Source organism: Streptomyces sp. NPDC048361 (assembly GCF_040651795.1).
Taxonomy (GTDB): Bacteria; Actinomycetota; Actinomycetes; order Streptomycetales; family Streptomycetaceae; genus Streptomyces.
Genome location: NZ_JBEZKW010000060.1, coordinates 1 through 43,083, shown reverse-complemented (window position 1 = coordinate 43,083; position 43,083 = coordinate 1). Strand labels below are relative to the sequence as shown.

General features: G+C 72.3%; 35 protein-coding genes. 23 read left to right on the top strand and 12 right to left on the bottom strand.

The annotated features are described in order from the left end of the window. Nucleotides 1–200: 200 nt before the first annotated feature. The 3 genes from AB0D31_RS27985 to AB0D31_RS27975 form a co-directional block, all read right to left on the bottom strand. Nucleotides 201–1,001, bottom strand: a complete 801-nt coding sequence (locus AB0D31_RS27985) for a hypothetical protein (RefSeq protein ID WP_362728194.1) — start codon at nt 999–1,001, stop codon at nt 201–203. A 497-nt stretch (nt 1,002–1,498) separates the two neighbouring features. Next, nucleotides 1,499–2,716, bottom strand: a complete 1,218-nt coding sequence (locus AB0D31_RS27980; protein WP_362728178.1) for an acetyl-CoA C-acetyltransferase — start codon at nt 2,714–2,716, stop codon at nt 1,499–1,501. A gap of 220 nt (nt 2,717–2,936) precedes the next feature. Next, nucleotides 2,937–3,929 carry an SGNH/GDSL hydrolase family protein gene (locus AB0D31_RS27975; protein WP_362728192.1) on the bottom strand — a complete coding sequence of 331 codons (993 nt, stop codon included), beginning with the start codon at nt 3,927–3,929 and terminating at the stop codon, nt 2,937–2,939. Nucleotides 3,930–4,093: 164 nt separating this feature from the next. On the opposite strand from AB0D31_RS27975, the gene AB0D31_RS27970 reads away from it, so the two are divergent. Then, nucleotides 4,094–5,482, top strand: a complete 1,389-nt coding sequence (locus AB0D31_RS27970) for a cystathionine beta-synthase (protein WP_362728177.1) — start codon at nt 4,094–4,096, stop codon at nt 5,480–5,482. Nucleotides 5,483–5,958: 476 nt separating this feature from the next. Here the strand turns inward: AB0D31_RS27970 and AB0D31_RS27965 are convergent, their stop codons facing one another. Both AB0D31_RS27965 and AB0D31_RS27960 read right to left on the bottom strand, forming a co-directional pair. Continuing rightward, nucleotides 5,959–6,402, bottom strand: coding sequence for a hypothetical protein (locus AB0D31_RS27965; RefSeq protein ID WP_362728175.1), 444 nt, complete (start codon nt 6,400–6,402; stop codon nt 5,959–5,961). Beyond that, entirely contained in the window at nt 6,389–7,969 is a 1,581-nt protein-coding gene (locus AB0D31_RS27960) for a cytosine permease (RefSeq protein WP_362728173.1), read from the bottom strand. The genes AB0D31_RS27965 and AB0D31_RS27960 overlap by 14 nt, the downstream gene beginning before the upstream one ends. 84 nt (nt 7,970–8,053) lie before the next feature. Between AB0D31_RS27960 and AB0D31_RS27955 the strand changes: the two genes are divergently transcribed. Both AB0D31_RS27955 and AB0D31_RS27950 read left to right on the top strand, forming a co-directional pair. Then, nucleotides 8,054–9,580 (top strand): aromatic amino acid ammonia-lyase, encoded by a 1,527-nt coding sequence (locus AB0D31_RS27955; RefSeq protein WP_362728171.1) that lies wholly within the window; start codon nt 8,054–8,056, stop codon nt 9,578–9,580. 11 nt (nt 9,581–9,591) lie between these two features. Beyond that, nucleotides 9,592–10,431: a MurR/RpiR family transcriptional regulator gene (locus AB0D31_RS27950; RefSeq protein ID WP_362728169.1), complete on the top strand. Its 840-nt coding sequence runs from the start codon at nt 9,592–9,594 to the stop codon at nt 10,429–10,431. A 174-nt stretch (nt 10,432–10,605) separates the two neighbouring features. On the opposite strand, the gene AB0D31_RS27945 is transcribed toward AB0D31_RS27950, so the two are convergent. Beyond that, on the bottom strand, nt 10,606–11,952 hold the full coding sequence (locus AB0D31_RS27945; RefSeq protein ID WP_362728167.1) for a diaminopimelate decarboxylase: 1,347 nt from the start codon (nt 11,950–11,952) through the stop codon (nt 10,606–10,608). Nucleotides 11,953–12,124: 172 nt separating this feature from the next. Between AB0D31_RS27945 and hutU the strand changes: the two genes are divergently transcribed. The 4 genes from hutU to hutI all read left to right on the top strand — a co-directional run bounded on the left by hutU (nt 12,125) and on the right by hutI (nt 17,820). Continuing rightward, complete coding sequence (gene hutU, locus AB0D31_RS27940; RefSeq protein WP_362728165.1) at nt 12,125–13,789, top strand: urocanate hydratase; 1,665 nt, start codon at nt 12,125–12,127, stop codon at nt 13,787–13,789. 191 nt (nt 13,790–13,980) lie between these two features. Further along, on the top strand, nt 13,981–15,171 hold the full coding sequence (locus AB0D31_RS27935; protein WP_362728190.1) for an allantoate amidohydrolase: 1,191 nt from the start codon (nt 13,981–13,983) through the stop codon (nt 15,169–15,171). Beyond that, nucleotides 15,162–16,499, top strand: a complete 1,338-nt coding sequence (locus AB0D31_RS27930; protein WP_362728163.1) for a formimidoylglutamate deiminase — start codon at nt 15,162–15,164, stop codon at nt 16,497–16,499. Before AB0D31_RS27935 ends, AB0D31_RS27930 begins: the two co-directional genes overlap by 10 nt. A gap of 154 nt (nt 16,500–16,653) precedes the next feature. Then, nucleotides 16,654–17,820: an imidazolonepropionase gene (hutI, locus tag AB0D31_RS27925; RefSeq protein WP_362728161.1), complete on the top strand. Its 1,167-nt coding sequence runs from the start codon at nt 16,654–16,656 to the stop codon at nt 17,818–17,820. Nucleotides 17,821–17,845: 25 nt separating this feature from the next. On the opposite strand, the gene AB0D31_RS27920 is transcribed toward hutI, so the two are convergent. Next, the gene (locus AB0D31_RS27920) at nt 17,846–18,157 is read right to left on the bottom strand and encodes a hypothetical protein (RefSeq protein ID WP_362728159.1); all 312 of its coding nucleotides are present in this window, start codon (nt 18,155–18,157) and stop codon (nt 17,846–17,848) included. A 266-nt stretch (nt 18,158–18,423) separates the two neighbouring features. Here AB0D31_RS27920 and AB0D31_RS27915 point away from each other — a divergent pair, with 266 nt between their 5' ends. From AB0D31_RS27915 to AB0D31_RS27895, 5 genes are all read left to right on the top strand, one after another. Continuing rightward, the gene (locus tag AB0D31_RS27915; protein ID WP_362728188.1) at nt 18,424–19,512 is read left to right on the top strand and encodes a GNAT family N-acetyltransferase; all 1,089 of its coding nucleotides are present in this window, start codon (nt 18,424–18,426) and stop codon (nt 19,510–19,512) included. 271 nt (nt 19,513–19,783) lie between these two features. Next, complete coding sequence (locus tag AB0D31_RS27910) at nt 19,784–21,244, top strand: glycosyltransferase family 2 protein (RefSeq protein WP_362728157.1); 1,461 nt, start codon at nt 19,784–19,786, stop codon at nt 21,242–21,244. After that, nucleotides 21,241–22,044: a polysaccharide deacetylase family protein gene (locus AB0D31_RS27905; protein WP_362728155.1), complete on the top strand. Its 804-nt coding sequence runs from the start codon at nt 21,241–21,243 to the stop codon at nt 22,042–22,044. Before AB0D31_RS27910 ends, AB0D31_RS27905 begins: the two co-directional genes overlap by 4 nt. Before the next feature lie 283 nt (nt 22,045–22,327). Further along, nucleotides 22,328–24,244, top strand: a complete 1,917-nt coding sequence (locus tag AB0D31_RS27900; RefSeq protein ID WP_362728153.1) for a hypothetical protein — start codon at nt 22,328–22,330, stop codon at nt 24,242–24,244. A gap of 152 nt (nt 24,245–24,396) precedes the next feature. Continuing rightward, a complete protein-coding gene (locus AB0D31_RS27895; RefSeq protein ID WP_362728151.1) occupies nt 24,397–24,789 on the top strand; it encodes a hypothetical protein in 393 nt (130 codons plus the stop codon). Nucleotides 24,790–24,792: 3 nt separating this feature from the next. On the opposite strand, the gene AB0D31_RS27890 is transcribed toward AB0D31_RS27895, so the two are convergent. The 3 genes from AB0D31_RS27890 to AB0D31_RS27880 all read right to left on the bottom strand — a co-directional run bounded on the left by AB0D31_RS27890 (nt 24,793) and on the right by AB0D31_RS27880 (nt 29,215). Then, complete coding sequence (locus tag AB0D31_RS27890) at nt 24,793–26,970, bottom strand: oligosaccharide flippase family protein (protein ID WP_362728186.1); 2,178 nt, start codon at nt 26,968–26,970, stop codon at nt 24,793–24,795. A gap of 34 nt (nt 26,971–27,004) precedes the next feature. Continuing rightward, the gene (locus AB0D31_RS27885) at nt 27,005–28,150 is read right to left on the bottom strand and encodes a DegT/DnrJ/EryC1/StrS family aminotransferase (protein WP_362728184.1); all 1,146 of its coding nucleotides are present in this window, start codon (nt 28,148–28,150) and stop codon (nt 27,005–27,007) included. Between the two features lie 165 nt (nt 28,151–28,315). After that, nucleotides 28,316–29,215, bottom strand: coding sequence for an RNA polymerase sigma factor SigF (locus AB0D31_RS27880; RefSeq protein ID WP_362728150.1), 900 nt, complete (start codon nt 29,213–29,215; stop codon nt 28,316–28,318). A gap of 245 nt (nt 29,216–29,460) precedes the next feature. Between AB0D31_RS27880 and AB0D31_RS27875 the strand changes: the two genes are divergently transcribed. The 6 genes from AB0D31_RS27875 to AB0D31_RS27850 all read left to right on the top strand — a co-directional run bounded on the left by AB0D31_RS27875 (nt 29,461) and on the right by AB0D31_RS27850 (nt 35,309). Beyond that, nucleotides 29,461–29,829, top strand: a complete 369-nt coding sequence (locus tag AB0D31_RS27875; protein WP_362728182.1) for an STAS domain-containing protein — start codon at nt 29,461–29,463, stop codon at nt 29,827–29,829. Nucleotides 29,830–29,893: 64 nt separating this feature from the next. Beyond that, the gene (locus tag AB0D31_RS27870) at nt 29,894–30,403 is read left to right on the top strand and encodes an ATP-binding protein (protein WP_362728148.1); all 510 of its coding nucleotides are present in this window, start codon (nt 29,894–29,896) and stop codon (nt 30,401–30,403) included. Nucleotides 30,404–30,645: 242 nt separating this feature from the next. After that, nucleotides 30,646–31,371 (top strand): peptidase, encoded by a 726-nt coding sequence (locus AB0D31_RS27865; protein WP_362728146.1) that lies wholly within the window; start codon nt 30,646–30,648, stop codon nt 31,369–31,371. Between the two features lie 319 nt (nt 31,372–31,690). Then, entirely contained in the window at nt 31,691–32,656 is a 966-nt protein-coding gene (locus AB0D31_RS27860) for a hypothetical protein (protein WP_362728145.1), read from the top strand. Continuing rightward, nucleotides 32,653–33,867, top strand: a complete 1,215-nt coding sequence (locus tag AB0D31_RS27855) for a hypothetical protein (protein ID WP_362728143.1) — start codon at nt 32,653–32,655, stop codon at nt 33,865–33,867. Before AB0D31_RS27860 ends, AB0D31_RS27855 begins: the two co-directional genes overlap by 4 nt. A 14-nt stretch (nt 33,868–33,881) precedes the next feature. Further along, entirely contained in the window at nt 33,882–35,309 is a 1,428-nt protein-coding gene (locus AB0D31_RS27850; protein WP_362728180.1) for a hypothetical protein, read from the top strand. A gap of 69 nt (nt 35,310–35,378) precedes the next feature. Here the strand turns inward: AB0D31_RS27850 and AB0D31_RS27845 are convergent, their stop codons facing one another. Further along, nucleotides 35,379–36,878: an oligopeptide:H+ symporter gene (locus AB0D31_RS27845; protein ID WP_362728141.1), complete on the bottom strand. Its 1,500-nt coding sequence runs from the start codon at nt 36,876–36,878 to the stop codon at nt 35,379–35,381. Between the two features lie 470 nt (nt 36,879–37,348). Between AB0D31_RS27845 and AB0D31_RS27840 the strand changes: the two genes are divergently transcribed. Together AB0D31_RS27840 and AB0D31_RS27835 are read left to right on the top strand one after the other, a co-directional pair. After that, nucleotides 37,349–38,026 (top strand): response regulator transcription factor, encoded by a 678-nt coding sequence (locus AB0D31_RS27840; RefSeq protein WP_053725082.1) that lies wholly within the window; start codon nt 37,349–37,351, stop codon nt 38,024–38,026. Nucleotides 38,027–38,049: 23 nt separating this feature from the next. Beyond that, nucleotides 38,050–39,321 (top strand): ATP-binding protein, encoded by a 1,272-nt coding sequence (locus AB0D31_RS27835; RefSeq protein WP_362728139.1) that lies wholly within the window; start codon nt 38,050–38,052, stop codon nt 39,319–39,321. 31 nt (nt 39,322–39,352) lie between these two features. Here AB0D31_RS27835 and AB0D31_RS27830 read toward each other — a convergent pair whose 3' ends face one another. Further along, complete coding sequence (locus tag AB0D31_RS27830; RefSeq protein WP_362728137.1) at nt 39,353–39,856, bottom strand: GtrA family protein; 504 nt, start codon at nt 39,854–39,856, stop codon at nt 39,353–39,355. Between the two features lie 170 nt (nt 39,857–40,026). On the opposite strand from AB0D31_RS27830, the gene AB0D31_RS27825 reads away from it, so the two are divergent. Genes AB0D31_RS27825 through AB0D31_RS27815 form a run of 3 tightly spaced genes read left to right on the top strand, consistent with a single transcriptional unit; the run spans nt 40,027 to nt 42,901 of the window. After that, nucleotides 40,027–41,166, top strand: coding sequence for a 5-(carboxyamino)imidazole ribonucleotide synthase (locus AB0D31_RS27825; protein WP_362728136.1), 1,140 nt, complete (start codon nt 40,027–40,029; stop codon nt 41,164–41,166). Then, the gene (purE, locus tag AB0D31_RS27820) at nt 41,163–41,702 is read left to right on the top strand and encodes a 5-(carboxyamino)imidazole ribonucleotide mutase (protein ID WP_362728134.1); all 540 of its coding nucleotides are present in this window, start codon (nt 41,163–41,165) and stop codon (nt 41,700–41,702) included. Before AB0D31_RS27825 ends, purE begins: the two co-directional genes overlap by 4 nt. Before the next feature lie 5 nt (nt 41,703–41,707). After that, nucleotides 41,708–42,901, top strand: a complete 1,194-nt coding sequence (locus tag AB0D31_RS27815; RefSeq protein ID WP_362728132.1) for a dipeptidase — start codon at nt 41,708–41,710, stop codon at nt 42,899–42,901. The last annotated feature ends 182 nt before the right edge of the window (nt 42,902–43,083 follow it).

Below are 43,083 nucleotides of genomic sequence, written 5' to 3'. Positions count from 1 at the left end.
CTTGGGGGAGATTGAGGACGAGCGCCGTTCAGGCGCGAAGGGGGGGGCGGGGGCGCAGCCCCCGAGAGGGGTGCAGGGGGCGGAGCCCCCGCCGGGGTTCGAGGGGGCGGAGCCCCTCAGGGGATCTGGGGGCGCGGCCCCAGGGAGCCGCACCCTCAAGTTGCCGCACGGGTGGGCGGGTAGCCCCCAGGGCGGTCCACTCAGAGCGACGCGATGACCCGGTCCGCGAGGATGTACACGCTCTCCTCACCGCACAGAAACGTCAGCGCATACGCGCCGGAGACGCCGGACCCACCCAGCAACACCGGGGTCTGCCCATCGCGCAGAGCGCCCGCGAGCCGCTCCGAGGTCTCCCGGTGACCCGGGGTCATGCAGAGCGTGGTGCCGTCGGTGAAGACGTACACATCGAGCGTGCCGAGCGGCCCGGGGCGTACGTCCGCGAGGGCCGTACGCGACTCGGCGAGCTCCTCCAGGCGCGACACCGTGGCCTCGTGGTCGGCGACGACGGGCGTCTGGACCGGCACGAAGTCGGGGTGCGAAGGGTGGCGGCGGCGGGCCGCGGCCAGCTCGGGGGAGTCCTCGGGGAACTCCTCCACCATCTCCAGGGCTTCGGCGTCGAGGCCCACGAAGTCCGCCTGGCGGGGCAGGAAGAGCGCGGCGTCGTCACCGAGGCCCGCGAGCCCGCCCAGCATCGGGGAGGGCGCGTCGGCGGCGTCCCTGGCCTCCTGGGCGGCCCAGAAGGCCCGCGCCTCGGCCAGCTCGCGCTCGCGCTCCTCGGCGAGCGCCTCCGCGACGGCGGCCCGTATGTCGGCGGCGGGCGTCGCGGCGGAACGGGCCTGATGGGGCAGGGTCACGCCGTGGTCGGCGCGGTGCTCGGATCGGGCGGCTGCCAGGTCTTCGCGCAGAGCCACGACCTGCTTGCGCAGCCCGTGGGCGGCGTGCAGGGCAGCGGCGCCCACGGCCGTGGCAGCGGCCGTGGTCAGCAGCAGGGCAAGAGGCATGGCGCTCACTGACGTACTCCCGGATTCAAACGATTCCCCGACTTCCTACATCAGCTTGTCGTGGGCCCGCCCTCGGTGTCAGTGCATTACGTCACGAAATGGACAGGTCTTTGGGCCTCGGGTTTACCGGCGTACCGCCCCTGACCTGCGAAAAGGGTGTCCCGGCGGGAGATACGTCACATCCTGGGGGAGATTCGGTCACGGTTAGGACGCGGAAAGATTGGCTGTGAGCGCCCTGTGGAACGCGAGAGCCCTGGTCAGGGGCCCGGGATCGCACTCCGCGTGCCACCTGTGGCGACCGGGACGTCAACGCTGCGTCGACCAGGGGTCAACGCAGCGCTCCCGGCCACCCGATGGCGATCCGGATCCGATCCGTACGAGTCGCCGGCCGGCCCCCGACGCGTACGGGTCGGCCGAGGCCCCGGACGCGTACCGTCGCCGGCCCACCCCTCCCGACGCGTACGGGTCGGCCGAGGCCCCCCGACCTGCCCGAGCCGTCAGCTGAGGCGCTCGATGACCATCGCCATGCCCTGCCCACCGCCGACGCACATGGTCTCCAGGCCGAACTGCTTGTCGTGGAACTGGAGGCTGTTGATGAGCGTGCCGGTGATGCGGGCGCCGGTCATGCCGAAGGGGTGGCCGACGGCGATGGCGCCGCCGTTGACGTTCAGCTTGTCCAGCGGGATGCCGAGGTCCTGGTAGGACGGGATGACCTGGGCGGCGAAGGCCTCGTTGATCTCGAAGAGGTCGATGTCGTCCACGGTGAGCCCGGCGCGCCCCAGTGCCTGCCGGGACGCCTCGACCGGGCCGAGGCCCATGATCTCGGGCGAGAGGCCCGTGACGCCGGTGGAGACGATGCGGGCCAGCGGGGTCAGGCCCAGCTCGCGCGCCTTGGTGTCGCTCATGATCACGAGCGCGGCGGCGCCGTCGTTGAGCGGGCAGCAGTTGCCGGCCGTGACGAGTCCGTCGGGGCGGAAGACGGGCTTCAGGCCCTGCACGCCCTCAACCGTGACGCCCGCACGCGGGCCGTCGTCCTTGCTGACGACGGTGCCGTCGGGGGTCGTCACCGGGGTGATCTCGCGCTCCCAGAAGCCGTTCTTGATGGCTTCCTCGGCGAGGTTCTGCGAGCGGACGCCGAACTCGTCCATCTCCTGGCGCGAGATGCCCTTGAGGCGGGCGAGGTTCTCGGCGGTCTGCCCCATCGCGATGTACGCGTCCGGGACCAGGCCGTCCTCGCGCGGGTCGTGCCAGGAGGCGCCCTCGGACTGCGCGACGGCGGCGGTGCGTGCCTGGGCGTCGGCGAAGAACGGGTTGCGGGCCTCGGCGATGTCGCTGCTGCCGTTGACGGAGCGGGAGACCATCTCGACACCGGCCGAGATGAACACGTCACCCTCGCCCGCCTTGATGGCGTGCAGCGCCATGCGCGAGGTCTGGAGCGAGGAGGAGCAGTACCGGGTGATGGTGCAGCCCGGCAGGTGGTCCATGCCCATCTGCACGGCCACGATGCGGCCCAGGTTGTGGCCCTGCTCGCCGCCCGGGAGGCCGCAGCCGAGCATCAGGTCGTCGATGTCGCGCGGGTCGAGACCGGGCACCTTGGCGAGTGCTGCCTCGATGATCGTGGCGGTCAGGTCGTCCGGGCGCAGGTCCTTGAGGGAACCCTTGAAGGCGCGGCCGATGGGGGAACGGGCGGCAGAGACGATCACGGCTTCGGGCATCACGGCTCCAAGGGATGGGAAGGCAGGACTCCTTGGGAAGTTACCCGTACGTAGTGGATTGGTCATCCGGGGTGGCGTGTGATGCGGGACTCTTTTCTAAGCGGTTGCTCAGTGGCCCCGTGCGGACCTCCGCTCGGTGACCCCGTGCGGACCTCCGCTCGGTGACCCCGTGCGCACCTCCGCTCGGCGGCTCCTTGCGCACCTCCGGGGCCACCGCGTGTCACGGCGTGGTGTGCGAGCCGTTGGGGGCCGGCTCCACCGGGCTCGGCAGGCGCCGCCTGCGGCGGTACTTGAGCAGCGCCCACGGCGCCCGTGCCCCCGTGACCTCCGTACCCGCCTGCGCCGCCGCGGCCGACGCCGCCTTCGCCACCGGCAGGATGTCCTCGTTGCGCGAGGCGTCGGGGTGGTCGGACTCGGGCCACAGGCCGAGCGAGGCGCAGAGCGTGGGCAGCACCGCCATCGCCGCCGTCGCGTACCCCTCGGCCGACGGGTGGTAGTTGTCCGGTCCGAACAGTTCGCGCGGATTGGCCTCGAACTCCGGGCCGAGCAGATGGCCGAGCGAGACCGTACGGCCGCCCTGCTCCACCACGACGATCGTCTGCGCGGCGGCGAGCTGGCGCGAGACACGGCGGGCCAGCCAGCGCAGCGGCTGGTAGACGGGCTCGATGGTGCCGAGGTCGGGGCAGGTGCCGACCACCACTTCGGCCCCCGCGGTACGCAGCCGGCGCACCGCGGTGGAGAGGTAGCGCACCGAGGTGGTGGGTGCCATGCGGGTGGTGACGTCGTTCGCGCCGATCATGATGACGCAGACGTCGGGGGTGCGGTCGGTGTCGGCGAGCAGGAGGGACACCTGGCGTTCCAGGTCGTCCGAGCGGGCGCCGGGCAGCGCGACGTTCCGCAGCGTGACCATGCGTTCGGCGACCGCGGCGAGGCCGGAGGCGAGCAGCGCGGCCGGGGTCTGGCCGGCCCGGCGCACGCCCTGTCCTGCCGCCGTGGAGTCACCCAGCATGCCGAGCCTGAGTGGTGGCGTACCGTCGGCGAAGGCCGTTCCGTACAGGCCGTCCGCGTTCGGGACCTGGGGCGCGCCGCCGCCCCCGCCGACCGTGCGTTTCGCGAGGGCGACCTCGGCGAGGACGACACCGACCGCGGCTCCGGCCAGCAGCCCGATGCCGCCGCCGCCGAACGCCGCGCCCGTCGCGATCCGCCGTGCCACCCTCGCCCTCGACAGAGTGCCCGCCACCGCCACCTCCCAGGAGCTTGCAGTCGTACACCAGCTAACTGCCCGGTAGCGGGTGTCGCTCAATCCAGCGCAAAGGTGAACACCCCCTCGCGGTCCGCATACGCTGGCCGTACCTAATCGGAGACCCGGAGACAACGGTGCGATTCCACGACTCGATGATCAGCCTCGTAGGCAACACCCCGCTGGTGAGGCTCAACAGTGTGACCCAGGGCATTCAGGCGACAGTCCTGGCCAAGGTCGAGTACTTCAACCCGGGCGGCTCGGTGAAGGACCGGATCGCCGTCCGCATGATCGAGGCGGCCGAGCAGTCCGGCGCGCTCAAGCCCGGTGGCACCATCGTCGAGCCGACCAGCGGCAACACGGGTGTCGGGCTGGCCATCGTGGCCCAGCAGAAGGGCTACAAGTGCATTTTCGTGTGCCCTGACAAGGTCTCCACGGACAAGATCAACGTCCTGCGCGCGTACGGCGCCGAGGTCGTGGTCTGCCCGACCGCCGTCGACCCCGAACACCCGGATTCGTACTACAACGTCTCCGACCGTCTGGTGCGTGAGACGCCGGGCGCCTGGAAGCCGGACCAGTACAGCAACCCCAACAACCCCCGTTCGCACTACGAGACCACCGGTCCCGAGCTGTGGGACCAGACGGAGGGGAAGATCACCCACTTCGTCGCGGGCGTCGGCACCGGCGGCACCATCACCGGCACCGGCCGCTACCTCAAGGAGGCCAGCGAGGGGTCGGTTCGGGTCGTCGGCGCGGACCCGGAGGGCTCCGTCTACAGCGGCGGCTCCGGCCGGCCGTACCTGGTGGAGGGCGTCGGCGAGGACTTCTGGCCGACCGCCTACGACCGTACGGTCACCGATGAGATCGTCGCCGTGTCCGACAAGGACTCCTTCCAGATGACCCGGCGCCTCGCCAAGGAGGAGGGCCTTCTGGTCGGCGGTTCCTGCGGCATGGCCGTCGTGGCCGCGCTCAAGGTCGCCGAGGGCCTCGGCCCCGACGACGTGGTCGTCGTGCTCCTGCCGGACTCCGGGCGCGGCTACCTCTCGAAGATCTTCAACGACGAGTGGATGGCCGACTACGGCTTCCTGGAGGAGGGCAGCCACTCGGCGCGCGTCTCCGACGTGCTCGGCTTCAAGGAGGCCGGCCACCTGCCGTCGCTGGTCCACATGCACCCCGAGGAGACGGTCGGCCAGGCCATCGAGGTGCTGCGGGAGTACGGCGTCTCGCAGATGCCCATCGTGAAGCCGGGCGCGGGACACCCCGACGTGATGGCCGCGGAGGTCATCGGCTCGGTCGTCGAACGCGAGCTGCTGGACGCGCTGTTCGCCCAGCGGGCCCTGCTCGACGACCCGCTGGAGAAGCACATGAGCGCGCCGCTGCCGCAGGTCGGCTCGGGCGAGCCGGTGGGCGACCTGATGTCGGTGCTGGGCAAGGCGGACGCGGCGATCGTCCTGGTCGAGGGCAAGCCGACGGGGGTCGTCAGCCGCCAGGACCTGCTGGCCTTCCTGGCCCGCACGGCCCAGTAGCACAGGTGCTGGAGGCGCCGGGCCCGGCCGGCCCGTCGCCTTCGCGCAACCGGTACGCGCACGACACGTTCACGCAGCACCCGCTTAACACGGGCCGTGCACAGTGGTGGATGTCGGCGGCCCCGGGCAGGGGTCCGGCCGATGCCACCAGTGGCGCCAGGGTCTTCCGGAGCGGCTCCCGGACTACGCCGGGCGCCCGGGACGATCCCGTCCGGCGTGCGCCGGGCCGACGTCCCACGCGGGGACCGTCGCCGTCCCGGCCCCCGGGCAACCGGGGGTAAGCGACGGTCTCCGCGCCCCCTCCTTGTGCTCTTGTGCGCAGTTCCCCGCGCCCCTTGAACTCCTCGGTGCCGGCCCGCGTGGGCATAGTCAGCCGGTTGGGGGTCCCCCCTGGCCCTTGAGGCCGTGGGGGAGTTCGAGGACGAGCGCCTTTCGGGCGCGAACCGGGTCTGGGGCGGAGCCCCCAGGGGTGCGAGTCAGTCCTCCTGGGCGCGGCGCCCGGCGCGGACCCACGGCCACCGATGCACCGCATGCACCGCATTGACCGCGACGATTCCGCACCACGTCACGACCAGCCCCTTCAGCCCCCCATTGACCCCGCCGATCGCGGACAACGGCACCGCCAGAATCAACGAGATCATGGCGAAGCCGAACCGCTCGCCGAAGTGGCTCTCCGAGCCGCCCCGGGAAGGCCGCCCCCCACGGGCCACGACCATCTGCTGCTCGGCCAGCTGGCGCCGCACCCGGCGGTCCACCGAGCCGTCGACCCGCTGCTCGACCTTCTCCAGGAAGGAGTCGAGGAGTGCGGACTCGTAGTCGGGGCCGAGCTCCCTGCGGGCGTGGAGCGTGGCGTGCAGTTCCTTCTTGAGCTCGGGGTCCTTCACGAGACTGGACCGGGGCTCGGTGTCACGGGCATCCATGCCGTTCACGGTACGGAGCGACGGCCCCCTCCACAGTGGGGGTACCCCCCGTATTCCCGCGTCCCCGCGCCAGCACGAAGTACAGCCCCGCCGGCACCGCGAGCCCCACGATCCAGGAGATGTCCGCGCCGCCGAGCGGATCGACCAGCGGCCCGGTGTAGAAGCTCGTGGCCAGGAACGGGAGTTGGGCCAGGACGCCGATGACGTACACCGCGAGGGCGTCCCAGCGCCAGGCGCCGTAGCGGCCGCGCACGTCGAAGAGCGCGGGCACGTCGTAGCGTTCACGCGAGATCAGGTAGTAGTCGACCAGGTTGATCGCCGACCACGGCGTGAAGAAGGTCAGCAGGAACAGCAGGAAGTCCTTGAACGAGGTCAGGAACGAGTCCTTGCCCGCGAGCGCCACCGCCGTGCCGGCCAGCATGATGCCGCCGATGTAGAGGGCGCGGGCGCGCGGCCCGACCGTGCGGTGGCCCCGGAAGCCGCCGATGCCGGTCACCATCGACATGAACCCGCCGTAGGTGTTCAGGACGTTGATGGTGAGTTTGCCGAGCGCGATCGTGAAGTACAGGAACGAGGCGATCAGGCCCGCCCCGCCGAGCCCCACGACGTACCCCACCTGGTCGTCGAGGAAGGCGTCGCCCGCGGTCGCGGCCACCAGGACGCCGAAGGTCATCGACCACTGGGACCCGAGCGCCGAGCCGGCGAGGGTCCACCAGAACGTGGCGCGGGTACTGGTCGCGCGCGGCAGATAGCGCGAGTAGTCCGCGACGTACGGGCCGAACGCGAGCTGCCACGACGCGGAGAGCGACATCGCGAGCAGGAACATCGGCAGGTGGAAGGCGCGGTCGTGGAGGACCGCCGTCAGGTCGATCCGGTCGAGCAGGCGGATGCCGAGGTAGACGAAGGCGAGGGCGCAGACCACGCTCGCCACCCGGCCAAGGGTGTGGATGACCCGGTAGCCGATCGTCGCCGTCACCGCGGTGATCACGGCGAAGATCACGATGCCCGGGGTCTCGCCGAGGTGGGTGAGCTCGCCGACCGCCTGGCCCGCGAGCACGGTGCCGCTGGCGAAGAAGCCGACGTACATCACGATCACCAGGAGCAGCGGCACCACCGCGCCCTTCACGCCGAACTGGGCCCGCGAGGAGATCATCTGCGGCAGCCCGAGCCGCGGGCCCTGCGCCGAGTGCAGCGCCATCACGGCGCCGCCGACCAGGTTGCCGGCGACCAGGCCGATCAGAGACCAGAACGCGCCGCCGCCGAAGACCACCGCGAGGGCGCCCGTCACGACGGCCGTGATCTGGAGGTTGGCGCCGAGCCACAGCGTGAACTGGCTGAAGGCGGTGCCGTGGCGCTCGGCGTCCGGGACGAAGTCGATGGAGCGGCGCTCGACGAGGAGGGCCCCTCGCCCGGCGGGTTCGGCGCGATCGGTTCGCGCGGCCCGCTCTGCGGCTGCGGCTGCGGCGGGTTCGGCTGGTTCGGCTGGTTCGGCTGGTTCGGCCATGAGGAGGATGTGCTCCTTCGCGACGAGGAGGCGGTGCGGGCTTGCCCGGCTGTATATCGTCATGCAGAGTTCTGGGTGGCTGAATAATTTGTCAATGGCTCACGCCGGAGCCATGGGTTCCACGTCCGGAAATGGTGGTGTTCGCGCATGTTGTCGTCCCACGACGTGGACGCCTCGCACGATGCGAAGGACCGCTCGCGTCCCGCGCAGACCCCGGCCGGGGTCGTCGTGCTCGACGGCGCGACCCTGCCCGTCGCCGACGTCGTACGCCTCGCCGACCGCGCCGTACGCCCCGAGCCCGCCCCGGACGCGATGCGGCGGGTCGAACGCGCCTGGCACACCGCGCGCGAACTCGCCGCGTCCGGGCGGGTGTACGGCCGCTCGACCGGCGTCGGCGCCAACCGCAACGAGGCCGTGCCGACCGAGGCCGCCGCCGGGCACGGCCTGCGCCTGCTGCGCAGCCACGCCGGGGCGATCGGCGATCCACTGCCCGACCGCGAGGTCCGCGCGATGCTCGCGGTGCGCGCCAACCAACTGCTCGCGGGCGGCGCGGGCCTGCGGCCCACCGTCGTCACCGCGCTCTGCGAGGCGCTGGGGACCGGGGCGCAGCCGGTGGTCAACGAGTTCGGCTCGGTCGGCACCGGCGACATCGCCGCCCTCGCCCAGGTCGGGCTCGCGCTCGCCGGTGAACACCCCTGGCGCGGCGGACCCGAGCCCGAGCCGCAGCCCCTCGACAACAACGACGCCCTCGCGCTCATCAGCTCCAACGCCCTCACGCTCGGGCAGGCCGCGCTCGCCCTCGACGAACTGCGCCGCCTCGTCGCGGCCACCGAGATCGTCGGCGCGCTCTCGCTGCTCGCGGTGGACGGCTCGTACGAGGCGTACGCGGAGCCCGTGCACGCCGCGCGCCCGCACCCCGGGTCCCGTGCCACCGCCGCCCGCATGCGCGCGCTGCTCGGGGCTCCCGCTCGGCCCACCCCGCCGCTCGGCCGCATCCAGGACCCGTACGGCTTCCGCTGCCTGCCGCAGATCCACGGGCCCGCGCACGACGCCGCCGACGCCCTGGAGCGCGTCCTCGCGATCGAGATCAACGCGGCCGCCGAGAACCCGCTGATCTCCCCGGACGACCTCGCCGCCTACCACCACGGCGGCTTCTACCTCGCCCAACTCGCCCTGGCGCTCGACCACTTCAGGCTGTCGGTCACCCAGGTGGCGCGGCTCTCCACCTCACGCCTCTCCGCGCTCAACGAGCCCGCGTACACCCGCCTCAAGCCCTTCCTCGCCGACGCCGAGGCCGCCTCGTCGGGCGTGATGATCCTGGAGTACGCGGCCGGCGCCGCCCTCGGTGATCTGCGGGCCTTCGCCGCGCCGGCCTCACTGGGCCACGCTGTACTCTCTCGGGGCGTCGAGGAGCAGGCCAGCTTCGCCTCGCTCGCGGCACGCCAGTCGCTGCGGATCGGCGGGGCGCTGCGGCTGGTGGTGGGGTGCGAACTCGTCGCGGCGGTACGGGCGTTGCGTCAGCGCGGCCTGCGCCCGGACCCGGAGCTTCCGGTCGGACGGGCGTACGCGCTCGCCGAGGCGGTACTCGACGAGGATGTCACCGACCGGCCGCTGACCGACGACGTCGACCGGGCGGCCGCCCTGCTCGACCGGTTCAAGGACGTGGACGTATGAAGGGGGACGGCATGAGCGAAGGTCCTGCCGCACGGCTGCAACAGCTCTTCGAAGGGCACCGGCTGACCCCGACCCAGCGGCGCATCGCGCACTGCATGGTGCGCCAGGCCGCCGACGTGCCCTTCCTGTCCAGCGTCGAACTCGCCGAACTCGCCGGCGTCAGCCAGCCCTCGGTGACCCGGTTCGCGGTCGCCCTCGGCTTCGACGGCTACCCCGCGCTCCGCCGCCATCTGCGCGAGGTGGCTCCTGCGCCGGCCGACGCGGTGGCCGAGACCTCGTACAACGAGTACCAGCAGGCGGTGCGGGCCGAGATCGAGAACCTCCAGCACCTGGCGGGGCTGCTGGCCGACCCGGGCCCGGTCGAGAACGCGGGCCGGCTGCTCGCGGCGTCCCGGCCGCTGCCTGTGCTCGGCCTGCGCGCCGCCTCCTCGCAGGCGCGCGGCTTCGCCTACTTCGCGGCCAAGGTCCACCCCGATGTACGCCTCCTCGACGAGGGCGGCACGATGCTTGCCGACCGGATCGACGCGGCGCTGCGGGCGGGTGCGTCGGCGCTGCTGTGCTTCGCGCTGCCGCGTCACCCGAGGGAGGTCGTGGAGGCGCTCGCCTACGCGCAGTCGGCGGGGCTCACCGTGGTCACCGTCGCCGACTCCGCGTTCGCGCCGGTCGCCAAGTACAGCGACCTCCTGATCCCGGCGGCGGTCGGCACCGGGCTCTCCTTCGACACGGCGTGTGCGCCGATGCTGCTGGGGCGGGTGCTGCTGGAGGCCATGTGCGATGGCCTGCCGGATGCGCAGGCCCGCCTGGAGGAGTTCGACGCGAGGGCCGCGGCGCGGGGCCTGTTCGTGGAGTAACCCCGGCCCGCCGGGTCCCCTACAGGGGGCGCGGCCCCGGGTGCCCTACAGGGGCGCGGGGCTGTGTCTTTTGCGCGGCTCCGCCGCGGTGGGCGCGGGTGCCCCAGCACGGTCCTCACTCGGAAGCCGGGCCCCTGGGGCCCGCCGCCGCTGACCGCCGCCCGCCCGAGTCGCCTACAGCAGCGCGTCCACGTGGGCGCCGCCTCCCTCCGCGATCAGGTCCTCGACGGGCTGCGGGCTGCGCACGGTGGCGAAGCGCACGCCGTCCGGCGTGGCCGTGAAGCCGTAAATCCCGGGCCTGGCAAGGGAGTTGTAGGAGTAGTGGTGGGCGAAGTAGTACGCGCCGGTGTCGAGCACCGCCGTGTAGTCGCCCTGTTCGAGCAGCGGCAGCGGGCGGTTCTCGGCGAGCAGGTCGCCGGCGAAGCAGGCCGGCCCCGCGATGTCCTGCGCGACGGCGGGCCCGGGCTTGGGGCGGCCCTTCGCGTCGTACGCCTCGATCCGCAGCGGCCAGGACGCGGGCGCGTACACGGTGCGGGCGGCGATCTGCACGCCGGCGTGGGTGACCGCGATGGGCCGCCCGCCCGAGCTCTTCGTGTACTCGACCCGCGCGAGCACCGTGCCGTGCTTGGCGAGGAGTGCGCGGCCGAACTCCGTCACCAGCGCGTACCGCCCGTCGAACAGGCCGGGCACCGTCTCCTTGAGGACGCGCGCGTACGTGGCGTACGTCGGGGTCTCCTCGTCCGAGCCGAAGTTGACCGGGAGTCCGCCGCCGATGTCGAGGGTGTCGACCTGCTGCCGGCCCACCGCCGCGTTGATCTCCTCGGCGAGCTCGTAGGCGGCCAGGACGCCTTGCGCCATGAGGGGGAGCGCCACGCCCTGCGAGCCGGTGTGGGTGTGCAGCCGGGTCAGCCAGGGGCGCTGCACGTACGCCTTGACGACCCACTCGCGGGCGCCGTCGTCGAGGAGCGCCACCCCGAACTTCGACGTCGCCGTCGCCGTGGACAGGGCGTCGATCGACCCCGCGCCCACCTGGGGGTTGACGCGGATCCCCAGTGGTGAGGAGGTCCCCGCCGACTCCACGAGCGCGTCCAGGCGGGCCAGCTCCTGCGGGTTGTCCGCGTTCACGGCGATGCCCAGGGCGAGCGCCTCGCGCAGCTCGGCCGGGGTCTTGGCGGGAGAGTCCAGCACCGTGTGGGAGGGGTCGAGTCCGGCGGCCCGCGCGAGGGCCAGCTCGCCGGGGCTCGCCACCTCGGCGCCGAGGCCCTCGGCGCGCAGCAGCCGCAGCACCGGCACCAGCGGGCACGCCTTCACGGCGAACGCGTGCAGCGCGGGCGCGTCGGTGACCTCGGCGAACGCAGTGCGCAGGGCGGCGGCGCCGGCGCGGATGCCGGTGGTGTCGAGCAGGGCCACGATGGGCGCGTCGGGCCCGGCGAGGCCCTGCTCCACCGCCGCCCGCACGGCCTGTTCGCGGCGCTCGGCCGCGGCGGCCCCGGCCGTGGGGGACGTTGCCTGGGAACTCATGCGATCAAGCCAATCACCGGGCGGGCCGGAGCGCAGGGGCGCGTCACGTATTGACTAGTTCTATTCAGTGAACCAGGATGTGAATATCACTGGACCATTGCTGGATCATCGCTGCGACATCGCTGCGTCACCGCCGGAACATCGCCGGCTCAGGTCACGAGGAGGCATCGCCATGTCAGGACCCCGCCCCGTACGGGCACCGCGCGGTACGGAACTGAGCGCCCTGGGATGGCAGCAGGAAGCCGCGCTGCGCATGCTCCAGAACAACCTCGACCCCGAGGTCGCCGAACACCCCGACCAGCTCGTCGTCTACGGCGGCACCGGCAAGGCCGCCCGCGACTGGCGCTCCTTCGACGCGATGGTGCGTACGCTGCGCACCCTCAAGCAGGACGAGACGATGCTGGTCCAGTCCGGCCGCCCCGTCGGTGTCATGCAGACCCACGAGTGGGCGCCGCGCGTCCTGATCGCCAACTCCAACCTCGTCGGCGACTGGGCCAACTGGGAGGAGTTCCGCCGCCTGGAGGCGCTGGGCCTGACCATGTACGGCCAGATGACGGCCGGCTCGTGGATCTACATCGGCACGCAGGGCATCCTCCAGGGCACGTACGAGACGTTCGCCGCGGTCGCCGCGAAGAAGTTCGGCGGGACGCTGGCCGGGACGATCACGCTCACCGCCGGGCTCGGTGGCATGGGCGGCGCCCAGCCGCTCGCCGTGACGATGAACGACGGCGTCGCGATCTGTATCGACGTCGACCCGCGCGCCATCGAGCGCCGCATCGAGCACCGCTACCTGGACGTGAAGGCCGACTCCCTGGAGCACGCGCTCCAGCTGGCCGTCGAGGCGCGCGCCGCCCGCCGCCCGCTCTCCATCGGCCTGCTCGGCAACGCGGCGGAGCTGCTGCCGCGGATGCTCGCCGAGGGCGCGCCGATCGACATCGTGACCGACCAGACCTCGGCCCACGACCCGCTCGCCTACCTGCCCGTCGGTGTCGCCTTCGACGACATGGCGGCGTACGCGGCGAAGGACCCGGCGGGATTCACCACCCGCGCCCGGGAGTCCATGGCGAAGCACGTCGAGGCGATGGTCGGCTTCATGGATGCCGGCGCCGAGGTCTTCGACTACGGCAACTCCATCCGCGGCGAGGCCCAACTCGCGGGCTACGAGCGGGCGTTCGCCTTCCCCGGTTTCGTGCCCGCATACATCCGCCCGCTCTTCTGCGAGGGCAGGGGCCCCTTCCGCTGGGCGGCCCTGTCGGGCGAGGCGTCCGACATCCACAAGACCGACAAGGCGCTGCTCGACCTCTTCCCGGAGAACGAATCGCTGCACCGCTGGATCAAGATGGCCGGGGAGCGCGTCCACTTCCAGGGTCTGCCCGCGCGGATCTGCTGGCTCGGCCAGGGTGAGCGCGACAAGGCGGGCGACATGTTCAACGACATGGTCGGCAACGGCACGCTCGCCGCGCCGCTCGCGATCGGCCGCGACCACCTCGACTGCGGCTCGGTGGCGTCCCCGTACCGCGAGACCGAGGCCATGCTCGACGGGTCGGACGCGATCGCCGACTGGCCGCTCCTGAACGCCATGGTCAACGTGGCCTCCGGCGCGTCCTGGGTCTCCATCCACCACGGTGGCGGGGTCGGCATGGGCCGCTCCATCCACGCGGGGCAGGTGTCCGTGGCGGACGGCACGAAGCTGGCCGGCGAGAAGATCCGCCGCGTCCTCACCAACGACCCCGGGATGGGTGTCATCCGGCATGTCGACGCCGGGTACGACATCGCGGAGCGGGTGGCGGACGAGAAGGGCGTACGCGTCCCCATGCGGGAGGGCGAGACCGAGTGACCTCCCCCTCGTCCTCGAACGCCGCACGGGCTGAGGTGGCCTCTGCCGGGCACCCCGCCAAGGACAGCCCCGCCAAGGGCGCGGGGAACTGCGCGACCCGTGACCCACGGTCCGCAGGCGGAGGCGGGGTTCCCGAGGGGGCCTCCTCCGGGCTCCCTGCCAAGGGCGGCAGCGGGTCCTCCTTCCAGGAGATGTGGCGCGAGCTCACCCCCATCGGACGCGACAGCGAAACCCGTGGCTACCGCCGCCACGCCTGGACCGCCGCCGACGCCGACTGCCGCGCCTGGTTCCGCGCACAGGCCGAGTCCCGCGGGCTCACCTACGAGCTCGACCGCAACGGCAACCAGTGGGCCTGGGCCGGCGACCCGGCGGCCGGTGACGCCGTCGTCACCGGCTCGCACCTCGACTCCGTCCCCGACGGCGGCGCCTTCGACGGCCCCCTCGGCGTCGTGTCGTCCTTCGCCGCGCTCGACGAACTCCGGCGCAGAGGGGCCGAGTTGACCCGCCCTCTCGCCATCACCAACTTCGGGGACGAGGAAGGCGCGCGGTTCGGGCTCGCCTGCGTCGGCTCCCGGCTCACCGCCGGACAGCTCACCGTCGAGGCCGCGCACCGCCTGCGCGACCAGGACGGGATCAGCCTCCCGCAGGCGATGGAGCGGGCCGGGTACGACCCGGACACCATCGGCCCCGACCCCGAACGCCTCGCCCGCATCGGCGCGTTCGTCGAGCTCCACGTCGAACAGGGCCGCGCCCTCGACCTCAGCGGCGACGCCGTCGGCATCGCCTCCGCCATCTGGCCGCACGGCCGCTGGCGGTTCGACTTCGCGGGCGAGGCCAACCACGCCGGCACCACCCGCCTCGTCGACCGCCGCGACCCGATGCTGACGTACGCCGAGACCGTCCTCGCCGCCCGCCGCGAAGCTCAACTCGCGGGTGCCGTCGCCACGTTCGGCAAGATCTCCTGCGAGCCCAACGGCGTCAACGCCATCCCCTCCCTCGTGCGCGGCTGGCTCGACTCGCGCGCCGCCGACCAGTCCACCCTGGACACCGTCGTCACCGCGATCGAGCGGGCCGCCAGGGAGCGCGCCGAGCGGGACGGCGTGGACCTCACCGTCGTACGGGAGTCGTTCACACCCGTCGTGGAGTTCGAGCACGCCCTGCGCGACGAGATCGCCAAGATCCTCGGCGGCGGCGCCCCGGTCCTGGGGACGGGCGCGGGACACGACGCCGGGATCCTCTCCGGCTGGATCCCGACCGCCATGCTGTTCGTACGCAACCCGACCGGCGTCTCCCACTCGCCGGCCGAACACGCCGGCGAGGACGACTGCGTCGCCGGCGTGCTCGCACTCGCCGATGTACTGGAGGGCCTCGCGTGCAGGTGACGTACTGGCTGGAACACGCCTGGCTCGACCCCACGGTCGAGCCGGGCGTACTCGTGGAGGTCGCCGACGACGGGCGGATCTCCGCCGTCCGCACAGGGATCGACGCGCCCCCGCCCGGCGCCGTCGCACTGCGCGGCTTCACCGTCCCGGGCCTCGCCAACACCCACTCGCACGCCTTCCACCGCGCCCTGCGCTCCACCGTGCAGGTCGGCTCGGGCACGTTCTGGACCTGGCGCGAGGTCATGTACCAGGTCGCGTCCCGGCTCACCCCGGACTCGTACTACGCGCTCGCCCGCGCCGTGTACGCGGAGATGGCGCTCGCGGGGATCACCGCCGTCGGCGAGTTCCACTACGTGCACCACGCGCCGGGTGGCACCCCCTACGACGATCCCAACGCGATGGGCGAGGCGCTGATCGCCGCGGCCGCCGACGCGGGCATCCGGATCACGCTGCTCGACACCGCCTACCTCTCCTCCGGTTTCGGGGCCGCCCCCGACCGGCACCAGCTGCGGTTCAGCGACGGCACCGCCGAGGCGTGGGCGGAACGCTGCTCCGCGCTCAAGGGGCGGCCGCACGCCCGCATCGGCGCGGCCGTCCACTCCGTACGGGCCGTCCCCGCACGGGAGTTGGGCACGGTCGCCCAGTGGGCCGAAGCCCGGCAGGCCCCGCTCCACGTCCACCTCTCCGAGCAGACCGCGGAGAACGACGCCTGCCTCGACGCGTACGGGATGACGCCCACCCAGCTGCTCTCCGAGCACGGCGTGCTCGGCGCGCGCACCACAGGCGTGCACAACACCCACCTCACCGACGGGGACATCGCGCTCCTCGGCGCGAGCGGTACGGGCACCTGCATGTGCCCCACCACCGAACGCGACCTCGCCGACGGCATCGGGCCCGCGCTAGCCCTCCAGCGGGCCGGCTCCCCGCTCTCGCTCGGCAGCGACAGCCACGCCGTGATCGACCTCCTCGAAGAGGCGCGCGCGATGGAGCTCGACGAGCGCCTGCGTACGCGGACGCGGGGCCACTGGACGGCGGCGGCGCTGCTGCGGGCGGCGACGGTCGACGGGCACGCGGCGCTCGGCTGGTCCGACGCGGGCCGCATCGAGCCGGGCGCGCTCGCCGATCTGGCCACGATCGCGCTGGACTCCGTCCGGACGGTGGGGGCGGTGCCCCGGCTCGCCGCGGAGACGGCCGTGTTCGCGGCGACGGCGTCCGATGTACGGCACGTCGTGGTCGGCGGGCGCCACGTGGTGCGGGACGGATCCCACACGCTGCTCCCCGACGTCCCGTCGACACTGTCGGCCGCCATCACCGCCCTGAGGACCTGACCTCGCCCATGACGGGCCGAGATTGCCCGTGCGGGTCCGCACCGCGTAGTTCAGGGGCGCGGGGAACTGCGCGAGCAACCACCCACACCCCGCACCCGACCGACTCCGCCGGAGGCTTTCGGGAGGGGGCGGGGCGGGGAGTAGAAAGGAACCCATGCGCACCACCCTCGTACGGAACATCACCACCCTCGTCACCAACGACCCCGAGAGGGAAAGCGGCCCCCTCGGGCTGGTCCAGGACGCCGCTCTCGTCATCGAGGACGGCCGCATCGCCTGGGCCGGCCGCACGGCCGACGCCCCCGACGCCGACGAAGCCGTCGACGCGCGGGGCCGAGCCGTCATCCCCGGCTTCGTCGACTCCCACTCCCACCTCGTCTTCGCGGGCGACAGGACCCAGGAGTTCAACGCCCGCATGAGCGGCCAGGCCTACGCCGCGGGCGGCATCCGCACCACCGTCGCCGCCACCCGCGCGGCGACCGACGAGGAGCTGGCCCGCAATGTCGCCCGCTACCTCGCCGAGGCGCTGCGGCAGGGCACCACCACCCTGGAGACCAAGTCGGGATACGGCCTCACCGTCGAGGACGAGGCCCGCGCGCTGCGCATCGCCGCCGAGCACACCGACGAGGTCACCTACCTCGGCGCGCACATCGTCGCTCCCGAGTACGCCGACGACCCCGCCGGATACGTCGCCCTGGTCACCGGCGCGATGCTGGACGCCTGCGCCCCGTACGCCCGCTGGATCGACGTGTTCTGCGAGAAGGGCGCCTTCGACGGAGACCAGGCGCGGGCCATTCTCACCGCCGGCCAGGCCAAGGGGCTGCTTGCGCGCGTCCACGCCAACCAGCTCACCTACGGGCCCGGCGTACAGCTCGCCGTGGAGCTGGGCGCGGCCTCCGCCGACCACTGCACCCACCTCACCGACGCGGACGTCGACGCGCTCGCCCACGGTACGACCGTGGCGACCCTGCTGCCCGGTGCCGAGTTCTCCACGCGGGCACAATGGCCGGACGCCCGGCGGCTGTTGGACGCGGGCGTGACCGTCGCGCTGTCCACCGACTGCAACCCGGGCTCGTCGTTCACGTCCTCGATGCCGTTCTGCATCGCGCTCGCCGTACGCGACATGAGGATGACCCCGGACGAGGCGCTCTGGTCGGCGACCGCCGGCGGCGCCGCCGCGCTGCGCCGCACCGACATCGGCCGGCTCTCCCCGGGCGCCCGCGCCGACCTGACGTTCCTCGACGCGCCCTCGCACGTCCACCTCGCCTACCGGCCCGGGGTCCCGCTGGTGAGCGAGGTCTGGCGGGCCGGTCGCAAGGTCTGAGGGAGCCTGGAGTGCCCCGGGGTGATCAGGCGTCGGCCAGGCGCTCGATCTCCACGGTGTCGCCCGCCGCGAGCAGCGTGAACAGACGCAGTACCTCGTCCCGGGAGACGCCGGAGATCTGGCGCGGCGGCGCGTCCGGGTCGTCCAGGTTCTCCCACAGGAGCCAGAGCAGCTCGCCGCTCGGGAAGGCGCTGAGGGACCAGCCGTTCTCGTGGGTGAGGGAGACATCGGGGTGCTCGTCGTCGGCGTCGGCGAGCCCGTCGAGGATCGTACGCATCGTCGCTTCGTCGGGCGCCTCGACGGAGGTGCCCGACAGGTCGGTCATGAAGTAGCTCATACCGTGCATTAGCTCACGCACGCGTCTCCCGTGTGGCTCCGCCCCCATCCGCCCCGCCGGTCCCGCGGCCCCAGAAGGGGCCAAACCGACGACGGCGTACCAAGCTTCGCCGTATGGTCACAAACTGCGGGAGGGTACCTACCGTCGGGTGAAATCGACCGGTACCGTCCTGGTGGCATCGGGGGCTCGGCAGGAGACCGGGGGGTCGAGGGGTGAGCGGTCTGCGCGGGACCGGCGGCGGTGCGCACGCGCCGGGCCGGATACGAGTGGTGCGGCCCGGCGATCTGAGCGCCGGCGAGCTTCAGCGCTGGCGCGAGCTGCGGAGCGCGTCGCACGCGCCCCAAAATCCTTTCATGGAACCGGAGTTCACCCTGGCCGTCGGTCGCGTACGGTCCACGGCGCGGGTGGCCGTGGTGCAGGGGAAGGGGGAGGAAGGAAAGGGGGCGCCCTTGGCCTTCTTTCCTTACCAGAAAGCCTCGTTGGGGCAGGGGCGCGCCATCGGGTTCGGGGTGTCGGACTGTCAGGGGATCGTCGGGACGTCTCAACTGGCGTTGACTACAGGTGAGTTGCTGCGGGCCTGCGCGGTGTCGTCCTGGGAGTTCGACAATCTGGAGGCCGGACAGTCGCTGTTCGTGCCGGACGCGTCCGCCGCGTACGCCTCCTTCGTGATCGACGTGGGCGCGGGTTACGCGGCGTACGAAACGATCCTGCGCCGGCAGTCGCCGAAGTTCTTCAAGACCACCACCGCCAAGGAGCGCAGGCTCGGGCGCCAGGTCGGGGAGGTCCGCTTCGTCTTCGACGAGCGGGACCCGGCGGCGCTCGCCCGGCTCATGGAGTGGAAGTCGGCCCAGTACCGCCGTACCGGGCGGCGCGACCGGTTCGCACGGGACTGGATCAGCGCCCTGGTCCAGCAGCTCGCCCACACCCGCGCCCCCGGCTGCTCGGGGGTGTTCTCCGTCTTGTACGCGGGGGGCCGGCCGGTCGCCGCGCACTTCGGGCTGCGTTCGCGCACGGTGCTGGCCTGCTGGTTTCCCGCGTACGACCCGGAGTTCGCCAAGTACTCGCCGGGCCTCGTGCTCCACCTGCGGATGGCCGAGGCCGCCGCGGCCGCCGGCATCGAGACGCTGGACCTCGGACGGGGCGCGGCGGAGTACAAAAACGCCTTGAAGACCGGCGAGATACCGGTGTACGAGGGGGCCGCCACCCGGCTCGGCGCGGGCGCGGCGCTGCACTGGATCGGCCGCGAGCCCTCCCGTCGGGCGCACGGATTCGTACGGAACAGGCCGCGGCTCGCGGAGTTCGCGCAGCGCGGCCTCAAGCGAGCGGGGCGGTTGCGCGGGTCCGGCGGACAGTAGGCCCCGGAGGGGCGCGGCGGTACTTGTGGAGCAGGACGGTACTTGTGGAGCAGGACGGTACTGGTGGGGCGCGCAAGCCCCGGTCGGGCATGGCAGCCCCGGCGGGGCACGGCCTTCGCGGCCATCGGACGACCCGGAGCACGGGGGGAACGCAGTGTCGGACAGGGCAGCACACACGCCGCGCACATCGCGTGCGTCGGAGAGAGCGCACGGTCCGCGGGCGCGGGCGCGGGCGCGGGGGCCGAAGAGGCCGGAAGGGCAGGCGGGGCTGGTGGGCGTCGGGCCCGGCATCGGTGTCGGGGAGCTGGATCTCGACGGGCTCGACGGAGACGTCCTGTCGCTGAACCCCGCACCGGGTGCGCCGCCGCTCGGCCCCGGCGAGGTGTACGCCCTGGTCCGACTGCGGGGCCGGCCGGTCGGCACGGTGCTTGCGCGGGTCGGCGAGGACGAGGACGCCGCACAGACCCTCGCGGCGGTGGCCCGCAAACAGCTCGCCGGATTCGTGTCCGTGCGGCGGGACGAGCCGGGCGGTGTTGAGGCGTGCTCCGGGCCGCACCCGGCGGAGGGCCCGGTGGGTGCTGGAGCGGACGCGGCGGAGCCGGGCGTGGCCGGGGGCTGCCCTGGACTCCATTCGGCGGAGGGTCTGACGGAGGGCCCGGTGGGCGCTGGACCGGGTGCGGTGGGGGCGGGCGGCGTCGCCGCCGGGCCGGTGCGCGGGGCCGGGGTGCCGCGGGTCAGCGTGGTGGTCGCCACACGTGAGCGGGCCGGTCAACTCGCCCGCGCACTCGACTCGTTGCTCGGTCAGGACCACCCCGACTACGAGATCCTCGTCGTCGACAACAACCCCACCACCGACCGGACCCGCGCACTCGTCGAGCGGCACTACGCCGCGCGCGGCGTGCGCTACGTCGTCGAACCCGTCCCGGGGCTCGCCGCCGCCCACAACCGGGGCGTGGCCGCCGCGCGCGGCGCGATCCTCGCGTTCACCGACGACGACGTGGTCGCCGACCGGCGCTGGCTGTCCTCGCTGGTCGCGCCCTTCGCGGACGACGCCCGACTCGGCTGTGTCACCGGCCTGATCCTGCCCGCCCGCCTCACCACGCCCGCCCAGATCCTCCTGGAGAGCCACGGCGGCTTCACCAAGGGCTTCGCGCCCCGCCACTTCGACCCGCGCAGACCCCCGCACGACGAGCCGCTGTTCCCGTTCACCGCGGGCCGCTTCGGCTCCGGCGCCAACATGGCCTTCCGGGCGGACGCCCTGCGCACCGTCGGCGGCTTCGACCCGGCCACCGGCACCGGCACCCCGGCCAGGGGCGGCGACGACCTGTACGCCTTCGCCCGCATCGTCGTCGCCGGCCACCGCCTCAGATATACGCCCGACGCGCTGGTGTGGCACCACCACCGTGAGACCTGGCAGGACCTGGAGAATCAGGCGTACGGATACGGCGCAGGCCTCACCGCCTACCTCACCGCGATCATCGCCCGCCGCCCGGCGCTGCTGCCCGCGCTCCTCGCCCGGGTGCCGCGCGGCCTCGCGCACGCGCTCGCCATCAGCGCCTACCGCGACGCCGGGGAACAGTCCGTGCCGGGCGAGCACGGCGCCCGGAGCCACCCATGGCCGCGCTCCCTCTCCCGGCTGGAGCGCAGAGGCATGCTGTACGGTCCGCTCGGCTACCTCCGCGCCCGGCGCCAGGTACGCGGCCACCGGCCGCCGTGGGAGACGGGACGATGAGTACCGGCGCGTCCCGCGTTCCGGTGCTGCTCTACCACGCGGTGATGGACGACCCGCCCGCCTGGATCGCCGAATTCACCGTCACACCACGGCAGTTCGCGGCCCAGCTCGACGCGGTCCGCGGCAGCGGACGTACGCCCGTGACCATCGGCGCGCTCGCCGCCCACTTCGCCGGGCGGGCCCCGCTGCCGCCGAGGCCCGTCGCGCTCACCTTCGACGACGGCTTCGCCGACCTGCCGGGCCCCACCGCCGAAGCCCTGGCCGCCCGCGCCCTGCCGGCCACGGCCTACCTCACCACCGGCGCCCTCGCACCCGGCGGCGCGAGCCTGCTGCCGCCCGCGCCGATGATGCGCCTCGGCCAGGCGGAGCGCCTGGAGGCGTACGGGATGGAGATCGGCGGGCACACCGTCTCGCACCCGCAGCTCGACACGCTCACCCGGCGTGCGCTGCACCATGAACTCGCCTTCTCCAAGGCCGTGTTGGAGGACGCCCTTGGTCACGGGATCGCCCACCTCGCCTATCCGCACGGCTACAACAGCCCCGCCGTACGCCGGGCCGCGCGCGCGGCCGGTTACGAGACGGCCGTCGCGGTGCGGCACGCGCTCAGCTCCGAGCACGACGACGCGTACCGCATCGCCCGGCTCATCGTGCGCCGTAGTCACACGGTCGCCGACATCGAGACCTGGATGCGGGGCGAGGGGGCGCGGGCCGCCCCGTACAACGACGGTGCCCGCGCGGTGGGTTGGCGGCTCTATCGCAGGGCCAGAGCCGTCGTGAAGGGGCCCGTCTTCGCCGGCTGAGAGGGGCGGGGGGTGGGAGCCGGGGCGGGGTCGGGGCGGGGTCGGAGCGGGTCGTGTGCGCGGTAGCCACACGGACGCGAAGAGTGTTCCTATACTTCTGTCTCGCTCAACGGGACAGCCTCGAACAACAGCCAGGGGACGGCGGCGTGACGGCCGCGACCACATGTGTGGGGGGAGTCGTACTGTGCGGCAACGCGGGCCCACGCCGGTCCCGGGGAGCGAGCAGCCCCCCGACGACGCGGTGGACCGACAGGCGGCGGACGGGCGGCCAGGGGACGGGCGGGTGGCGGACGGGCAGGTGGCGGACGGCTTCCCGGCGCAGGGCGAGCGACGATGGCGGCTCGCCGGCCCGTTGGGAACATGGAGCGGCCTGACGGCACTTCAAGTCCTGTTCACCTGGCTGCCGTTGCTCGTCGCCGTCGCCCTGTGGGTGTACGCCCTGCCGGGCATCGACTACCCGCACATGGGCGACTGGGGTTTGATCGACAAGCTGCCCGCCGCCTTCTACCTCTCCCTCGCCGTCCTCACCGGCGGGTTCGTGGTCAGTCTGCGACGGGCCGGCACCGCGCCCTGGTGGCCGGGGCTCTACAGCGTCGCCCTGCTCTTCGCGCTCAAGGCGCCCACCGCGATCCTCTACAACGCGGTGCGCTACCCCTGGGCGTCCAAGCACGACGCGGTCGTCAACCACCTGCTCGCCAACCAGGAGTTGCGGCCCGGGGTACCGCTCTCGGGCAACATGGCGGCGTACGACCAGTGGCCCGGCTTCTTCACGCTCAACGCCGGGCTCGTGCGGGCCTTCGGCGTGGACACCGCGGCCTCGTACCTCAACTGGGCGCCGCTCTTCTACGGCGTCGTCCTCATCCCCGTACTCGTCCTGATCTACCGCACCTTCGCCGAGGACTGGCGGCTCGTGTGGACCGGCGTGTGGATCTTCGAGGTCGCCAACTGGGTCGGGCAGGACTACTTCTCGCCCCAGGGCATGGCGCTCATCCTGCACCTGGCCGTACTCGCCGTGGTGTTCCGGCACTTCGTACGCCCCGGAGCGGCGGGCGGGCTGCGCTCGCGGGCCAACCTCGACCCGGCGGCGGCCAGCGTTCCGCCGCCGACCACCGGGCGTCAGCGGGCCGTCTGCGTCGCGATCCTCGCCCCGATGATCGCCGCCATCAACTTCACGCACCAGCTGACCCCGGTGATGCTGTGCGTCGCCCTCGTCGCGCTCAACCTGACCCGGCGCTACCGCAACCCCGGGCTGCTCGTCGTGACCGCGCTGATCATGCTGGTCTGGGACCTCACGATGGGCCGGCCGCTCTTCGTGGAGACCCTCGCCTCCCTCAAGGAGTCCGTGGGCAACCTCCTCAACAACTCGCGCGCCGGATACGCCGGTGAACTCACCGGGCCCGGGCCGGTGTTGCAGGGCCGGGCCGACATCGTCATGGTCCTGGTGGTCGCGGGGCTCGCGGCGGTCGCCGTCGTCCTGCGGCGCAAGCTCGTCAGGAGCGCGCTGCCGCTGCTCCTGGTGTCCGTGGCGCCGGTGCCGCTGTTCGCCGTCAACGACTACGGCGGCGAAATGCTCTTCCGGGTCTATCTGTTCGGGCTGCCCGGGGCGGCCTTCTTCGCGGCGGCGGCGCTTGTGCCGGCGTCTGCGGCGGGGCGGGTGGAGGTGGAGCCGGGCGGCGGGGGCCGGTTCGCGGGCCGCGCGCGGGCCGCGGTGCGCCGGCGGGGCGCGGCCGTCGCGCTGCCGGTGGTGCTGGTGCTGCTCGTCGCCGGGTTCGTCCCCGCGTACTACGGCAAGGAGCGGATGTACTACACGCCGCCCGCCGAGACGGCGATGGTGACCCGGGTGCTCGACAACGCGCCCAAGGGCTCGATGATCCTCGCCGTCACCGGGTCCTTCCCGCAGGCCCTGCACCGCTACGACCAGCTGGAGCACTGGTACGTGGCCGAGCAGGAGGAGCCGCAGAACGCGATCATGCTGCGGGATCCGGTGGGGTATCTGGAGCCCCAGCTGCCGCGGGACGGGCGGCCGGTGTACTTCATCCTCACGCGCACGCAGGACGTCTACTCGGCGGGGGAGGGGTTGCTTCCCGCGGGGGGTTTCCAGGAGCTGAAGAGCAAGCTTGAGTCCTCGGGGAGGTTTCGGGTGATCGACGCGAACCACTTCGGCACGGTCCTGCAATACGCGGCCCCGGCCCCGCCGTAACCCCGCCCCCGGGGCTCCGCCCCAGACCCCGGTTCGCGCCTTGAGGCCGCTCGTCCTCACTGAGGGGGCGCGGGGAACTGCGTGACCAGCCACGCACGGTCCGCTGCCGGTGGGCAACCGCATAGTCGCTCCCACTCCGGAGGAGAAGCCCCATGACGTCTGGCCAGACGCACATCCGCCTCACCACCGCCCTCTCCGGCTGGCTGGCCCTCGCCGCCACCGAGCTACCCGCAGGGACCCCCCTGCGGTGGATCCCGGTGTTGCTCTTCGTCTCGCTCGGGCCCGGCTTCGCGTTGCTCTATCCGCAGGGCGACACCCTGCGCCCCGGCGCCCGCATGGAGGCGCTCGCGCTCGTCGCGCCGCTCAGCCTGTCGTTCGGGGCGCTCGTCTCCACCTGCCTCTTCCTCGTGCACGGGTTCTCCGCGACCGCGTTCCTCGTCTCCCTGGCCGGCTTCTCCACCCTCGCCTGCGCCTTCCCGGGGCTGCCCTTGCCCGCCGCCACCCGGGGCGCCGCCGAGCGGGACAAGCGCGCCAGGACCCGGTGACGGCTACCGCCCACACACCGCGCGGTACACCAACGCCGCCCCCGTCGCCGCGCACAGCCCCGCGAAGACCGGCAGCGCCACCGTCGCGAAGGTGTGCTGGGCCGCCCAGCCCAGGACCGCGAGGAGCCACACCACCACCGCGGTGACCCTCCAGTGCGTCCCCAGGGCACGCAGCAGCACCGTCGCCAGGGCCAGGCACAACAGGTGCAGGGCCGGGGGCAGCCAGCGTTCGACGCCGCTGGGGCCGGCGAGCCCCGCGGTCTCGGCCACGAAACGGCAGAGCCGGCCGTGCCAGGGGCCCGACAGCGGGTCGGGCAGGACACCCAGGATGACCGGGGCGGTGTGCAGGGCCGCCACCGTCACCCACAGCCCCGCCAGGAGGAGAGCGGGCCGAGGCCGGTACAGCGACACCGCCGCGCTGCACACCACGATGAGCAGCACCCCGGCGGTCAGACTCACCGGCGGCAGCGCGTGCAGCAGCCCCGCACCGTTGAGGTCGCGGCCCGCGCCCACCGGGTCGGCGGCGCGCGACAAGGGCACCCAGAACAGGCCCGCCGCCAGGCCGAGCAGCAGCCACAACGCGGTGACGAGGAACGACTCGTCACCCTCGCCGGTGTCGGCACTCACGAAAGCGTCGGGATCCGGAGGCAGCCGCAGATGCAGCGTGGGTGCCGAGCCCCGATCGGGGTGGACGACCCCGAGGCGCAGGGTGGGGCCGCCTCCCGGCGCGTACACCGGGATGCCGAGCGCCGGTGTCGCCGTGTCCATGCCGCCGCGCAGATACGCGGTCCGGGTTGCCCAGTGCGTCCCGTACTCCCGCGCCTCCTCCGTACGGGCCGCCTGCGCGCGCTGCGCCCAACTCGTACCGAAATCAGGTGCCTTGGTGGCGACCGGTGTGCGGACGGTGGCGCGGCCCGCGAGCGCGCCGCGCAGGCCCGGTACGCAGCACAGCGCCATCGCCGTCATCGCGCACAGCTGGGCCCAGCCCGCGCCGGAGATGCCGAGCGGGCCGAGCAGCACCGCGGCGCCGCCGAGGACCAGGGTGCACATCGCGCCCTGGAGCAGCGCCAGCATGCCGGTGCGGCCCTGCACGCGAAGGACCCCGATGTAGAGCTCGACGGCGACCCGCGGGATCGCGGCCGCGGCCAGCAACTGCAGGACCAGCGTGCCGTGCCGGGCGTAGTCGGCGCCGAACGGGCCGAGGATCTGGCGGGCGAGCGCGAGCAGGAACAGCACCACCGGGATCAGCAGCAGCGCCATCCGGCGCAGCGCGCCGCGCACCCCGTCGGCGAGTTGGCCGGGGCTGTGCGAGGAGTGCGCGGTGAGCGAGGAGGCCATGTTGACGGCCATGAACTCCATGGTCCCGCCGACCGTGTACGCGATGAAGAAGAAGCCGTTCTGGGCGGCGGGGAAGCGCACCGCGACCATCACCGGCAGCAGGTTGATCATGGCGAGGGAGAACAGCGCGCCGACCGCGTCCCCGGCCAGGAAGCGGCCGATCTCGCGCGGTTCGGGGACGGGACGGTCGCGGTCGGCGGCGGCCTGCGCGGGGATCAGCCGGCGGAAGACCAGCCAGCCGAGCGGCACGATGGACAGCGCCGTCGCGGCCGCCCAGGAGACGAAGACGCCGAGGGCGAGCGCCGAGAAGACGGCGAGCAGGAGCAGCTTGCCGAGTGAGAAGACGGCGTTGCCGACCGGCACCCAGATCGCCTTGCGCAGGCCCGTCAGGACGCCGTCCTGGAGGGTCAGGATCGCCCAGGCCACCGACGCCACGGTGAAGACCGCTCCGGCGGTGAGCCCGGACAGCGGGGCGTACGAGGGGCCCCACAGCGGCAGCGTGAAGAGGAAGACCACACAGGCCACGGTCACCACGACGGTGCTGGCCACATAGACGCGCCGCACCAGCTGCCCGGTGGAGCGGCCGGCGCGTGGCACATAGCGGACCACCGCGCCGATCATGGTGGTGGCGGTGATCGAGGCGAGCAGCTTCATCGCGGCGATGGCCGCCGAGCCCTGTCCGACCGCCTCCTCGCTGTAGTAGCGGGCGGCGACCAGCCAGAAGCCGAGCCCGAGGGCGGCCGAGACGGCGGTGGACAGCATCAGGGCATAGGCGTTGCGGAACATCGAGTCGCCGCCGCCGGTGGGCGGTGCGCTGTCCGTGACGGCCTGGTCGGACGGCACCGCGGCGCGGTCCCCGGTCCCGGTTCCAGCCGTGTCAGTCACCGGCGGGGCCGCCCCTCGCCGGCCGGATGCCCGCCGCGCGCAGTACGGCGATGGTGCGTTCGGCCTTCAACGGGTCGATGGGCAGGGCGTGTTGGGCGAACCAGCGGGCGGCAGCGGGCGCGGGGGAGGGATCGGTGAAGGCGCCGCCCGCGTAGTCGTCGAGCGGCGGGTCGTACAGATAGCCCACGGTGACGCGCGCCCGGGCGAGCACCGCGCGGGCCGCGTCGCGGTCCTCGACGAGCAGCGGCACCCGGAACAGCGGCTGGACGGGCCCCGGCTTCGGCCGCGCCCACTCGGTGGCGAGCAGCGTGCGGGTGCCCGCGCGGTGGGCGTCGAGGACGGTGTCCAGGCGCGTCAACTTCCGTGTGACGCGGGCCAGTCGGGTGCGGCCGTGGCTCGCCCGGTAGTCATGCATGTCGACGCGTGCCCAGGCGTGGAAGGCGGCCAGGTTCGGCGCTACGGAGACGGCGCGGCCCAGGTCGTCGGGGCGCAGCGGCATGCGGATGTCGTCGCGCTCCTGCTGTCCGAGCAGGCGCAGGGCGGCCCGGGCGGTGGGGGCCAGGCGCAGACCGCGTACGGCTGCCTCGGCGTACGGGCGGGCCCAGTAGGCGAGTTCGGCGCCGGTGCGGCGGGGCGCGAGGAGTTCGTCCCGTGCCGTGGTGAGCGCATCGCGCAGGCCCGGGTCGGCGATCGTGAGGAAACCGCCGGCCTTGGCCGCGGTGTGTTTGGAGAGGCTGAAGACGGAGGCCTGGCCGAAGGTCCCGACCGGGCGTCCGGCGCTCACGCTGCCGATGGCGTGGGCCGCGTCCTCAATGAGCGGGATGTTCGACCGCGCGCACCGGTCGGCCAGTTCGGGCGCCGGGTCGGGGTTGCCGTACAGGTTGGTGGTGAGGACGGCGGAGAGCCGCGGCCACAGCGCGTCCGGCACGGCGGCCGGGTCGAGGGAGCCGTCGTGCGGGTCGAGGGGCGCCTGCACCGGGCGCAGTCCCGCGGCGAGGACCACGAAGAAGATGACGTCGTCGTTGACGGGGGACATCAGGACCCGGCCGCCGGGCGGGCACCAGTGTCTGAGCGCCACGTACAGGCCGAGCCGGCAGGACGGCACATAGAGGCACTCGCGCCCCAGCCGTCGGCGCATCGGCCCTTCGAGCTCTTCGTACGCCATGAAGTCCCCCCGGGCCCCCGCGTCCCCGCTCAATGTGACCCAGTGCGCCCCGCTTCGTCAACAACTCCGTCACCAACGCCGCCAACAAAGCGGAAGGGCCCGTTCCTTGACGGAACGGGCCCTTCGGACGGGTGTACGTCACTCTTCGACGGTCAGCCCCTTGCGGAGCTTGCGCAGGGTGCGCGAGAGCAGCCGGGAGACGTGCATCTGGGAGATGCCGAGCTCCTCGCCGATCTCGGACTGCGTCATGTTGGCGACGAAGCGCAGCGACAGAATCTTCCGGTCCCGCGCGGGAAGCCCGGCGATCATCGGCTTCAGCGACTCGATGTACTCGACGCCTTCGAGGTCGTGGTCCTCGTAGCCGATGCGGTCGCTCAGGGCGCCTTCGGAGTCGTCCTCCTCGGGCTGTGCGTCCAGCGAGCTCGCGGTGTACGCGTTGCTCGCCGCCATGCCTTCGACGACTTCTTCCTTGGTGATGCCCAGGCGTTCGGCGAGCTCGCCCACCGTGGCCGAGCGGTCGAGCTGCTGGGCGAGTTCGTCGCCCGCCTTGGCGAGGTCCAGACGGAGCTCCTGGAGCCTGCGCGGAACCCGCACGGACCAGGAGGTGTCGCGGAAGAAGCGCTTGATCTCACCGACGATGGTCGGCATGGCGAAGGTGGGGAACTCGACGCCGCGGTCGAACTCGAAGCGGTCGATCGCCTTGATCAGGCCGATGGTGCCGACCTGGATGATGTCTTCCATCGGCTCGCTGCGGGTGCGGAAGCGCGATGCGGCGAACTTGACCAGGGCCAGGTTCAGTTCGACCAGGGTGTTGCGCACGTACGCGTGCTCCCGTGTGCCTTCCTCGAGCGTGTCGAGGCGGGCGAAGAGCGTCTTCGACAGGGCCCGCGCGTCAACGGGGCCTACATGGGCGAAGGGCGGGATCTCGGGAAGACCCTCAAGTTCGTCTGCTGCGTACGGTCGTGCCTGTGGGGGGCGGATGTCCTGCGGTGCCTGCTTGATCGACGTATCTCGCGATGCGTCGAGCCGGGGTGACATGGGTCTCCTCCATCGTTCTCGGCATATGGCTGCCGATGCCCATACGTGTTGTCCGCGGTGTGCGGCGCCTCCGTGGCCGGTCGTGTTGAATAACTGTCGCTACTACCCCTACCCGCTTTGAGTGGGCTCTCGCAAGGCTTCTTTATCCTCATATGTCCGCTTTGCGGGGTTGTTTGGCTTTCAGATGTCGCAGGGAAGGCGTAGTGTTCTTGAGAAGTTACGACGAATCGGCGAAGAGGGACGGCATGGACCGCGGCACGGTCGGCAGCACGAATCGGGGCCGGCTCCGGGTCGGAGTCCGTACCGAGGGCGGCAGCGAGGTCCTGACTCCGGCGGGTGAGCTCGATCACCACACGGCGGATCTGCTCAGGGAGCCTCTGGAGGCTGCCATCGCCCAGGGGCGCACCAGGCTGGTCGTCGACTGCTCGCAACTGGAGTTCTGCGACTCCACCGGATTGAATGTGCTGCTCGGCGCCCGCCTCAAGGCGGAGGAGCTGGGGGGCGGGGTTCACCTGGTGGCGATGCAACCGGTCGTTGCGAGGGTTTTCGAGATCACGGGGGCGGAGGCTGTCTTCACCGTGCATGATTCGCTCGATACCGCTCTGCGTGACTGACCCCGATTCGTCCGGGCAGGAGAGCACACCCAAGACATTGGCGAATCGGTGAGGTGAAGCGCTGATGAGCACCACCCGGGAGCAAGCTCCGGGCGACCGTGGGCCAGAGCCCCATGGGGCCCGGCCCGGCGCCGTGCCGTCGGAATCCGACGACACGGGCTCCGTCACGTCCGCGCGCGTGCTCGCGCTCAGTGGGGCGAGCGGCATCGTCCCCATGGCACGGGACTTCACCAGGCAGGCCCTCTACGACTGGGGCTGGCTTCCGGCGGCGACGGCCGAGGGCCGCGCCGCCGCCGAAGACGTCCTGCTCGTCGTCTCCGAGCTGGTGACCAACGCGTGTCTGCACGCCGAGGGGCCCGAGGGGCTGAGGGTGTCGCGCACCGCGAAGGTTCTGCGTCTTGAGGTCAGCGACCTCGGCTCGGGACAGCCGGCGCCCCGCACCCCGCACCGTGCGGGCCGGCCCGGAGGGCACGGCATGTTCATCGTGCAGCGGCTGTGCCTCGACTGGGGCGTGGTACGCACGCCGGGCGTGGCAGGCAAGACGGTCTGGGCGGAACTCGCGGCACCCGCGTAAGGCTCTGGGCGGCACTCGCGGCACCCGCGTAAGGCTCTGGGCGGCACTCGTGGCACCCGCGTAACTCCCGTTCACGGTTACCGGCGGTTCGGACCCGCCGGTCTTCTGGCATGTCCGCACCTCGATCCGCTCTGCTCTTTGTCTTCCCTCGACAAGGCCCCCGGCGTACCTTGACGCCCTATCTGATGAGCCGTCAGGAACGTGGCGGCCCTCCGGCAGAACCGGCATAAGGGGTATTCGAGGTGTCGTACCCGAAGCGGACAGCTCTCGCGCTGGCGACGGCGGTGGCGGGCTCGGTGGTGCTGATCACCGCCCCGACGGCCCAGGCATCCGTCGTCGACGTCAACTACAACTGCAAGACGCCGATCGGCGCCAAGAGCGCCGTGTCGCCCATCGACATCAAGGCGGTGCCGAGCGGCAGTTCCTACAAAGTCACCATGTCCTTCCAGAAGGGCGTCTCCTCCAGCCCGGTCGCCCTGGGCGCCGGCGCGATGAACCCGAGCGCCACGATCGTTCTCGGCGGCGCCGACAAGGGCACGCTCGCCGTCACCGGGCCGGCCAACTCCGCGGAGATCCCCGCCAACTCCCCGATCAAAATCAGCGACTTGTCGGGCACGTATGTGCCGAAGGCCAACGGCAAGGTCACGTTCACCGCGGGCGTCCTCACCATCAAGGCGCTCGGCACCACCACGACCTGCACCGCGAGCAACAATCCCGGGCCCTCCCTGGAACTCCAGGTCACCGGGGCGAGCGGATCGTCCGGTGGCGGTTCGACGGGCGGTTCGACGGGCGGTTCGACCGGGGGTTCGACCGGCGGGGGCTCGACCAGTGGTGGCGGGGCCCCCGCGGCGTTGCCCAAGACCGGCCCCCTCGACTCGGCCGTCGCGCTGGGCACCCTCGGCGGCACGGTCGTCCTGGTCGGCGCGGGCGGAGTGCTCTGGCTGACCCGGCGCAACCAGCGGACCTGACCGGTGAGGCCGGCCGTCCCGACCCGGCGCGACCAGCGCGCCTGACCGGAGCAACCGACCGTCTCGACCGGCACGGCCGACGGGTCCGACCGGAGGCCGACCGGCGCGACCGGCGGGTCCGACCGACGGTCTCGACCGGCGCGGCCGACGGGTCCGACCCCCGTAACCGGCAGGCCTGAACCGGCACTTCCGTACGCCCCCGAAGGACCGGCACTTCCGTACGCCCCCGAAGGACCGGCACTTCCGTACGCCCCCGAAGGAGCCTTTGTGCTCCGGTACGCCCCGCAAGGGGACCCCCTCGCCCCCCGAGGAGCCGCCGATGCGTCCGAACCGCCCGGCCCTGCCGATCCTGGCCCTGCCGGTCCTGGCCCTGCTGCTGTGCGCTCTCTCGGCGCCCGCCGCGCGGGCCGCGCAGGCCGCGCCGCCGGCGAGCGGGGAGTGGACCGCCGCGCCCGCGTCCGGAGGCGGGACCCGCCCGAGCACCGACGGGCGGCCCTACTTCTACCTGGAGGGAGCGCCCGGCGCCGTCCTGGAGGACACGGTCTCGCTGAGCAACCCCACCGGCGCGCCCCTCACCCTGCGACTGCGCGGCGCAGCCGCCTACAACACCGCAGACGGTTCCTTCGCCGTACGCGCGAGCCCCGACCCGTGGATCACGCCTGCCGCGCCCGAGGTGAACATCCCGCCGCACACCCGCGCCGACGTACCGTTCTCCGTCACCGTCCCGGCCGGCGCGCAGCCCGGTGACCACCCCGCCGCGCTCGTCGCCACCGGGGGCGGACGCGACGCGGGCATCCGCCTCCAAGTCCGCGTGGCGGGGCCCACGTTGAGCGCGCTGACCGTCGAGTCCGTACGCGTCGACAAGAGCCGCCACCTCATCCGCTACGCCCTGGTCAACCGGGGCAACACCGCCCTCACCCCGCGGCTCGCGGTGCACGCCGACGGCGTCTTCGGCCGCGCGCTCCAGCGCGCCGCCCGGCCGCTGCCTCTCGAACTCCTGCCGGGGCAGCGCGTCGAGCTGAGCGAAGCCTGGCCGCATCCGCCCGCCCTCGACCGGGTCGACGTCCGCCTCGACGTCACCGCCGAAGGCGGCGCCCACGCGAGCGCCGCGGCCGACGTCACCTTCGTACCGTGGGGCGCCGTCACCGGAGTCGGCCTCGTGCTGCTCGGCGGCGCGGCGGCCGCCGCTCGGCTCATCGCGCGCCGACGCCGCGCACCCCGTGCCGAGCCCGCGGAACGTGAGCTGGAGGAACGCGAGTTGGCGCAGACAGGAGCTCTTCGGTGAAGCCACACCTGAGGGGTGGACCACCCCGCGTCCTGCCGCCGGCCCTTCTCGCCCTGATCGCCCTGATCGCCGTGCCCGCCCTGCTTGCCCTTCTCGTCCTGCCGGCGGCCGGACCTTCGTACGCCGACGACGGCTCCCCCACGGTCGCTCTCTCCACGACCGAGGCCGCCAAGGGCGCCGACGTCACCGTCACCGGCAGCGGCTGGCGGCCCGGCGCGCTGCTCATGCTGCTCGTGTGCGGGCAGTCCGACCCCACCCGGGGCGTCATCGGCGGCACCAACTCCTGCTCCAACGCGGACGGCCAGGCCGTCACCACCGACGCCAAGGGCGCCTTCACCAAGGCGCTCCCCGCGGCCCCACCGCCCAAGCCGTGCCCCTGCGTCGTCCACGTCGCCACCGTGCAGGGCGAACCGGCCCTGGTCGACGCCGAGTTGAAGATCACCGGCCATCCGGTGGCACCCCTGCCCGACCAGAGCGGCGACGGCAGACTCGCGGTCCTCGCCGAACCGCGCCTCGACGGCAGCAGCTCCCTGCTGACCTGGTTCGGCGCGCCGCCCGCGCGCACCCTGGTCTTCACCGTCGGCAACCTGGGCTCGGCCCCCGTCAAGGACCCCGTCTTCCAACTCGGCACCTCGCACGGCGTGTTCGCGCCGCAGTGGGAGGACCGCCAGTGGAGGGGCACCATCGCGCCCGGCCAAAAGGCCGAGATCAGGCTCGACTTCGAGCTGTCGGCGGGCGCCCACGGCGACTACCAGGTCTCGGTCCAGTACGCGAAGAAGCTGCTGGCCACCGAGCCCTGGGGGGTCGGCCGGCCCTGGGGCGTCACCGTCTTCTGGATCCTGCTCTGCCTGGTGGTGCCCGCCGCGGTCTTCCGCATCGGCATGGCCGTCGTCGACCGCCTGCGCCCGCGCGCCGCGAAGCGGGCCCCGAACGCGGCGCGGCACCGCGGCATGCGCCTGACCGACGTGACCGTACGCCTGCCGAGACCCGGCCGGGCGCGCGAGGAGCCCACGGCGCCGCACACCGTCCCGGAGCAGGGGGCGAACCCGGGACCGGAGCAAGGGCCGAACCCGGGACCGGAGCAGGGGCCGGGCCCGGACGACACCCCGCACTCCACCACGGCCGCGCTGCCGTGGTTCACCCCCGACTCCGCACCGTCCACGAGCCAGCCGGGCCGTCCGTATGGCCCCACGACGAAGGGAAATCCGTGACCACGCAACGGAGGATGAGCGCGGCCGGTATCGCGCTGATGCTCGGCGGCGCGGGGATCATGCTCGCCGCAGGTCCCGCACAAGCAGCCGAGGTCTCGTACTCCACCGAGTGCATACCGCCGTCCATCTCCGGCCTGCCGCCGGTCGAGGGGACGACGAAGGTGCAGATCACCGCGCCCGCCACGGCCAAGGTGGGCGACGAGGTGGATGTCGTCTGGAAGTTCACCCAGGCCGCGTCGAACAACCCCAACGTCCTCGACCTCAACAAGGACGTCGTCCAGCCGACCGGCACCCTGAAGGCGGCGGGCGCGCAGAGCGCGGACATCGCCATGAAGGGCCCGCGGACCAACCCGCCGATCCCCAAGAACAGCCCCATGGTCCTCTCGGACATGACGGCCAAGCTGAAGCTGACCACGGCCGGTGACGTGACCCTGACGCCCGGCGCGTACAACATCAACGTCAACCAGATCATGTCGACGGACACCAAGTGCACCCCGAAGGTGGCGGTCGGCGTCGGCGCGACGATCAAGGTCACCGATGCGGGCGGCACCTCCGGAGGCTCGACGACCGGGGGCACGACCGGCGCCACCACATCCGGCGGCACGACCGGCTCCACCACGACGGGAGGCACCACCGGATCCACCACGACCGGGGGCACGACCGGTTCCACGACCTCCGGTTCCACCACCGGATCGACCACGTCGGGCGGCACCACCACGGCCGGGACCACCGGCGGGTCCACGGCGGGCTCGACGTCCGGCGCCACCACCGGCGGCGGTGGCGACCAGAGCGACTTCCCCGGCAAGGAGGTCGCCGTCAACTTCGCCTGCACCGCGCCCGGGCCGGCCAGCATCCAGTCCAAGGTGACCATCAACGCCAAGAAGAGCGGCGGGAGTTACGCCCTCACCGTCAAGACGGCCAAGGGCGTCATGAACAGTCCGGCCGACCTTCCGGCGGGCGCGCTCAAGCCGTCGATGCAGGTCACCGTCGGCGGCGCCGACAAGGGCTCGGTGGCCGTCACGGGCCCCGCCAACCCGGACCCCATCAAGTCGGGCGCACCGGTGAGCCTCACCGACATGACCGGCACCTACAAACCGGGCGCCTCCGGCACGTCCACCCTCAGCCCCGGCGACCTGTCCATCGACGTCACCCTGGGCGGCTCCCCGATCCACATCCCCTGCAAGGTCTCCGGCACCGCGCCGGTCTCCCTGGAGCTGGACACGGCGGCCCAGCCGGGCGGCGCGGCCGGCGGCAGCGGCTCGGCGACCACCGCGGGCTCGGGGGGCGCGGCGTCCACCTCCGGCTCCGGCGGCCTCGCCCAGACCGGCGCGAGCGGCACGGGCGCGCTGCGCGCGCTCGGCCTGGTCGCGGGCACGGTGATCCTGCTCGGCGGCGCGATCTTCACCTTCACCCCGTGGCGGCGGCTGCGCGGCACGCGCTGACGCACCACGGGAACGACCAAGGGCCGCCGCACCTCCCGGTGCGGCGGCCCTTGACGTGCCGGGGCGGTGCTAGTGCACGCCGCCCATGAGCGGCTGGACCTTCCTGCGGTACATGAAGATCGCCACACCGGCGAGGACGGCGAGGCCGCCCTGGCTGGCGAACCAGTACGAGGAGTCGGTCGGCGCGCCGACCAGCTGGAGCAGCGCGATGACGGAGTCGCCGGCCGTGACGGCAAGGAACCACACGCCCATCATCTGCGAGGCGTACTTCTCCGGCGCCAGCTTGGTGGTGAGCGAGAGCCCCACCGGGGAGAGCGTCAGCTCACCGACGGTCTGGATCAGGTAGACCGCGCACAGCCACAGCGGGGTGACCTTGACGCCGCCGGACGAGGCGGCCTGGGCCAGCATCATCACGAAGAACGACAGGCCGATGAGCGTGAGGCCGAAGGCGAACTTCGACAGCGTGCTCGGCTCCTGGCGGCGCTTGTTCAGGTACACCCAGAGCCACGCGAAGACCGGGGCCAGCGCCATCACGTACAGGGGGTTCAGGGACTGGAACCAGCTGGAGGGGAAGTTCCAGCCGAACAGCTTGTTCGCCGTGTTGTCCTGCGCGAACACGCTCAGCGTCGAGCCGGTCTGGTCGTAGATGCCCCAGAAGGCGGCCGCGGCGACGAAGAACCACACGTACGCCGACATCCGCGACTGCGAGACCTGGTCGAGGTCCTTGTCCCGCTTGATGCGCAGCAAGTACCAGGCGGGGATGATGAGGCCGGCGATGGTCAGCGGCCAGATCGCCCAGTTCACCGTGAAGTGGCCCGACACCGCGAGGGCGCCGTAGGCGACGACCGCGACGCCCAGCCACATCAGGACCTTCTTGATGATCGAGGCGCGCTCGGCCTCGGACATCGGCGTCGGAACGACGTCGCTCTCCGCCGACATGTGGCGCGAACCGAGGAAGAAGAACAGCAGACCCAGGGCCATGCCGACCCCGGCGAGGGCGAAGCCGAAGTGCCAGTTGACCTTCTGGCCGAGCGTGCCGATCGTCAGCGGGGCGGCGAAGGCACCGAGGTTGATGCCCATGTAGAAGACCGTGAAGCCGCCGTCGCGGCGCGGGTCGTTCTTGTCCGGGTACAGGTGGCCGACCATCGTGGAGATGTTGGCCTTGAGGAGGCCGGAGCCGAGCGCGATGGCCGCGAGACCGATGAAGAACGAGAGTTCGACCGGCACGGCCAGGAGGAAGTGGCCGATCATGATGATCGTGCCGCCGAGGGCCACGGTCTTGCGGGCACCCCAGGCGCGGTCGGCGAGCCAGCCGCCCGGCAGGGCGAGCAGGTACACCATCGCGTTGTAGACCGAGTAGATCGCGGTGGCCGTGGCCATGTTGAACCCGAGCCCGCCCTGGGACGCCGGGGCGACCAGGTAGAGCACGAGCAGGGCCCGCATGCCGTAGAAGCTGTAGCGCTCCCACATCTCCGTCATGAAGAGGTTGGCCAGGCCGCGGGGGTGGCCGAGGAAGGTCTGCTCGGTGCCAGTGGTACTGGGCGAGTCCTTCGTCAGGCTGGACGCCATGGTCGATCCTTGCTTGCTCGGGACGCGCGCTTCGTGAGCGTTGAATCGCGCCCGGTGGGGGAAGGCCGGCACCGGCATGGCCGCTGTCCCCCCAACGCCTTTGGGGTCCGGCTCCGTGGGGGAGACCGGGAAGGACAGACCACACCGGGATCCACGCCCCGTGCGCTGGTGCGCGCTGGGGCCCGGCCCGTAGGTCATTCACTGAATCTCAAGACTGGCAAAGCCGGCCCTGTGCAGAAAAGAGACCCTTGGCGCGCCAAGCAGGCCAAAGGTCCACGAGTAGTGCTATAGGCGTCGGGACACCATACGTCACCAGAGCGGCGCATATGGAAGGACTTGAGAGATGGATCACAGGCTTCCATGGAACCACTCACCGTAATTCGAAGGTGTTGAACAAGATCGCGCCGTAGACCCGCAGGGTGGGTGGATCACCTGACGGATTGCCTCCGCCGCGGACTACCATCACCTCCATGACCCGTGTACTGCTCGCCGAGGACGACGCGTCCATCTCGGAGCCACTGGCCCGCGCCCTGCGCAGGGAGGGTTACGAGGTCGAGGTCCGCGAGGACGGCCCGACCGCCCTCGACGCCGGACTGCAGGGGGGCGCCGACCTGGTCGTGCTCGACCTGGGGCTTCCCGGCATGGACGGCCTCGAAGTCGCCCGGAGGCTGCGCTCCGAAGGCCACACCGTCCCCATCCTGGTGCTCACCGCCCGCGCCGACGAGGTGGACACCGTGGTCGGCCTCGACGCCGGCGCCGACGACTACGTGACCAAGCCCTTCCGCCTCGCCGAACTCCTCGCCCGGGTCCGGGCGCTGCTGCGCCGCGGCGCCACCGAGCCGGTGCCCCAGCCCGCCACCCACGGCGTGCGGATCGACGTCGAGTCGCACCGGGCCTGGATGGGCGACGAGGAGCTCCAGCTCACCGCCAAGGAGTTCGACCTGCTCAGGGTCCTGGTGCGGGACGCCGGCCGGGTCGTCACCCGCGACCAGCTGATGCGCGAGGTCTGGGACACCACGTGGTGGTCCTCGACCAAGACGCTCGACATGCACATCTCGTGGCTGCGCAAGAAGCTCGGCGACGACGCGGCCAACCCGCGCTACATCGCCACCGTCCGCGGAGTCGGCTTCCGCTTCGAGAAGAGCTAGAGAGAGCCGGAGCACCCGGGCACATGCGCCGTCGACTGATCAACTCCACACTCGCGGTCGTTCTCGTGGTGATCGCGGTCTTCGGCGTCTCCCTCGTCATCGTCGAGACACGGACCATCAGCAGCAGCGCCCAGGAGAGCGTCAACTCCGAGGCGGTGCGGCTGGTCTCCGTCGTCGACAGCCGCACCCTGGCCAAAGAGACCGTCAACGCGCAGGTACTCGCCGAACAGATCGACCCCAAGCGGTACGCCCGCATCGCGATCCCGGGCCGCCCGGTGATCGAGCTGGGCCAGAAGCCCGAGGGCACCGTCATCAAGGGCACCGCGACCGGCGAGCGCGGCGAGTCCGTCCTGGTCCAGGAGCCCCGCTCCACGGTGACCAAGGAGGTCGGGCGCACCCTGCTGATCATCGGCGCCGTGGCGCTGCTCGCCATCGTCTCCGCGGTGCTCCTCGCCGTGCGCCAGGCCAACAAGCTGGCCTCGCCGCTCACCGACCTCGCCGAGACCGCCGAACGCCTCGGCTCGGGCGACCCACGCCCGCGGCACAAGCGGTACGGGGTGCCCGAGCTCGACCGGGTCGCCGATGTTCTCGACTCCTCGGCCGACCGGATCGGCCGGATGCTCACCGCGGAGCGCCGGCTCGCCGCGGACGCCTCGCACCAGCTGCGTACGCCGCTGACCGCGCTCTCCATGCGCCTGGAGGAGATCGCCCTCACCGACGACCTCGACACGGTCAAGGAAGAGGCCATGATCGCGCTCACCCAGGTCGAGCGGCTCACCGACGTGGTGGAGCGCCTGCTCACCAACAGCCGTGATCCGCGCACCGGTTCGGCCGTGGTCTTCTCGCTCGACGAGGTCGTCAAGCAGCAGCTGGAGGAGTGGCGCTCGGCCTATCGCAGCGCGGGCCGCGCGATCGTGCGCTCCGGCAAGACCGGCCTCAAGGCGGTCGGCACACCGGGCGCGGTCGCCCAGGTGCTTGCCGCGCTGATCGAGAACTCGCTAATGCACGGCGGCGGCACGGTCGCGGTGCGCACCCGCGTCACCGGCAACCAGGCCGTGGTCGAGGTCACCGACGAGGGCCCCGGGGTGCCGCCGGACCTCGGCGCGCGGATCTTCGAGCGGACCATCAGCGGCCGCAACTCCACCGGGATCGGCCTCGCGGTCGCCCGGGACCTCGCGGAGGCCGACGGCGGCCGGCTCGAAATGCTCCAGCAGCAGCCGGCGGTGTTCGCGCTCTTCCTCAGCCGGGAGGCGCGGGGGCGCCGGGAGCCGCAGAGCACGACGACGATCCGCTGAGCGCCCGGCGCCGGGTCCTCAGCGGCGGCGGTCAGTGCTGGGCGGGGACGGCGGGCCTGGGGTCGTCGAGAAACGATTCGGCCGTCTGTACTGCCTCCCGGGCCGGGAGTGCGCGGAACACCCAGGTGCGGTAGGACCAGAACCGGAACAGGGTGCCGAGCCCGATCCCGAGGAACTTGAAGAAGTTGTTCTGCCACGGGCTGTTCCACTCGAAACCGTACGTGGCCACGTAGAGGATGCCGTTCTCGATCACCGCGCCGACCACGCTGAACAGCAGGAACAGGGTGAGCTCACGGGCCCGGCCGCTCTTCTCGCGGTCGCGGTAGGCGAAGTAGCGGAAGCCCACGTAGTTGAACGCGATCGCGATCGCCGTGGCCAGCAGGCTCGCCCGCACCACCTGGAGGTCGGTCGCGTGCCGCAGCAGGTTGAAGGCGCCCATGTTCACGAGCACCCCGAGCCCGCCGACCGCGCCGAACTTGGCGACCTCGCGTACGAGCAGTCGCAGTCGCGATGGCGATGCGCCCTGTGCACTCATGGTGATCGCCCAGCCCCGTCCGAGTAGGTGTGCTTCGCAGGTGTGCTTTTCGTGCCAGTCAACCCGCCCATGCTAACCACCCCCTCGCCGCGGTGCCCCGCGCGAGCCCCCGAAGGCCGGTGGAACCCGGCCCCTACGGGCGGCGCCGAAGCGGCGGATACCCTGGAGGCGTGACGTTCCCGGTAGTCGGCATGGTCGGCGGCGGTCAGCTCGCCCGCATGACCCACGAGGCGGGCATCCCCCTCGGCATCAGATTCAAGCTCCTCAGTGACACCCCGCAGGACTCGGCGGCCCAGGTGGTGAGCGAGGTCGTCGTCGGCGACTATCGCGACCTGGACACGCTGCGTGACTTCGCGCGCGGCTGTGACGTGATCACCTTCGATCACGAACACGTTCCGACCGAGCATCTGCGGGCCCTGGAAGCGGACGGCGTCGTCGTCCGCCCGGGGCCCGACGCGTTGGTGCACGCCCACGACAAGGGGGTGATGCGCGCCCGGCTCAGTGCGATCGGCGCGCCCTGCCCCCGTCACCGCATCGTGGCCGACCCGGCCGACGTGACGCGGTTCGCCGAGGAGGGCGACGGCTACCCCGTCATCCTCAAGACGGTGGTGGGCGGCTACGACGGCAAGGGCGTGTGGTTCGTACGCTCCGAGGCCGGGGCGGCCGACGCCTTCAAGGCGGGCGTCGACGTCCTCGCCGAGGAGAAGGTGGACTTCGTACGGGAGCTCGCGGCCAACGTCGTGCGCTCGCCGCACGGCCAGGCGGTGGCCTACCCCGTCGTGGAGTCGGTCCAGGTCGACGGCGTGTGCGACACGGTGATCGCCCCCGCGCCCGACCTCGACGACGACCTCGCGGGCGAGGCCCAGCAGCTCGCCCTGCGCATCGCCGCCGAACTCGGCGTCGTCGGCCACCTCGCGGTCGAGCTCTTCGAGACGCGGGACGGACGCGTCCTCGTCAACGAGCTGGCGATGCGCCCGCACAACTCGGGCCACTGGACCCAGGACGGCGCGATGACGTCGCAGTTCGCCAACCACGTCCGCGCCGTCCTCGACCTGCCCCTGGGCGACCCGCGCCCTCGGTCGAAGTGGACCGTGATGTGCAACGTGCTCGGCGGCGACTACCCGGACATGTACTACGCGTACCTGCACTGCATGGCCCGCGACCCCCAGCTGAAGATCCACATGTACGGCAAGGAAGTGAAGCCCGGCCGCAAGGTGGGCCACGTCAACACCTACGGCGACGACCTCGCCGAGGTCCGCGAGCGGGCCCGCCACGCGGCCGACTACCTCAGGGGAACGATCACCGAATGAGCAGCGCTTCCACACCCGGCCCCGTCATCGGCATCGTGATGGGCTCGGACTCCGACTGGCCGGTCATGGAGGCCGCGGCCAAGGCCCTCGACGAGTTCGAGATCCGCTACGAGGTCGACGTCGTCTCCGCGCACCGGATGCCGCGCGAAATGATCGCGTACGGCGAGGAGGCCGCGGGCCGCGGCCTGAAGGCGATCATCGCGGGCGCGGGCGGCGCCGCCCACCTGCCCGGCATGCTCGCCTCGGTGACCCCGCTCCCGGTGATCGGCGTGCCCGTCCCGCTGAAGTACCTGGACGGCATGGACTCACTGCTCTCCATCGTGCAGATGCCCGCGGGCGTGCCGGTCGCCACCGTCTCGGTCGGCGGCGCGCGCAACGCGGGCCTGCTCGCGGCCCGCATCCTGGCCGCGCACGACCCCGAACTCCTCGTCCGCATGCGGGAGTTCCAGCAGGAGCTGAACGACCAGGCGACCGACAAGGGCAAGCGGCTGCGTACGAAGGTCGAGGGTTCGGGCGCCTTCGGTTTCGGAAAGTGAGTGCCATGAACGCCACGACACACCTCGACGAAGCCCGCGCCCTGCTCGCCCGCCACCCCGTGGCCGACGGCCACAACGACCTGCCCTGGGCGCTGCGCGAGAAGGTCCGCTACGACCTGGACCGCTGCGACCTCGCCACCGACCTGACCGGCCGCACCCACACCGACATCCCCCGGCTGCGGGCGGGCGGGGTCGGTGCGCAGTTCTGGTCGGTGTACGTACGCACCGACCTGGCCGGCGACGAGGCGGTCAGCGCGACGCTCGAACAGATCGACTGCGTCGACCAGATGCTGACGCGCCACCCCTGCGACCTGGCGCCCGCGCTCACCGCGGACGACATGGAGGCGGCGCGCGCCGAGGGCCGCATCGCCTCCCTGAAGGGCGCCGAGGGCGGCCACTCGATCAACGAGTCCCTCGCCACACTGCGCGCCCTGTACGCGCTCGGCGTGCGCTACATGACGCTGACCCACAACTCCAACCTGGCGTGGGCGGACTCGGCGACGGACGTGCCGAACGTGGGCGGGCTCTCGCCGTTCGGCCACGCCGTCGTCCGCGAGATGAACCGCATCGGCATGCTGGTCGACCTCTCGCACGTGGCGGCGACGACGATGCGGGACGCGCTGTCGACGTCGGTGGCGCCGGTGATCTTCTCGCACTCCTCGGCGCGGGCGATCTGCGACCACCCGCGCAACATCCCGGACGACGTGCTGGGCCTGCTGCCCGGCAACGGCGGGGTGGCGATGGCGACCTTCGTCCCCAAGTTCATCCTCCCGGCGGCGGTGGCCTGGACGGCGGCGGCCGACGACAACCTGCGGGCGCACGGGCTCCACCACCTGGACACCTCACCGGAGGCGATGAAGCTCCACGAGGCGTTCGAGGCGGCGAATCCGCGGCCGGTCGCGACGGCGTCGACGGTCGCGGACCACCTGGACCACATGCGGGAGGTGGCCGGGGTGGACCACATCGGGCTCGGCGGCGACTTCGACGGCACGGCGTTCACGCCGTCCGGCCTCGACGACGTCTCCGGCTACCCGAACCTGGTGGCCGAGCTGCTCTCCCGCGGCTGGTCCTCGGCGGACCTGGCGAAGCTGACGTGGTCGAACGCGGTACGGGTGCTGCGGGACGCGGAATCGGTATCGAGGGAGCTCCGCCCCCTGCGCGGCCCCTCGAACGCGACGCGGGCGTCCCTCGACACGTAGACCCTGCGGGGCGGCGCGGGGAACACCGTCGCGAAGTTCCCCGCGGCCCTCGAAGGGCCGGCTTCCGGATGCGGCCCCGGTGGACGGCTGGTCGCGCAGTTCCCCGCGCCCCTGAACTACTCGGTGCCGGGCGGCACGCACATCTTCAGCCCGTCCGGCGCGGGACCCCGGGGCCCGGTTTT

What these genes read in the sequence shown, in the direction of transcription:
- AB0D31_RS27950 (WP_362728169.1), top strand. Translation starts at nt 9,592, where the DNA reads ATGAGCGAAGGTCCTGCCGCACGGCTGCAACAGCTCTTCGAAGGGCAC.
- AB0D31_RS27985 (WP_362728194.1), bottom strand. Translation starts at nt 1,001, where the DNA reads ATGCCTCTTGCCCTGCTGCTGACCACGGCCGCTGCCACGGCCGTGGGC.
- AB0D31_RS27955 (WP_362728171.1), top strand. Translation starts at nt 8,054, where the DNA reads ATGTTGTCGTCCCACGACGTGGACGCCTCGCACGATGCGAAGGACCGC.
- AB0D31_RS27895 (WP_362728151.1), top strand. Translation starts at nt 24,397, where the DNA reads ATGACGTCTGGCCAGACGCACATCCGCCTCACCACCGCCCTCTCCGGC.
- hutU (WP_362728165.1), top strand. Translation starts at nt 12,125, where the DNA reads ATGTCAGGACCCCGCCCCGTACGGGCACCGCGCGGTACGGAACTGAGC.
- AB0D31_RS27905 (WP_362728155.1), top strand. Translation starts at nt 21,241, where the DNA reads ATGAGTACCGGCGCGTCCCGCGTTCCGGTGCTGCTCTACCACGCGGTG.
- AB0D31_RS27840 (WP_053725082.1), top strand. Translation starts at nt 37,349, where the DNA reads ATGACCCGTGTACTGCTCGCCGAGGACGACGCGTCCATCTCGGAGCCA.
- AB0D31_RS27875 (WP_362728182.1), top strand. Translation starts at nt 29,461, where the DNA reads ATGGACCGCGGCACGGTCGGCAGCACGAATCGGGGCCGGCTCCGGGTC.
- AB0D31_RS27960 (WP_362728173.1), bottom strand. Translation starts at nt 7,969, where the DNA reads ATGACGATATACAGCCGGGCAAGCCCGCACCGCCTCCTCGTCGCGAAG.
- AB0D31_RS27885 (WP_362728184.1), bottom strand. Translation starts at nt 28,150, where the DNA reads ATGCGCCGACGGCTGGGGCGCGAGTGCCTCTATGTGCCGTCCTGCCGG.
- AB0D31_RS27935 (WP_362728190.1), top strand. Translation starts at nt 13,981, where the DNA reads ATGTGGCGCGAGCTCACCCCCATCGGACGCGACAGCGAAACCCGTGGC.
- AB0D31_RS27980 (WP_362728178.1), bottom strand. Translation starts at nt 2,716, where the DNA reads ATGCCCGAAGCCGTGATCGTCTCTGCCGCCCGTTCCCCCATCGGCCGC.
- AB0D31_RS27880 (WP_362728150.1), bottom strand. Translation starts at nt 29,215, where the DNA reads ATGTCACCCCGGCTCGACGCATCGCGAGATACGTCGATCAAGCAGGCA.
- AB0D31_RS27945 (WP_362728167.1), bottom strand. Translation starts at nt 11,952, where the DNA reads ATGAGTTCCCAGGCAACGTCCCCCACGGCCGGGGCCGCCGCGGCCGAG.
- AB0D31_RS27830 (WP_362728137.1), bottom strand. Translation starts at nt 39,856, where the DNA reads ATGAGTGCACAGGGCGCATCGCCATCGCGACTGCGACTGCTCGTACGC.
- hutI (WP_362728161.1), top strand. Translation starts at nt 16,654, where the DNA reads ATGCGCACCACCCTCGTACGGAACATCACCACCCTCGTCACCAACGAC.
- AB0D31_RS27965 (WP_362728175.1), bottom strand. Translation starts at nt 6,402, where the DNA reads ATGGATGCCCGTGACACCGAGCCCCGGTCCAGTCTCGTGAAGGACCCC.
- AB0D31_RS27815 (WP_362728132.1), top strand. Translation starts at nt 41,708, where the DNA reads ATGAACGCCACGACACACCTCGACGAAGCCCGCGCCCTGCTCGCCCGC.
- AB0D31_RS27870 (WP_362728148.1), top strand. Translation starts at nt 29,894, where the DNA reads ATGAGCACCACCCGGGAGCAAGCTCCGGGCGACCGTGGGCCAGAGCCC.
- AB0D31_RS27845 (WP_362728141.1), bottom strand. Translation starts at nt 36,878, where the DNA reads ATGGCGTCCAGCCTGACGAAGGACTCGCCCAGTACCACTGGCACCGAG.
- purE (WP_362728134.1), top strand. Translation starts at nt 41,163, where the DNA reads ATGAGCAGCGCTTCCACACCCGGCCCCGTCATCGGCATCGTGATGGGC.
- AB0D31_RS27860 (WP_362728145.1), top strand. Translation starts at nt 31,691, where the DNA reads ATGCGTCCGAACCGCCCGGCCCTGCCGATCCTGGCCCTGCCGGTCCTG.
- AB0D31_RS27850 (WP_362728180.1), top strand. Translation starts at nt 33,882, where the DNA reads ATGAGCGCGGCCGGTATCGCGCTGATGCTCGGCGGCGCGGGGATCATG.
- AB0D31_RS27835 (WP_362728139.1), top strand. Translation starts at nt 38,050, where the DNA reads ATGCGCCGTCGACTGATCAACTCCACACTCGCGGTCGTTCTCGTGGTG.
- AB0D31_RS27920 (WP_362728159.1), bottom strand. Translation starts at nt 18,157, where the DNA reads ATGAGCTACTTCATGACCGACCTGTCGGGCACCTCCGTCGAGGCGCCC.